This is a genomic window from Hyunsoonleella aquatilis, from assembly GCF_014270105.1.
Lineage (GTDB): Bacteria > Bacteroidota > Bacteroidia > Flavobacteriales > Flavobacteriaceae > Jejuia > Jejuia aquatilis.
In genome coordinates, this window is record NZ_JACNMF010000001.1 from 519,043 (window position 1) to 576,713 (window position 57,671).

At 37.1% G+C, this 57,671-nt stretch carries 53 protein-coding genes (2 of these 53 only partly in view); 40 read left to right on the top strand and 13 right to left on the bottom strand.

Annotated features, from left to right (window positions below; all coding sequences use genetic code 11):
* The 15 genes in view from H7U19_RS02225 to flxY are tightly spaced (at most 22 nt apart) and all read left to right on the top strand, a layout consistent with a single transcriptional unit that may run on beyond the window.
* Positions 1–987, top strand: partial view of a beta-ketoacyl synthase N-terminal-like domain-containing protein gene (locus tag H7U19_RS02225; protein WP_186558206.1) — the 3' portion only. Its footprint begins 78 nt before the window's first position; 987 of the gene's 1,065 nt are visible here — the last part of the coding sequence; the start codon falls outside the window, past its left edge; its stop codon occupies positions 985–987.
* Entirely contained in the window at positions 981–1,757 is a 777-nt protein-coding gene (locus H7U19_RS02230; protein WP_186558207.1) for a polysaccharide deacetylase family protein, read from the top strand. Before H7U19_RS02225 ends, H7U19_RS02230 begins: the two co-directional genes overlap by 7 nt.
* Complete coding sequence (gene lolA2, locus H7U19_RS02235; RefSeq protein ID WP_246454574.1) at positions 1,750–2,367, top strand: flexirubin biosynthesis/transport protein LolA2; 618 nt, start codon at positions 1,750–1,752, stop codon at positions 2,365–2,367. The genes H7U19_RS02230 and lolA2 overlap by 8 nt, the downstream gene beginning before the upstream one ends.
* Entirely contained in the window at positions 2,345–2,947 is a 603-nt protein-coding gene (gene lolB2 / locus H7U19_RS02240; RefSeq protein ID WP_246454575.1) for a flexirubin biosynthesis protein LolB2, read from the top strand. Before lolA2 ends, lolB2 begins: the two co-directional genes overlap by 23 nt.
* Before the next feature lie 2 nt (positions 2,948–2,949).
* Positions 2,950–3,522, top strand: coding sequence for a porin family protein (locus H7U19_RS02245; RefSeq protein ID WP_186558208.1), 573 nt, complete (start codon positions 2,950–2,952; stop codon positions 3,520–3,522).
* 2 nt (positions 3,523–3,524) lie between these two features.
* A complete protein-coding gene (locus tag H7U19_RS02250) occupies positions 3,525–4,148 on the top strand; it encodes a porin family protein (protein ID WP_186558209.1) in 624 nt (207 codons plus the stop codon).
* 11 nt (positions 4,149–4,159) lie between these two features.
* Positions 4,160–4,753, top strand: a complete 594-nt coding sequence (locus H7U19_RS02255; RefSeq protein ID WP_186558210.1) for a porin family protein — start codon at positions 4,160–4,162, stop codon at positions 4,751–4,753.
* 1 nt (position 4,754) lies between these two features.
* Positions 4,755–5,120 (top strand): ApeI family dehydratase, encoded by a 366-nt coding sequence (locus H7U19_RS02260; RefSeq protein ID WP_186558211.1) that lies wholly within the window; start codon positions 4,755–4,757, stop codon positions 5,118–5,120.
* 6 nt (positions 5,121–5,126) lie between these two features.
* Positions 5,127–5,612, top strand: coding sequence for a hypothetical protein (locus H7U19_RS02265; protein WP_186558212.1), 486 nt, complete (start codon positions 5,127–5,129; stop codon positions 5,610–5,612).
* 22 nt (positions 5,613–5,634) lie between these two features.
* The gene (locus H7U19_RS02270) at positions 5,635–6,831 is read left to right on the top strand and encodes a DUF2062 domain-containing protein (protein WP_186558213.1); all 1,197 of its coding nucleotides are present in this window, start codon (positions 5,635–5,637) and stop codon (positions 6,829–6,831) included.
* A complete protein-coding gene (locus tag H7U19_RS02275) occupies positions 6,824–10,501 on the top strand; it encodes an MMPL family transporter (protein WP_186558214.1) in 3,678 nt (1,225 codons plus the stop codon). Before H7U19_RS02270 ends, H7U19_RS02275 begins: the two co-directional genes overlap by 8 nt.
* 4 nt (positions 10,502–10,505) lie before the next feature.
* Positions 10,506–12,047 (top strand): phytoene desaturase family protein, encoded by a 1,542-nt coding sequence (locus H7U19_RS02280; RefSeq protein WP_281386114.1) that lies wholly within the window; start codon positions 10,506–10,508, stop codon positions 12,045–12,047.
* Between the two features lie 11 nt (positions 12,048–12,058).
* Entirely contained in the window at positions 12,059–12,934 is an 876-nt protein-coding gene (locus tag H7U19_RS02285) for a cupin-like domain-containing protein (protein ID WP_186558215.1), read from the top strand.
* Positions 12,931–14,601, top strand: a complete 1,671-nt coding sequence (locus H7U19_RS02290; RefSeq protein WP_186558216.1) for a C45 family autoproteolytic acyltransferase/hydrolase — start codon at positions 12,931–12,933, stop codon at positions 14,599–14,601. The genes H7U19_RS02285 and H7U19_RS02290 overlap by 4 nt, the downstream gene beginning before the upstream one ends.
* Positions 14,601–15,890 carry a flexirubin biosynthesis putative acyl-CoA ligase FlxY gene (gene flxY, locus H7U19_RS02295; protein WP_186558217.1) on the top strand — a complete coding sequence of 430 codons (1,290 nt, stop codon included), beginning with the start codon at positions 14,601–14,603 and terminating at the stop codon, positions 15,888–15,890. The genes H7U19_RS02290 and flxY overlap by 1 nt, the downstream gene beginning before the upstream one ends.
* Before the next feature lie 6 nt (positions 15,891–15,896).
* On the opposite strand, the gene rpe is transcribed toward flxY, so the two are convergent.
* The 3 genes from rpe to H7U19_RS02310 all read right to left on the bottom strand — a co-directional run bounded on the left by rpe (position 15,897) and on the right by H7U19_RS02310 (position 18,267).
* Entirely contained in the window at positions 15,897–16,559 is a 663-nt protein-coding gene (gene rpe, locus H7U19_RS02300) for a ribulose-phosphate 3-epimerase (protein ID WP_186558218.1), read from the bottom strand.
* Positions 16,560–16,871: 312 nt separating this feature from the next.
* Positions 16,872–17,735: a sigma-70 family RNA polymerase sigma factor gene (locus tag H7U19_RS02305; protein ID WP_019387909.1), complete on the bottom strand. Its 864-nt coding sequence runs from the start codon at positions 17,733–17,735 to the stop codon at positions 16,872–16,874.
* Between the two features lie 157 nt (positions 17,736–17,892).
* Positions 17,893–18,267 carry a hypothetical protein gene (locus tag H7U19_RS02310; RefSeq protein WP_186558219.1) on the bottom strand — a complete coding sequence of 125 codons (375 nt, stop codon included), beginning with the start codon at positions 18,265–18,267 and terminating at the stop codon, positions 17,893–17,895.
* A 179-nt stretch (positions 18,268–18,446) separates the two neighbouring features.
* Here H7U19_RS02310 and H7U19_RS02315 point away from each other — a divergent pair, with 179 nt between their 5' ends.
* The 17 genes from H7U19_RS02315 (at position 18,447) to H7U19_RS02395 (ending at position 37,497) form a co-directional block, all read left to right on the top strand.
* Complete coding sequence (locus tag H7U19_RS02315) at positions 18,447–22,460, top strand: hybrid sensor histidine kinase/response regulator transcription factor (RefSeq protein WP_186558220.1); 4,014 nt, start codon at positions 18,447–18,449, stop codon at positions 22,458–22,460.
* 471 nt (positions 22,461–22,931) lie between these two features.
* On the top strand, positions 22,932–23,597 hold the full coding sequence (locus H7U19_RS02320; protein ID WP_186558221.1) for a DUF6134 family protein: 666 nt from the start codon (positions 22,932–22,934) through the stop codon (positions 23,595–23,597).
* Positions 23,594–24,256 carry a CPBP family intramembrane glutamic endopeptidase gene (locus H7U19_RS02325; RefSeq protein WP_186558222.1) on the top strand — a complete coding sequence of 221 codons (663 nt, stop codon included), beginning with the start codon at positions 23,594–23,596 and terminating at the stop codon, positions 24,254–24,256. Before H7U19_RS02320 ends, H7U19_RS02325 begins: the two co-directional genes overlap by 4 nt.
* A gap of 3 nt (positions 24,257–24,259) precedes the next feature.
* Positions 24,260–25,246, top strand: coding sequence for an NAD-dependent epimerase/dehydratase family protein (locus H7U19_RS02330; protein WP_186558223.1), 987 nt, complete (start codon positions 24,260–24,262; stop codon positions 25,244–25,246).
* Positions 25,243–26,013 carry an SDR family NAD(P)-dependent oxidoreductase gene (locus H7U19_RS02335; RefSeq protein ID WP_186558224.1) on the top strand — a complete coding sequence of 257 codons (771 nt, stop codon included), beginning with the start codon at positions 25,243–25,245 and terminating at the stop codon, positions 26,011–26,013. Before H7U19_RS02330 ends, H7U19_RS02335 begins: the two co-directional genes overlap by 4 nt.
* A 93-nt stretch (positions 26,014–26,106) precedes the next feature.
* Entirely contained in the window at positions 26,107–26,499 is a 393-nt protein-coding gene (locus tag H7U19_RS02340) for a hypothetical protein (RefSeq protein WP_186558225.1), read from the top strand.
* Between the two features lie 147 nt (positions 26,500–26,646).
* On the top strand, positions 26,647–26,850 hold the full coding sequence (locus tag H7U19_RS02345) for a hypothetical protein (protein ID WP_186558226.1): 204 nt from the start codon (positions 26,647–26,649) through the stop codon (positions 26,848–26,850).
* A gap of 394 nt (positions 26,851–27,244) precedes the next feature.
* The gene (locus tag H7U19_RS02350; protein WP_186558227.1) at positions 27,245–27,790 is read left to right on the top strand and encodes a hypothetical protein; all 546 of its coding nucleotides are present in this window, start codon (positions 27,245–27,247) and stop codon (positions 27,788–27,790) included.
* Between the two features lie 204 nt (positions 27,791–27,994).
* On the top strand, positions 27,995–28,645 hold the full coding sequence (locus tag H7U19_RS02355) for an outer membrane beta-barrel protein (protein WP_186558228.1): 651 nt from the start codon (positions 27,995–27,997) through the stop codon (positions 28,643–28,645).
* Between the two features lie 7 nt (positions 28,646–28,652).
* Positions 28,653–28,913 carry a hypothetical protein gene (locus tag H7U19_RS02360; protein ID WP_186558229.1) on the top strand — a complete coding sequence of 87 codons (261 nt, stop codon included), beginning with the start codon at positions 28,653–28,655 and terminating at the stop codon, positions 28,911–28,913.
* A 123-nt stretch (positions 28,914–29,036) separates the two neighbouring features.
* Positions 29,037–30,056 carry a thiamine-phosphate kinase gene (locus H7U19_RS02365; protein ID WP_186558230.1) on the top strand — a complete coding sequence of 340 codons (1,020 nt, stop codon included), beginning with the start codon at positions 29,037–29,039 and terminating at the stop codon, positions 30,054–30,056.
* Positions 30,057–30,061: 5 nt separating this feature from the next.
* Positions 30,062–31,333 (top strand): aminotransferase class I/II-fold pyridoxal phosphate-dependent enzyme, encoded by a 1,272-nt coding sequence (locus H7U19_RS02370; RefSeq protein ID WP_186558231.1) that lies wholly within the window; start codon positions 30,062–30,064, stop codon positions 31,331–31,333.
* Between the two features lies 1 nt (position 31,334).
* On the top strand, positions 31,335–32,390 hold the full coding sequence (locus H7U19_RS02375) for a DUF3419 family protein (protein ID WP_186558232.1): 1,056 nt from the start codon (positions 31,335–31,337) through the stop codon (positions 32,388–32,390).
* Positions 32,387–33,328: a GNAT family N-acetyltransferase gene (locus H7U19_RS02380; RefSeq protein WP_186558233.1), complete on the top strand. Its 942-nt coding sequence runs from the start codon at positions 32,387–32,389 to the stop codon at positions 33,326–33,328. Before H7U19_RS02375 ends, H7U19_RS02380 begins: the two co-directional genes overlap by 4 nt.
* The gene (locus H7U19_RS02385) at positions 33,325–35,571 is read left to right on the top strand and encodes an efflux RND transporter permease subunit (protein WP_186558234.1); all 2,247 of its coding nucleotides are present in this window, start codon (positions 33,325–33,327) and stop codon (positions 35,569–35,571) included. The genes H7U19_RS02380 and H7U19_RS02385 overlap by 4 nt, the downstream gene beginning before the upstream one ends.
* Complete coding sequence (locus H7U19_RS02390; protein WP_186558235.1) at positions 35,571–36,515, top strand: diacylglycerol/lipid kinase family protein; 945 nt, start codon at positions 35,571–35,573, stop codon at positions 36,513–36,515. Before H7U19_RS02385 ends, H7U19_RS02390 begins: the two co-directional genes overlap by 1 nt.
* A gap of 31 nt (positions 36,516–36,546) precedes the next feature.
* Complete coding sequence (locus tag H7U19_RS02395; RefSeq protein ID WP_186558236.1) at positions 36,547–37,497, top strand: UbiA family prenyltransferase; 951 nt, start codon at positions 36,547–36,549, stop codon at positions 37,495–37,497.
* A 221-nt stretch (positions 37,498–37,718) separates the two neighbouring features.
* Here the strand turns inward: H7U19_RS02395 and H7U19_RS02400 are convergent, their stop codons facing one another.
* Both H7U19_RS02400 and H7U19_RS02405 read right to left on the bottom strand, forming a co-directional pair.
* The gene (locus tag H7U19_RS02400; RefSeq protein WP_186558237.1) at positions 37,719–38,033 is read right to left on the bottom strand and encodes a hypothetical protein; all 315 of its coding nucleotides are present in this window, start codon (positions 38,031–38,033) and stop codon (positions 37,719–37,721) included.
* Between the two features lie 27 nt (positions 38,034–38,060).
* Positions 38,061–39,029, bottom strand: a complete 969-nt coding sequence (locus H7U19_RS02405) for a sodium-dependent bicarbonate transport family permease (RefSeq protein ID WP_186558238.1) — start codon at positions 39,027–39,029, stop codon at positions 38,061–38,063.
* 306 nt (positions 39,030–39,335) lie between these two features.
* Here H7U19_RS02405 and H7U19_RS02410 point away from each other — a divergent pair, with 306 nt between their 5' ends.
* Both H7U19_RS02410 and H7U19_RS02415 read left to right on the top strand, forming a co-directional pair.
* Positions 39,336–40,259: a LysR family transcriptional regulator gene (locus tag H7U19_RS02410; protein WP_186558239.1), complete on the top strand. Its 924-nt coding sequence runs from the start codon at positions 39,336–39,338 to the stop codon at positions 40,257–40,259.
* Positions 40,260–40,332: 73 nt separating this feature from the next.
* A complete protein-coding gene (locus H7U19_RS02415) occupies positions 40,333–41,544 on the top strand; it encodes a serine hydrolase domain-containing protein (protein WP_186558240.1) in 1,212 nt (403 codons plus the stop codon).
* Positions 41,545–41,616: 72 nt separating this feature from the next.
* On the opposite strand, the gene H7U19_RS02420 is transcribed toward H7U19_RS02415, so the two are convergent.
* Both H7U19_RS02420 and rpsO read right to left on the bottom strand, forming a co-directional pair.
* Positions 41,617–43,899, bottom strand: a complete 2,283-nt coding sequence (locus H7U19_RS02420) for a polyribonucleotide nucleotidyltransferase (RefSeq protein ID WP_186558241.1) — start codon at positions 43,897–43,899, stop codon at positions 41,617–41,619.
* A 200-nt stretch (positions 43,900–44,099) separates the two neighbouring features.
* Positions 44,100–44,369: a 30S ribosomal protein S15 gene (gene rpsO / locus H7U19_RS02425; protein ID WP_186559862.1), complete on the bottom strand. Its 270-nt coding sequence runs from the start codon at positions 44,367–44,369 to the stop codon at positions 44,100–44,102.
* Between the two features lie 177 nt (positions 44,370–44,546).
* Between rpsO and H7U19_RS02430 the strand changes: the two genes are divergently transcribed.
* A complete protein-coding gene (locus H7U19_RS02430; protein WP_186558242.1) occupies positions 44,547–45,680 on the top strand; it encodes a sensor histidine kinase in 1,134 nt (377 codons plus the stop codon).
* Positions 45,681–45,794: 114 nt separating this feature from the next.
* On the opposite strand, the gene accD is transcribed toward H7U19_RS02430, so the two are convergent.
* The 3 genes from accD to tamL all read right to left on the bottom strand — a co-directional run bounded on the left by accD (position 45,795) and on the right by tamL (position 50,734).
* The gene (gene accD, locus H7U19_RS02435) at positions 45,795–46,652 is read right to left on the bottom strand and encodes an acetyl-CoA carboxylase, carboxyltransferase subunit beta (protein WP_186558243.1); all 858 of its coding nucleotides are present in this window, start codon (positions 46,650–46,652) and stop codon (positions 45,795–45,797) included.
* Positions 46,653–46,915: 263 nt separating this feature from the next.
* Positions 46,916–47,983, bottom strand: coding sequence for a class II fructose-bisphosphate aldolase (fbaA, locus tag H7U19_RS02440; protein ID WP_186558244.1), 1,068 nt, complete (start codon positions 47,981–47,983; stop codon positions 46,916–46,918).
* 144 nt (positions 47,984–48,127) lie between these two features.
* A complete protein-coding gene (tamL, locus tag H7U19_RS02445; RefSeq protein ID WP_343069066.1) occupies positions 48,128–50,734 on the bottom strand; it encodes a translocation and assembly module lipoprotein TamL in 2,607 nt (868 codons plus the stop codon).
* Between the two features lie 101 nt (positions 50,735–50,835).
* Between tamL and H7U19_RS02450 the strand changes: the two genes are divergently transcribed.
* Complete coding sequence (locus H7U19_RS02450; protein WP_186558245.1) at positions 50,836–51,570, top strand: TrmH family RNA methyltransferase; 735 nt, start codon at positions 50,836–50,838, stop codon at positions 51,568–51,570.
* Positions 51,571–51,779: 209 nt separating this feature from the next.
* Here the strand turns inward: H7U19_RS02450 and porT are convergent, their stop codons facing one another.
* On the bottom strand, positions 51,780–52,508 hold the full coding sequence (porT, locus tag H7U19_RS02455; protein ID WP_186558246.1) for a type IX secretion/gliding motility protein PorT/SprT: 729 nt from the start codon (positions 52,506–52,508) through the stop codon (positions 51,780–51,782).
* Between the two features lie 4 nt (positions 52,509–52,512).
* Entirely contained in the window at positions 52,513–53,238 is a 726-nt protein-coding gene (gene ubiE / locus H7U19_RS02460; protein ID WP_186558247.1) for a bifunctional demethylmenaquinone methyltransferase/2-methoxy-6-polyprenyl-1,4-benzoquinol methylase UbiE, read from the bottom strand.
* Between the two features lie 144 nt (positions 53,239–53,382).
* Between ubiE and trkA the strand changes: the two genes are divergently transcribed.
* Both trkA and H7U19_RS02470 read left to right on the top strand, forming a co-directional pair.
* A complete protein-coding gene (gene trkA, locus H7U19_RS02465) occupies positions 53,383–54,732 on the top strand; it encodes a Trk system potassium transporter TrkA (RefSeq protein WP_186558248.1) in 1,350 nt (449 codons plus the stop codon).
* A 15-nt stretch (positions 54,733–54,747) separates the two neighbouring features.
* The gene (locus H7U19_RS02470; protein ID WP_186558249.1) at positions 54,748–56,241 is read left to right on the top strand and encodes a TrkH family potassium uptake protein; all 1,494 of its coding nucleotides are present in this window, start codon (positions 54,748–54,750) and stop codon (positions 56,239–56,241) included.
* Here the strand turns inward: H7U19_RS02470 and H7U19_RS02475 are convergent.
* On the bottom strand, positions 56,238–56,879 hold the full coding sequence (locus H7U19_RS02475) for a response regulator (RefSeq protein WP_186558250.1): 642 nt from the start codon (positions 56,877–56,879) through the stop codon (positions 56,238–56,240). The two genes, H7U19_RS02470 and H7U19_RS02475, sit on opposite strands and share 4 nt — an antisense overlap.
* 207 nt (positions 56,880–57,086) lie before the next feature.
* On the opposite strand from H7U19_RS02475, the gene H7U19_RS02480 reads away from it, so the two are divergent.
* Entirely contained in the window at positions 57,087–57,269 is a 183-nt protein-coding gene (locus tag H7U19_RS02480) for a hypothetical protein (RefSeq protein ID WP_186558251.1), read from the top strand.
* A gap of 359 nt (positions 57,270–57,628) precedes the next feature.
* Positions 57,629–57,671 carry the start of a hypothetical protein gene (locus H7U19_RS02485; protein ID WP_186558252.1) on the top strand. 590 nt of this gene lie beyond the right edge of the window, so the window shows 43 of its 633 coding nt (coding positions 1–43); the start codon lies at positions 57,629–57,631; its stop codon lies off the right edge, out of view.

Consider the following 57,671-nt stretch of genomic DNA (forward strand, 5'->3'; position numbering starts at 1 on the left):
ATTGTGGAGTATGAAGACAATGTTATTGGAGCTGTGGATCCAAGTTATAAGGAGTTTATTCCTCCTGCGGCAGCGCGTCGCATGGCGAAAGGCATAAAAATGGGAGTAGTAACTTCAAAAATCGCAATGCAGGAAGCGGGCTTGGAAGTTGTAGATGCCATTATTTCTGGAACTGGGATGGGATGTTTGCGTGATTCTGAAAAGTTTTTGAGTGCTTTGATTGATAATGATGAACAATATTTGACACCAACATCATTCATTCAATCCACTCACAATACAGTTGGTGGCCAGATTGCTTTGGAACTGCAATGCAAAGGCTATAATTTTACTTACGTGCATTCCAGCAATTCGTTTGAATCTGCACTTTTGGATGCCAAATTACAGTTAGAAAATCAGGAAGCAAACAATATTTTAGTGGGTGGTGTTGATGAAAATGCCGACCATACGATCGCCGTGCACCGGGTTGTTGACCATATTAAATCGGAAAAGGTTACTCTCGCGGGACTACTCAATTCTAATTCAAAGGGGGCTGTTTTTGGTGAAGGCGCTAATTTTTTTGTGGTTTCCAATGAAAAACATGAGGAAGCTTACGCCGAATTAGTCGGGATAAAACTATACAATACCTTGCAAAAGGAGCATTTGGCTGAAGAAGCAAAGGCCTTTCTGGAGGAAAACGGTTTGTCCGCCACTGATATCGATGCTGTGGTTTTAGGCAACAATGGGGATGTTGGTTTTGATGGCTATTACGAGGTTTTAGCTGAAAACATGTTTAAAGAGACATCCCAGGTGTATTACAAACATCTTTCAGGGGAATTCAATACGGCATCGTCCTTTGGATTTTGGCTGGCTTCAAAAATTTTAAAAACACAATCGATTCCTCAAATAGTCAAATTAAATGACGTTGAGGTTTCTTCTTTAAAAACGGTATTGTTGTACAATCAATACCGTGGCGAAAACCATAGTTTTACACTTCTAAAGCAATGCTGAAATTTAGAACTGTAAATACCATTTTCATTCTACTTTTAATAGGTTTTTTACTCGGTGTTGCAATTTTAGAATTTTCGATTTGGTGGATTTTTCCAATAGTATTGGTTTGGTTGGTGATTACGGTTTTGGGCTCTGCCAAAATTGGTTGGAACTATCATTTTGAATCCAAAAATTCGAATTATCAGGTTACTGAAAATCGAGTAGCAATTACCTTTGATGATGGCCCGCATCCCGAATTTACACCGAAAGTTTTAAAATTATTGGATTCGTTTAACGCAAAAGCCTCATTTTTCTGCATCGGAAAGCACATCGAAGCACATCCCGAAATTGTTAAAAACACCATTTCGAAAGGGCATACGATTGGCAATCATACGTATTCCCATTCCAATAGCTTTGGTTTTTTTTCAACGGAAAAAGTGACGTCCGAATTGGAAAAGACCAATGCGGTAGCAAAAACAGTAATAGGGTATTCCCTTAAATTGTACCGGCCAGCGTTCGGCATAACCAATCCAAACATCAAACAGGCATTAAAAACAACGGGTTTGCAATCTATCGGTTGGAGTAAACGTTCTTTCGATACGACTGCCTTAAATGAGAATCAAATTTTAAGTCGCATCACTAAAAATCTAAAAAAAGGGGATGTTATTTTGCTACACGACACGAGCCAAAAAACGTTGAACGTTTTGGAACGGTTATTGTTATTTTTGCAGGAACGCAATTATGTGTCCGTTACCGTGGATACGCTTTTCAATATTAAGGCCTATGAATAAGCTAGTATATCTGTTATTTTTCCTTGCAACTTTTGCGGTGGCGCAAGCGCCTATGGATGCTAACGGAGCCATGGAACTGAAAAACCAGGCAACGACATTATCAGCCTCTGTCAATAGTATTTCGAGTGATTTTGTGCAATACAAACATTTGGATTTTTTGGATAATGACATCAAAACCTCTGGAAAACTTCACTTTAAAGCACCTAATCTTGTAAAATGGGCTTATGTTGACCCATTTAAGTATTCCATTTTGTTCAAGGACAAAAAGCTGTTTATTGATAACGAGGGTAATAAAAGCAAAGTTTCCATCGGAAGTAGCAAGGTGTTTGAACAGTTGAATGAGTTGATTATCAGCAGTGTAAAGGGAGATATGTTTGATGATGAAAAATTCACCATTGCATATTTTAAGGAAAATAAGAAAAGGCAGGCCCATTTCACCCCAAAGGATGCTGATATGGCTAAGTTATTTAAAAAGTTTATACTGATTTTTGATGGCAAAGGCGATGTTATCCAAGTGAAGATGATTGAACCTTCTGGCGATTACACCACGGTAGATTTGATAAATAAAACCCTTAATCAGCCCATTGATGATGCGGTTTTTACTCCTTAGTACTTTTTTGTTGGCAGTTGGGTGCAAGTCCTATCCGGTGAAGCACAATTTTCAAGAGGTTGAAGTAGAGGAGTCCATCCAGAATCCCTATTTCTCGGATACCTCAAGGGATTATGTTTACAGAACCAACATTGAAGTTTATGGCAAAACTTTTGGTGGGATTTTTATAGTGAAGAAATTGGGTGAGGTGCACCACAGACTAGTATTCACTACAGAATTGGGTAACAAGCTTTTTGATTTCACTTTCGAAAACAATGATTTTAGGGTAAACTACGTGATGGACGACCTCGATAAGAAAATGTTCATCCGTACCTTAAAAAGGGATTTTGAAATTTTAATTAAAGAACATCCAAAAACTTTCGAAACCTTTACTTTGGACGAGACCACTATCCATAAAGCGATAATTGAGGATGCTCCAATATATTATTACAATAAAGAAGGGCTCTATCAAATTGTAAAAACCTCCAAAAGAAAAGAAAAGGTTCGGTTTCTGTTTACCCAAATTAGTGGTAATTTTGCGGATAAAATAGAAATTATTCATTCAAATATTAATCTGAAGATTACCCTAAAATCTATTTAGTCATGAAAAAACTACCTATTGTTCTTATTGTTTTAATAAGCTCTATAAATGCGTTTGCACAGATTGAACTAAGCCCAGGAATAAGAGGAGGCGTAAATTTTACTAACATCACAAATACCGATTACGATGCAAAAACGGATTTTTATGTTGGTGCATTCGGAGAAATCAAGTTTGCTAATTTTTATGCCCTGCAACCTGAGGTTACCTATTCCAGACAGGGGGCAAAATCAAGGTTGTCTAGTGGAAGCGATATCGAAATTCAATACCTCGCCATTACCATAGCCAATAAGTTTTCTCCTTTTCGGGATTTAGGGCTTCATGCAATTATTGGCCCTACATTTAATTTTAAGCTTGCTGATAACGCAGTTGTAGAGGACTATGAAGGCTTTGATATTGGCTTTATGGGGGGCTTGGGTTACGAACTTCCTTTTGGATTGACCATTGAAGCTAGATATATTATTGGTTTTGTGGATATTTTAGGCTCCAATATTAATAATACCGTGGCCTTTGATGAACTTTACGTTAATAAAGTGTTTCAAGTTGGAGTAGCTTACAAGTTCAATTTTAAAAGATAAGAATGATGAAAAAGTTATTCCTTCTTTTAATAGTGGTGATATCTTGGGCCAATGCAGTGGCTCAAGTTAAAGTGAGGCCAGGCTTAAAACTGGGTTTGAATTCAGCCAAATTGACTAATGTATATCAATCTGAAAGAAAACTTGGGATAAATGGCGGGCTGTTTGTCAATGTTCATTTAACCAGATTTTATGAATTGCAGGTAGAAGCGGGATATTCCAATCAAGGAACGGATTATAAGTCAAGTCGTTCTGGTGGTTTTGATCCCATTATAGATGGTAATTTCAGTGATGACATAAACTTGGAATACCTTTACTTTGGGATTGCCAATAAATTCTTTCCCATTCAAAATAACGGTTTGAACCTTATTGTAGGGCCTTCAATAGATATTTTGGTTTCTGAAAACCCTAACGATTTTTATGTTCCTTTTGATTTTGGATTGTTCGCCGGTGTAGGCTATGAATTTGCATTTGGATTGGGATTGGAGCTAAGATATAAACAAGGCTTTTTGGACGTTCGTGATAGTTACTGGTCGGATTTTGATGATGATGAATATGATTTTTTTGATGGGGATAATGTGTTAAATGGGGTCTTGCAATTAAGTGCAACCTATAGATTTGGATTTTAAATAAGATTATAATGAAACGAGCAGTTTTAGTTTTTGCACTAGTTGTATGTTCTTCTGGTGCATTTGCCCAGTCAAAAGTGTCTTTTGGGTTTAGAGGTGCTGTTAATTTGGCCACGCTTTCCAATTCAGATTTGGATACAAAAACTGGACTATATCTCGGAGCGATTTTGCCGATTAGAATTTCGGATATTTATACTTTGCAACCCGAAGTTGGATATTCCAATCAAGGAGGGGATGCGGGTATTTCATCCGGAGGAGATGTAGATATTCACTATATATCGATTACAATAACAAATAAGTTTTTCGTAAAAGACTCCGGTTTCAATTTTATCATTGCACCAAGTTTCGATTTTGATACCGATGATACGTTCATCGGTCTAGCCAATAGGGTAGAAGGCAATGATATTACTTTTGTAGATATGAGTATTGGATTAGGTGTAGGATATTTATTTAGTAACGGTATTGGGATTGATTTTAGATATAAACGCGGGCTTATTGATGTTTTTTCAGATACTTTTCATAGCTTTAATTCCGAACAATATGAACTGGAAAACCAGTTTAATACGCTTTTTCAACTAGGAATAACCTATCAATTTAGTTTTTAGGATGCAGTTAAAGGATTTTTACAAAGTAAATGAATTGAATGTTGAGGAGAATTTGGCTAAAGCCAATATTACCATCAACAAAGATCATCGTATTTTTAAGGGACATTTCCCTGGAAACCCTGTGACGCCGGGAGTTTGCATGATGCAGATTGTAAAAGAGCTTACAGAGGAAATTGTGGGTTCAAAGCTGTTTATGCAATCTTCAAGCAACGTTAAATTTATGGCTATCATAAACCCTGAAAAAACACCCGATTTGGATTTAACTTTGGATATATCGAAAACGGAAGAAGGCTACAAAGTCAAGAATACAGTAGTTTTTGGGGAGACTCCGGCACTAAAATTGACAAGTAATTTTAGGGAATTATAAGGAAAAATGAAGTTTTTGGTCACATATTGTTTATGTTTTATTGCGCTGGTTACTTTGGATTTAAGCGTGATACGTACGGCGTATAAAGGTGCGGCACAAAACGCGAAGGAAGTTGATGCATTTTATGAAAGTTTGGCTAACGTCTCTAAACAAGACCGCCCAGAATTAGTGGCCTATAAAGGTGCCGCCATTGCCTTAAAAGCCAAAAAGTCTAAAACCCTTAAAGCCAAAAAGGAAGGCTTTATTGAAGGTGTAGAATGGGTGGAATTTGCTATTGAACAAGCCCCAAATAATGTGGAAGCCCGCTTTATAAGATTAAGCATACAAGAAAACACACCAAAATTATTAAAGTATAAATCCAATATTGAAGAGGACAAGGGGTTTATTTTAAAACACTTTAAAAACATTGGTTCCACTTCATTGAAAAACTACATAAAGGATTACATTTTGCACTCCAAAGTCTTTACGGGTGAAGAAAAATCATTAATTTAGTTTTATTCGAAAACTACGCTTTGTGACCAACCCAACCTTAACCCAAAACATAAAACTCTTAAATGTTTGTGTGTTGATTCCAACATACAATAATGAACGCACTTTAAAACGTGTTCTTGACGGTGTTTTAGAAATTACCGACAGGGTAATCGCAGTGAATGACGGCTCTACGGACAACACAAAAAGTATATTAGAAGGCTATCCCCAGATAGAAAAGGTGTCCATCCAAAAGAACAAAGGAAAGGGCAATGCGTTGCGTGAGGGTTTTAAAAGGGCAGTGGAACTTGGATACGATTTCGCTATTACTATTGATTCTGACGGGCAACACTTTCCGGAGGATATTTCGGTATTTATGGCTGAACTAGAACGTTCCGAAAATAAAAATATGCTTTTAATTGGTGCGCGAAATATGAGCCAAGAAGGTGTTCCTGGAAAAAGCAGTTTTGGAAATAAGTTTTCCAATTTTTGGTTTTGGTTTGAAACTGGAATCAAACTTACTGATACACAGTCTGGTTTTAGGTTGTACCCCCTAAAAGCCATAGATAAACTTAGATTAGTGACCAATAAATTCGAATATGAAGTTGAAGTTATAGTAAAGGCCGCTTGGGAGGATGTTGAGGTAAAGAACGTCCCCATTCAAGTGCTTTATGATGAAAACGAACGGGTATCGCACTTTAGGCCTTTTAAGGATTTTACCCGAATCAGTATTCTCAATACCTATTTGGTGTTTTTGACATTGGTCTATATCAAACCGCGAAACCTATTTAGGAAACTAAAAAAAAAAGGATTTAAGCAGTTTTTCGTTGAGGACTTTTTAGGGAGCAACGATACTCCAACAAAAAAGGCACTGTCTATTGCCCTAGGGGTATTTATTGGCCTGTCTCCCTTTTGGGGATTTCATACTGTAATCGTTATTTTTTTGGCTATTTTTTTAAGATTGAACAAGGTAATTGCATTTGCGTTTTCCAATGTAAGTCTGCCTCCTTTTATTCCGTTTGTGCTTTATGCCAGTGCCAAAATGGGTCAGTTTATAATGGGGGTGGATTATAATTACACCCTCGAAATGTTCCAAAACGATTTTGAGATTACCGAGCATTTAAAAACATATATTGTCGGGAGTTTTACCTTGGCGTCCTTTAGTGCCCTAATTTGCGGTACCCTGGGCTTTTTAATTTTGTCCGTATTCCATAGAAATCGCATAGCAATCAACAATGGGTAGATGGTTTTATGGCATATATAGTTTTATTGCTTCAAACAGACTAAAAAGTTTAGGTGTAATACTGTTGCTAATTACCGCAGTCGCGTTTTTGGCCATGCGAATTGAATTTGAGGAAGACATCACCAAGCTAATCCCCCAAACCAAAAAATCCGCGCAAGTCCAAAAGGTATTAAAACAGGTCAACTTTGCTGATAAAATAATTGTAAATATTTCCCGAGGGGAAACCGGTAGTGTCGAGGATTTAACCAATTACGCCTCTACTTTTTTAGATAGCATTATGAATACTTCGGAGGCCTACATCAAGCAGGTTCAGGGGTATGTTCAGGATGAGGAAATTAACAATACGATTGATTTTGTCTATGATAATTTGCCCCTTTTTCTGGAAGAAGAGGATTACCATGTCATTGAGCAAAAACTGCATTCGGATAGCATTCAAAACATCACACAAAACAATTATAAAACCTTGGTTTCGCCCTCTGGTTTTGTTGCGAAAGAAACCATATTAAAAGACCCACTAGGTATCACTTTTATGGCCTTGAACAAACTGAAAGGTCTAGGTTTTGGGGATGATTTCACCATTGAAAACCAATTTTTATTAAGTAAGGATAAAAATCATATCCTACTATTTATAACCCCGACTTTTCCGTCCAGTGAAACGGATGCCAACGCAGATTTTGCCTCAGCGCTGTATCGACTGCAAGACCAATTGAATTCAAAATTTGAGTCGAAGGCCTCCTGTGAATATTTTGGAGGGGCATTGATTGCAGTGGCCAACGCCAATCAAATCAAGACGGACATCCAATTAACTGTGGGCATAGCAGTTACGGTCTTATTGCTCATTCTTGTACTCTTTTATAAAAAGCTGGTTATTCCATTGATTTTGTTTTTGCCTACTGTTTTGGGAGCTTTGGTGGCTATTGCTTTGCTGTATCTTTTACGTGGGCGGATATCCGCCATATCCCTTGGTATTGGGTCGATTTTATTAGGCGTTACCCTAGATTATGCCCTTCATATTTTGACCCATATTCGGTCTGGGCATACCATAAAACAGTTGTACGCGGACATCGCCAAACCAATTTTGATGAGCAGTTTGACCACCGCCCTAGCCTTTTTATGCTTGCTTTTTATCAAGTCTCAAGCCCTTCAGGATTTGGGGGTTTTTGCTGCAACAAGCGTTCTGTTTTCATCGGTGCTTGCCCTAATTCTAATACCTCAGCTTTATAAATCTAAAGTGGTTTCGAAACAAAGGGCTACTGTTATTGATCGTCTTGGGAACTTTTCGTTTCATAAGAAAAAATGGTTGATTGGTTCGATAGTCATTCTTGTGGTAATCAGTTGTTTTACCTACAATAGAGTCGTTTTTAATAACGATTTGAATACCCTTAACTACCAACCCGAGCATTTGATTAATGCGCAAAATAAGCTGGACCAACTCATCAATATGTCCTCAAAATCGGTGTATTTGTCAACGTATGCAGATACTCAACAAGAGGCACTCGAACAAAACGATTCTATTTTTAAAATGCTCGAATCCCTTCAAAATGAAGGTAAAATCATCCAGTTTAGTTCCATTGGGTCGTTGATCGCTTCCGCAACACTTCAAAACGAAAAGATAAAAACTTGGAATGCATTTTGGTCTGAAGCCAAAATTGAAAAAGTTAAAAACGATTTGATTCAAAGTGGTAGTGCGCTGGGGTTTAAGCCTGTTGCGTTCTCAATGTTTTATCAAACTTTGAAAACTGATTTTAAACCTTTGAAAGTTGAAGATTATCAAGCCATCAAAACGATTTCATCTGGAGATTATATTTCTGGAACGGAAGACTTTGCAACGGTTACCACATTAGTAAAGGTGCAAGATGAGAATTTGAAGCTTCTAGTGGATTCTTTCGAAAATCAGCATAATACTGTAGTTATCGATAGAAAAAATATGAACGAAACTTTTTTGGGCAATCTTAAAAATGATTTCAACAGGTTAGTTTTATATTCATCAGTTGTCGTTCTAGTGCTACTTCTTCTGTATTACAGAAGCCTTTCATTGACTGTGGTTACCGCGCTTCCTATTGCATTGACCTGGTTGCTGACCGTTGGAATCATGGGGCTTTTCGGTCTAAAATTCAATATTTTTAACATCATCATCTGCACTTTTATTTTTGGACTCGGTATCGATTATTGCATCTTTATTACCAACGGTCTGTTAACGGAATACAGGACCGGGGAACGCGAATTGCCCATCAGAAAAATTTCCATCATCCTTTCAGTAATTACTACTTTGCTGGGGATTGGGGTGCTCATTTTGGCAAAACATCCGGCACTTTTCACGATTTCAGCCGTGTCCGTGGTAGGTATTTTGTCGGCTTCAGCCATGGCGTTTACAATACAGCCTTTATTGTTTAAGTTATTTATCGGTACCAAAACGAGACGTCCTATTTCTATAAGAGAGTTTGTCCACTCTTTGATTTCCTTTGGATACTATGGGATTGGAGGGTTGATTTTGTCGATACTGAGTGTAAGCCTGATACCCATTATTCCCATATCCAAAAAACTTAAAATGAAGGCCTTCCACAGGGTGCTTTCAAAGTTTATGAAATCCGTATTGTACACCAATCCTTTTGTGTCCAAAACGGTTTTAAATCCTTTTCAAGAAGATTTTAAAAAACAGGCCATCATCATTGCTAACCACACCTCTTTTCTTGATATATTAGCTATGGGGATGTTACATCCTAAAATCATTTTTTTAGTGAACGATTGGGTGTATAATTCCCCGATTTTCGGGCGGGCTGTTAGGTTAGCGGGGTTTTATCCTGTGTCCAGCGGAATAGAAAGCGGGGTGGAGCATTTACAGAAAAAAGTAAATCAGGGCTATTCCTTGATGGCATTTCCGGAGGGAACACGTTCAACAACCAACAAAATAAAGAGGTTTCATAAAGGGGCTTTTTATCTCGCGGAACAGTTCAATTTGGACATTCTACCGGTACTGATTCATGGCAATTCAGAAGTGTTGCCCAAAGGCACTTTTGTAATTAAAGATGGTAGTATTACACTAAAAATTTTGAAGAGAATACCCTTCAATGATGAAACTTTTGGTAAAACTTACCGGGAGAAAGCTAAAGCCATTAGTACGTTTTTTAGGGATGAACACGCTAAGCTACGTGAGGAAATTGAGGGAGAAACCTATTTCCATAATTTGGTTTTGGAAGACTTTGAATATAGAGGGAAAGCGATTTATGATAGCCTGAAAACGGATTTAGGTGAAAATACTAAAGTGTATAAAACCCTGATAGATGATTTGCCTGAAAATGGTATTTTTGTTAATATTTCAAAGGACATAAGTCCATTGTTTTTTTTACTGGCCCTGGATAGTCCGGACAGGAAAATATTTTCTTTTATTGAAAATGAGGCGCATCGAGAGTTGATGAAAAACTGTGTTCTCACCAACACGTCGTATAAAGTTTATTTAAAGGACAGTCTTAACGATTTAGATTTTGAAAACGCTGATGTTTTTGTAATTGATAAAAAGCATATCGAAGAGAGTCTGTTAGAAAATTTGGTAGGTAGTGGAAAACTTTTCGTATTATTAAATGAAAGTGTGAAATTATATACTAAGTTTATGACATCTTTGGGATGTGAGCAGGTTATGGTTAAAAGTAATATGGCCGTTTTAAAATCATGATATTTTGAAGTACAAGGATCATTACGATGTTGTAATTATGGGAAGCGGGTTGGCTGGTCTCGTCTCCGCGATCATTTTGGCGAAGGAAGGAAAAACTGTCTGTGTTCTTGAAAAAAACAACCAGTACGGGGGCAACTTGCAAACCTTTGTCCGCGATAGGACCATATTTGATACGGGAGTTCACTACATTGGTGGCCTAAGCGAGGGGCAGAATTTACATCGGTACTTTTCATATATTGGAATTATGGAGGATTTGTGCTTTCATAGAATGGATGAGGATGGATTTGACATTATTTCTTTTGATGACGACCCAAAAACATATAGGCACGCCCAGGGCTATGAGAATTTCGTGAAACAATTGGCCGTTGATTTTCCAAGTGAAGAAGAAAATATAAGAGCCTATTGCAAAAAGTTGCAGGATACTTGCAATAAGTTTCCACTTTACGTTCTTGAAAAAGGACCGTCTCATTATGCAGACCCTGATATTTTGAAGCTTTCGGCAAAGGACTGCATCAATTCTTTTACCAAAAACGAAAAATTAAGGGCTATTTTGGCCGGAACTAATTATTTATATGCTGGGGAAGCCGATAGAACTCCTTTTTATGTGCACGCCTTGTCAACCAATTCATATATACAAAGTTCGTATCGATGCATTAAAGGGGGTAGTCAAATTACTAAGGTATTGATTCGACGTTTAAAGGAACTGGGAGGCGATACCTACAATCACCATGAGGTGAATCGTTTTCATTTTGAAAATGGAAAAATTGCCTCGGCTATTACAACGAAAGGCATTGAAATTCATGGGGATTTGTTCATTTCCAATTTTGAACCAAAACGTACTTTAGAATTAATAGGGGAGGATAAGTTCAGGAAATCCTATGTTAATCGCATACGGAAAATCGAAAGCACAATTGCACCATTTACGCTTTATATTGTTTTGAAACCTGAAACCTTCAAATATCAGAATAGGAATTTTTATCACTTTAAAGACCATAAAAGAGTATGGGATACATTGGATTATGAGGAATCAAACTGGCCGGAAGCCTATATGATGTCCATGGGTATAAAAAATGAGGAAAGTGTTTATGGTGACAGTATTGCCGTAATGACCTACATGAAATACGATGAGGTTTTGCCATGGGAAGAAACTTTTAATACCGTTGCCAAAGAAAATGATAGAGGCCAGACCTATGAGCAATTCAAGACGGAAAAAGCTGAGCTTTTGATAGCTGAATTGGAGAAAAAGTTTCCGAATATTAGAGATTGTATTCAGGCATATTATACCTCTACGCCATTGTCTTATAGGGATTATATCGGTTGCAACAGAGGTTCCATGTATGGCTATGTAAAGGACGTAAACAAACCTTTGCATTCTTATCTCGCACCAAAAACTAGAGTTAAAAACCTTTATTTAACGGGTCAGTCCATCAACATGCATGGCATTTTGGGGGTAACGATTAGTGCGGTTGTAACCTGTGCGGAAATTTTGGGTAAAGACTATTTGCTGGATAAGATAATAATGCACCAAAAAGAACAAGTTAATTAAAAGGAATAGCTATGGCAAAATTCAAGTTGAAGCCCATAGAAAGGGTAAAGAATATTACCAAGGAAGAATTTGTTCAAAACTATTACAAGCCTCAGCGTCCTGTTTTAATTGAGGGCTTGACCAAGGATTGGGGTGCTAATGAAAAATGGAGTTTGGATTATATCCAATCTATGGCTGGGGATCAGGTAGTACCATTGTATAATAACCAAACGACTAAAGGAAAGCAAAAGTCAGCCGAACCGGTTACCGAAATGAAGCTATTTGATTACATCGAACTTTTAAAAACCAAACCTACCGACCTGCGTATTTTTTTCTATGATGTTATGAAAAAGATGCCGAAGCTCCTCGAGGATTTTAGTTATCCTAACATTGGGATGAAGTTTTTTAAGCGTTTGCCAGTGCTTTTCTTCGGAAGCAAAGGTTCTCAGGTATTGGCGCATTATGATATGGATTTGGCCGATTTGTTGCACTTTCATTTTCATGGCACCAAGCGCGTCTTGTTATTTTCGCCTGACCAAACCAGGTTTTTATATAAAATTCCATACGCAGTCCATAATTTGGAAACCATCGATATGACCAATCCCGATTTTGAAACCTATCCAGCTTTAAAACATGTTGAAGGCATTGAAGTCACTATGAAACATGGGGAAGCTTTATACATGCCCAGCGGGTATTGGCATTTTGTTGAGTATCTAGATGCTGGTTTCTCTATGACTCTTAGAGCGTTTTCTAAAAAGCCAAAGGTGGCACTAAACATGCTTTACAATGTCTTTTTTATGCGCCATTTTGAAAATAGAATGCGCAAATGGAAAGGCCAAAAATGGATTGATTATAAAGATAGGAAAGCGGTGAAACGTACCCATAAAGCACTCAAGGATTTAGAATGAAAATCGTTTTACGCAAAATACGTTTTGCCTTTTTAGCGGGAATGTACCTTTCTGTAGTATCCTGTGGGGTTTCAAAATCCTTGAAGGATGTGCCCGAGGTGGCTCAATATGATGCCTCTACGGCAGAGCGAATTTCCGTAAACGATTCCACCTTCACCTCGGGGAAAAATAGTTTTGCGAAAAACAAATATGGCGCATGGGAACTTTACGTTGAGGGCAACCCCTATCAATTAGGTTTGAATACAGGGCTTTTGACCAAAGAGTTGTTTGAATTTCAGGAAAACGCTTTTTTAAGTAAAGTGAATGAATTGGTGCCCTCAAAGTTTAAGCAGTGGTTGCTCAGAAAAATTTTGGCATTTTATAATCGGAAAATGTACCTCCATATTCCAGAGGAATATAAAACAGAAATCTATGGGCTGTCAAAATATGCAGGGGATGACTATGACCACATTGCTGATGACTATTTAAGGGTTTTATACCTCCATGGCGCGCACGACATCGGGCATGCGCTTCAAGATTTGGCATTGGTGGGATGTTCCTCTTTTGCCGCTTGGGGTGATAAAACTGAGGATGGTCAACTCCTTATCGGCCGGAATTTTGATTTTTATGCCGGCGATGATTTTGCCAAAAACAAAATTATTGCATTTGTCAACCCTGCTAAGGGCCATAAATTTATGTCCGTCACCTGGTCAGGAATGATTGGGGTGGTTTCGGGAATGAACGAGCATGGGCTTACGGTGACCATCAATGCCGGAAAATCAAAAATCCCTTGGATTGCGAAAACACCAATTTCCATCCTTAACCGTGAAATTTTACAATACGCATCTAATATTGAAGAGGCAATTGCCATTGCAAAAAAACGGCAAGTGTTTGTATCCGAATCCATTTTTATAGGTTCAGCCAAGGATAAAAGAGCTGTAATTATTGAGGTTTCGCCTAAAAACTTTGGGGTTTATGAGGTGGAGAGTTCAAATGAACTTATTTGTTCTAATCACTTTCAAAGTGAAGCTTATGCCGAAGATGAAAACAATATCTTGCACAAAAAGGAAAGCCATTCCGTCTATCGATATCAGCGCATGGAAGAATTATTGGATGATGCAAAAAAGATGAATGTTGAAAAGGCTATTGCAGTTTTAAGAAACAGGGAAGGGATTGATGATAAATCTCTGGGCTATGGCAATGAAAAGGCCTTAAATCAGTTGAGAGCACATCACGGGATTGTATTTAAGCCAGAGGAAAGACAGGTTTGGGTATCCTCAAACCCTTATCAGTTGGGAGCCTTTTTAGCGTATGATTTGGATGAGGTGTTTTCCGGTAAGTTGCCGAAATGGGGCCTTTTAAACCAAAAATTGATTGTTGAGGAAGATGAGTTTTTATACTCCCGAGCCTATAAGGATTACGAAACCTACAGAAAATTGAATCGTGATATGCAGGAGGCCATTAAAACTGATAAAACAGTACTTCCTGAAACTATTGACACTTTTAAAAAAAGCAATCCCAACTTTTGGGAAACCTACTATCAAATAGGCAAGTATTATTATGAAAAAGGATATTATAGGGCGGCCTTAATTGCTTTTGAGGAGGCAAAGACCAAAGAGGTGACCACAGTCCCTGATTTGAGAACTTTAGATGATTATATCAAAACATTAAAAAGAAAATTAGATTGATGATTCCTGATATAGAAAAATCGTCCACAGCTGAGATTAAGGCCTTTCAAGAGAAAAAACTTGTAGAGACTTTGGCATATTTGAGCAAAACATCAAGGTTTTATAGGCGTCATTTTGAGAAACATAATGTGGATATAGCAGAGATAACATCGTTAGAATCCTTATCGAAAATCCCGACAACTACAAAGGAAGATCTTCAGTTGTATAATGACGATTTTATATGTGTGCCACGCCATAAAATTATCGATTATGTAACCACATCGGGTACTTTGGGTGATCCTGTTACTTTCGCGTTAAGCGACAAGGATTTGGATAGGCTTGCATACAACGAGGCTATTTCGTTTGTTTGTGCCGGTATTGGAGAAAATGATGTGGTACAGTTGATGACCACTATGGATAGACGGTTTATGGCTGGGCTGGCTTACTTTTTGGGTGTCCGAAAATTGGGTGCAGGAATTGTAAGGGTAGGTGCGGGTATTCCCGAACTGCAATGGGACTCCATTCTAAAGTTTAAACCAACGTATTTAATTACTGTTCCATCGTTTCTTCTGAAGCTCATTGCTTATGCCGAAAAACATGATATCGACATAAATAATTCGGGTGTGAAAGGTGCTATTTGCATTGGGGAGCCACTTCGCGAGCAGGATTTTTCTTTAAATACGTTATCCAGTAAAATTCTGTCCAAATGGGACATAAAACTATATTCAACTTATGCTTCAACAGAAATGAATACGGCATTCACGGAGTGTGAATATCAGATTGGTGGGCATCATCATCCGGAGTTAATCATTCCCGAAATTTTGGATGATAATGATAATCCGGTAGAGCAAGGTGAAATAGGGGAATTAACTATTACGACATTGGGGGTAGAAGCCATGCCATTACTGCGTTTTAAAACTGGAGATATGCTTAGGATGCATCATGAGACATGCAAATGCGGTAGAAATACACCTCGGTTAGGGCCAGTTTTGGGACGAAAAAAACAAATGATTAAATATAAGGGAACAACCTTGTACCCACCTGCGATGGGTAATATTTTGAACGATTTTAGTGAAGTGGACTGCTATATTATCGAAATATCACATAACAGTATCGGTACGGATGAAATTACATTGCGCATTAGCGCCAAGACTATTTCCGAGCAGTTGTTGCATAATATAAAGGATCATTTTCGAGCAAAACTCAGGGTTACCCCGAAAATTCAATTTCACGATAAAAAAGAAATCCTTGCCATGCAGTTTCCTGAAATGAGTAGGAAGCCAATTAATGTAATTGACAAAAGGACTTAAATTAGTCTAAGAGTTTGCAATTGCCCTTAACTCTTTGATGGTCTTCGGTTGGTTGGAACTCTTAAAAACAAAACTACCAGCTACAAGCACATCTGCACCGGCAGCGGCCAATTGTTTGGCATTTTTACTGGTTACGCCACCGTCAATTTCTATTTGTGCAGAAGCGCCTTTACGCATTATCAATTCTTTTAATTGAAGCACTTTATTATGGGTGTTCTCAATAAAACTTTGGCCTCCAAAACCGGGGTTGACACTCATTAGGCAAACCAGGTCGATATCGTTAATAGTATCTTCCAATACATTTACATTGGTATGTGGATTGAGGGCAACGCCGGCTTTCATCCCCTCGGCTTTAATAGCTTGAAGTGTCCGGTGCAAGTGGGTGCAAGCTTCATAATGAACCGTCAAAATATCACTTCCCAGCTCTGCAAAAGTTTTAATATACCTATCGGGGTCAACAATCATGAGGTGGACATCGATAGTCTTTTTTGCGTGTTGGGCAATAGACTTCAGTACAGGCATCCCAAATGAGATATTTGGAACAAATACGCCATCCATGATATCGATATGAAACCAGTCAGCTTCGCTTTGGTTTACCATTTCAACATCGCGTTGAAGGTTGCCAAAATCAGCGGCGAGAATTGATGGGGCGATTAATATTTTTGACATAATTAGGTTTGGTTATTTAGATTTTTGCAAATGTAATTAAAATATGCAGATTTTAAGAGACAGGAGACAGGAGACAGGAGACAGGAGACAGGAGACAGGAGACAGGAGACAGATTATTGTTGATAGTGAATTCGATTCAAGCCAGGAAGAAAGCTTAGCCGGCTTGAAGTCCCTCTCCCTTTGGGGAGGGATTTAGGGAGGGGCTGGGGGCCAAAATAAACCCCCGGTAATCAGCCGGGGGTTCTTTCATCAATCAAAAAACGAACAGTTATGTGTAACTGTTGTTACCGTAATTTAGTCGTAGCACTGTTGCTATCCTAAATATGTTTTCAATATTTTGCTTCTAGACGTATGTTTTAATCTACGAATAGCTTTTTCTTTAATTTGTCTTACACGCTCGCGGGTTAAGTCGAACGTTTCGCCTATTTCTTCCAAGGTCATTGGGTGTTGGTTTCCTAAACCAAAATACAAGCGGATAACGTCAGCCTCACGAGGCGTTAAGGTTTCTAAGGCACGCTCAATCTCCGTACGTAAGGATTCGTGCAACAATTCCTTGTCTGGATTTGGTGACTCACCTGAGTTCAATACATCGTACAGGTTGGAATCCTCACCTTCAACCAATGGTGCATCCATACTTACGTGACGGCCAGAGTTTTTCATGGACTCCTTCACATCGTTGATAGTCATATCCAACTCTTTTGCAATTTCTTCAGCAGAAGGTGGTCTTTCGTGACTTTGCTCTAAAAAGGCGAACGTCTTGTTAATCTTATTGATAGAGCCAATCTTGTTCAATGGCAATCGCACAATACGAGATTGCTCGGCCAATGCCTGAAGAATCGACTGACGAATCCACCAAACCGCATAGGAAATAAACTTAAAACCTCGGGTTTCATCAAAACGCTGTGCGGCCTTAATCAAACCTAAATTACCTTCATTAATCAAATCAGGTAAAGTCAATCCTTGGTTTTGGTACTGTTTTGCTACCGATACAACGAAACGAAGGTTTGCTTTGGTCAACTTTTCTAAAGCTATTTGATCGCCAGCTTTAATGCGTTGTGCCAACTCCACTTCCTCATCAGCGGTAATTAAGTCTACCTTACCAATTTCCTGTAAATATTTATCTAACGAAGCGGTTTCCCTATTAGTAACCTGCTTCGTAATTTTAAGTTGTCTCATCTAAAAATCTCCTGTAAAATTAATTGTGAATCTTGGGTTCTCTTTAGTTATACGTACAAATAACAAAAAATGTTACAAAATGATACACATTAATTTTATGTTGTCTTTTAATTGGACGCAAATTCCGTTAAAAAGTCACAACGTGTTAAATATACAATTATATTCTAATAAGTTTGGTGTTGGTGAGGTTGATGTCCTCTAGCATATCCTTTGAGAATTGAATATGTCCTCGCTTTGTAATCAACTTAAACCTATGGGATTTTAAGTTGCTCAGAGTTTGTAGAAATAGCCATTTTGATTTAAGAAGCTGTGGCTTTTCTGACTTCAAACTGATGTCAAAAATATATTTTCGTCCCTCTTTTGTCGCCACGATGTCAGGGGTAACGGCAATATCACTTCCTTTTTTTATATAGGATTTTGGGGATTCGTAGCCATCAATATCGACTTTAATGTTTTCAAAACCGCGATTTTCCAAGTAATTGATGGATTCTTCTAAAACGTCTGAATGCTTGTCTTTTTCTGTGTAAACCATATGTCATTTTCATTTAAAGATTAACATACAATATACACACTGATACGAGAAAGTCAAGTTTTTAACAGGGTTTAACAGTTTTTTCGATAGGTGTTATTTTAGAATAACAAGCCTTTCTGTAAGAATATAATTTCTATATTTAGGAATCTTTCGTTACAAACCAACCATTTAAAGTACAAATGAATAAATTTTTATGTTCTATTTGCATCATTTTCAATGTTTGCACAGTACTTGCCCAAAAGGCGGTACCTAGAATTGAATATTTATCCATGGAGGACGGTATGTCCCAAGTGTCAGTGAATGATATGGTGATGGACGATAAGGGGTTCGTTTGGATTGGTACAGCAGATGGACTGAATCGATATGATGGGAATATATTTAAAACATTTCTGCATGATTCCAATGATTCGCTATCAATTTCTGGAAATTATATTACTAAAATCGAAACCTATAGCGACGGGAAGCTTTTGGTAGGCACAAGGGACAAAGGCCTTAATTTGTACGATTCACATCAAAATACTTTTCGAAGTATCAAATTTGGTATTACTGACCAACAGGTTACTGTTAGCGGATTGGCCAAAGACCACCAAAATGGCATTTGGGTGGCTACCCTAAATCATGGATTGTTCTATTGGGAAGATTTAGTAGGTCCACCTGTAAACTATAGGAGTAACTCTGCCATTACAGGCATTTTTAAGGATAATACCAAGATGTTGTGGGTCGGCCATTTGGACGGGACCATTCAAGGTTTTTTTGAGGATTTTGAACATCCAAAAGTCCAATTTAAGATTTTGGGAAATGTTCAGAGTTTTTTCAAAACAGCGGATAATTTGTTCGTCGGGGGTTATGACGGATTTTATGCCTATGAATTTGAAACTGGTAAAGTAAAATCCATAGAGCTTGAAAATAGTGGAGCGTTCAAAACCATGCATGTGTTGGATTTTCTTAAAGAAGACGACCGTCATGTTTGGATAGCCACAGGCAGAGGCCTGTATCTTTATGACTTCATCGATCTAAAAGTAAAGGATAAGATAGAGTATAAAGAGGAAGCCGGGCTAGGCTTAAGCAATAATACCGTACAGGCTTTGCTGAGAGTTTCCCCGACTCAATTGTTTGTGGGCACGGCCAACGAATTGAACTGTATTGAATTTAAACCTTCCGTATTCCAGAATATCTCAAAGAACAAAAAGGGGCAAAGGTTGCTCAATGACAATGTGATTTTTTCGGTTTACAAGGATAAAAATGGACTTTGGGTGGGTACTTCGGATGGAGGGCTAAATCTCATTACCAATGATGGTGTATATTATTATGTTGATAACCAGAACGAATCAAATTCCATTGCCGGCTCGGTGGTAAGGGCCATTGTTTATGATAAAATAAACAACCGAATATGGTTTGCTACTACAAGGGGGCTTAGTCTGCTGGATATGAATAATTTTGATCCGCAGCACCTTAAGTTCAAAAACTTTTATCATGATCCAAATAATACCAATTCCATCAATGCCAACTTTTTGAAAGATTTGGTTTTGGATGGCAACAATGTGTTATGGGGCGCTACCCACGAACATGGTATTTTTCGAATGGAGTATCATCCAAACGGTAGCTATAACATTGCGCGTTATAAACATGATGCCGATAAGAGTAATACATTAACCAGCAACGAAACCAATTGCTTGGAGCTCGATAAAAATGGAAATATTTGGGTCGGCACTCAAAATGGTGTTTCAAGAATTTCTTTTAAGAGTAACAACTACAATCAAATTCAATTCAAAAATTTCAGAAAGGAGGATTACACTAAAGGCAGTTTAGCCCATAATGCCGTGAATGATATTTTAGTGGATGACAATGCCCGTGTTTGGATGGGCACCAGAAAAGGGTTGAGCCTTTTAAATAGCGATGGCGACTTCACTTCGTGGTCAAAACAAGATCAATTTCCCAATACGCTGATTTACAGTCTTCAAGATGATTTACGAGGTAATCTATGGATTGGGACTAATGACGGATTGGTAAAGTTTGACCCCGTTACCCAGAAGTTTGCACATTTTTCTACATTCGACAATATTCAAGGCAGGGAGTTCGATACGCATGCCAGATATCGCGAAGACGATGGCACAATTTATATGGGAGGGGTGGAAGGACTTACTTACTTTAACCCCAATTCTATTGCAACATTGGATGCGCCCCAGCAGCTCTATTTTTTGCAGTTGAGTATAAGGGAGGAGGTAATTGAGTCTTCCCATGGTCAAAGGACTCTTGAAGCTTCAATTGAAGCCACAGCAAAAATAAATATTCAAAATAATCAGTTCCCGTTTTACCTGAAATTTTCGGCTCTGGATTTCCGATTAGATAAAAACATTAAGTATGCCTATAGGTTAACCCCTCTTGATAATGAATGGAATTTTATAAACGACAATACCATTCAGTTTTTGAATTTACCTCGAGGAACTTTTGATTTGGAGATCAACGGATTTTCAAGAGGGACAGTTTGGAATAAGCCACCGTTACAACTAAAAATCAAGGTATATCCGCCTTGGTGGTCCAGTAATCTTGCTATTCTCAGCTACATCGGATTGCTGATTGCCCTGACCTATTGGTTTTATAATTTTCAATTGTCCAGAAAATTGGCCTTGGCCGAATCCAAAAAATTAAAGGAGATAGACCAACTCAAAAATTCGCTATACACCAATATTACCCATGAATTTAGGACGCCGATTACTGTGATTCAGGGAATGGCCGAAACTCTGGAAGAAAACCAATCCAAATCATCGGATACAGCAAAATCACTCCATTTAATAAAGGAAAACAGTTCCAGTCTTTTAAAAATGGTAAACGACATGCTGGATCTTACCAAATTGGAAAGTGCCGAAATAGACGTAGACTTGGTGCAAATGGAGGTGGTCAACTACATCCAGTATATCTTCGAAAGCTTTGAGTCCATGGCCAAGGAAAAGCAGATTGATTATGTGTTTTATTCCGAAATAAACCAATTATACATAGATGTTGACGCCGAAAAACTGGCAACAATTGTCAAAAACCTAATCGTGAATGCCATAAAATTTACGGAGGATCGCGGGAAAATCATTTGTCATTTAAAAACAGAAGACAAAACCTTAATGATTAAGATTATTGATGACGGCATAGGAATCCCGAAGGCCGACCTCCCAAATGTATTCGAGAAGTTTTATCAAGTTAAAAATTACACTTCCCCGCAATTTAAAGGCACGGGCATTGGCTTAGCGTTGACCAAGGAGTTGGTAAAATTGATGGGCGGGCAAATTAAAGTAAATAGTGAAGAAGGAAAAGGAAGCGAGTTTACTGTGACGTTGCCCATTTCAAACCAGGCTCATATTTCAACTAAAAAAGTTGAAGTGCATGCGGAAAGCAGTGCGAGTTTGGCAAAGGCAACTATTGCGGATGACCAGAACGTACCTATCCCAATCGATGAAAAATCGGCAATTGCCTTGATTATAGAGGACAATAAAGATGTTGCCTATTATTTAAAAACCTGCCTTGAAAAGGATTACAAAATCCTTTTGGCAGAAGACGGGGAAAAGGGTATTGAAATAGCCAAAACCTATATTCCAGATATCATAATCAGCGATGTGATGATGCCCAAAAAGAACGGTTTTGAGGTTTGTGCTACCCTTAAAACGGAATTGGTGACCAATCACATTCCAATTATACTTTTAACAGCGAAAGCCAGCGATAAAGACCGTATAGAAGGATTGACCCATGGTGCCGATGCCTATTTGGTAAAGCCATTTAATAAAAAAGAGCTGTTTGCAAGAATAGGTCAATTGATACAGCTTAGAAAAACCATGATTGAAAAATTCAGTCAGGAGGATTTTAGAGCTTTTATTGAGCGGAAGGACAAAGAACCTCAAACCTTATTCATTCAACAGGTGGTAAAGTTGGTAAATACATCTCTGGACGATTCGGATTTTGATTCAGCAAAACTCGCCGAAAAAATGCATTTGAGCGAATCGCAGTTATACCGAAAGATTAAAGCCACCACCAATCGATCAACGGCCGTTTTTATTCGGTCTATTCGATTGAACAAAGCCAAAATTCTTCTTCAAACCTCAGATAAAACCATATCCGAAATTGCTTACGAAGTTGGGTTTAAGGACCCTTCTTGGTTTAGCCGTGCCTTCAAAAAAGAGTTTGGAAAATCACCTACCGAAATCCAATAATTCACCCATGTTATTCTTCATAAATATGCAAGAATAGTGCTAATCTTGAACCCTTTCAGCAAAAATAATCCTAGCTTTTGACAAGATGCTGAAAGCCAAATATGGCATTCTATCCTAATATTGCATCACATCCTTCTCCCTTTATAGATTCAATTAATAGCAACCTTGAATCTAGAATAAAACCAGCTAGTGCGTCGGAAATTCATATTCATAAAATGAGCAAATACGTGAATGCACCATTCGCCTGCAAAGTTTTCATCTGGATCCATGGAAGGTTAAAAAAATCGATTTTTAAAATTCCTCTTTTTGCTTTGAGTAGCATTTGACAGGAAGATTTCTGTAGAGCGTTTCAACCTCTTTGGTCAATCTTCATTTAAAAAAGGCTGTTGGCACAATATGTTGCCAAAATCGGCCAGGCATATTAATAACTAAAAATTACTAGTCATGATACCCATGTTAATATTATACCTTTTGAAAAAGCTAAGATCAAGCTCGTCCGGTTCCAAGAAATGGAACTTAATAAAGAAATTGTCCTTAAAACTTAGGATACTGGGAGTACTGTTATTCCTCACTGCTTCGTCCTATGGAAATGAGACGAAACCAATACAACAGATCAGTTATAATGTGGTAAGAAACCAGACGGTAATTGGTACTTTAAAAGTGACCTGCGGGATGGAAAATAGTGCTACTATTTATTATTTGGAAAGCAATATTGATGTAAGATTTATTTTAAGATTTGTCATAAAGGGAAAGGAAACCTCCGTTTACAAAAATGGAGTCATGGTATATTCTTCGGTGTTCAGAAAAGTGAATAATACGGTGAAGGCCAATCATAATGTGGTTTATGAAAATCAAAATTATCACGAAAAAAGTGCGAATACCACCAAAGTTCTGGACTTTGAAACCATTCAGGATAACCTTGTGAAATTGTATTTAAATGAACCGAAAGGGATCAAAAATGTGTATTGCGACAACATCAGGCGAATAGTACGGTTGGAAACACTTGGCAATGGAAAATACAAAGTAGATTTTTCGGATGGGAAGTACAATATATTCCATTACAAAGATGGGAAATGTGTTAAGATAGAGGCCAATAGTACCTTGTTCAGTGTCACTTTAATACCTGTTTTGTCATGATGTCCTCTCAAACAATATGGGTGATTATCGGCGTTGTTTTCCTGACATATTTTGCGGTAAGCTGGGTTTACAAAGGCTTGGGCGTGGTCAATCTTGAAAAGGCACTCTTTAAAAGCGACGGTCTCAGGCTTTTAAATTTGCAACATGCACTTGGTATTGTGCTTTTCGGGGTGCTCTTTTATCTGCTAATGCCACAATATAGGCATTTGATTGGTGTGATTGAGATGCCAAGCATACAAATCCTCATCCCTTACATCGCCTTGTTAGCATTATGTGCGTGGATATCGAGAACTTCGGCAAGTAGTGCGAACCACTTTAACGAAAAGCAGAGCCATTATAATTCTTCCGATGGATGGGTATATTTTTCATTGCGGTTTGTGTTCCTGTTGTGCTACGAATTCTTTTTTAGGGGCGTTTTACTTTTAGCCTTGATAGAACAATTTGGGCTGATCCAGGGTATTGGATATTGCACCTTTGCCTATTTGATCATTCATCTGTTCGATTCAAAAAAAGAGATCATAGGCACCATTCCGTTTGGTATTGTGCTTTGCATTTTGACCTATGAAACGCAGTATGTCTGGTATGCATTTTTAATGCACTTAGTGCTTTCCGCAGTTTACGAACTATCAATTTTTCATCATCAAACCTTAAAAACATAAATCATGAAAGTTTTATTAACAGGAGCAACGGGTTACGTAGGCCATCAATTGGCCTTGGCCTTGGCGAACCAAAACATTACGGTACATGCCCTAGTGAGGGATCTTCATTCCGAAAAGGCACCAATACACCGCAATATCATACTTATTAAAGGTGATATCTGTGATTATGGGTCTATTGCAAAAGCGATTGAGGGCTGTGAATATGTTTTCCACAGCGCGGCCTTTACCAATCTAAAATGCAGAACTATTGATTCCTTTTACAATACCAATGTGCTTGGTACTGAAAATGTGCTTAGAGCTTCCGTATTCGCTGGAGTGAAAAAGGTAATTTATACAAGTACGTTGTCGGTTTATGGGCCGTCATATAATGAGGTGCCCATCACGGAAACACAGCCAAGAATAGCATCTTTTGCTAATGATTATGAGCTCACCAAAAGCATGTCGGAAGAATTGGTGCAAAAGTATATTAAAGAAGGACTTTCCTGCATTATTCTAAACGTCACTAAAGTGTACGGTCCCGGGGTGGCCACCTTTTCGAGTGGGGTGAACAAACTGATCAGTATGCTGGCAAGGAAAGACTTTTTAATGGTACCGGATAAATTAAAGAGTACCTCCAATTATGTTTTTATTGATGATGTGGTGAAGGCCCATATTTTGGCGATGAAGAGCCATCGTAACCATGGGAAGTACATTATAGGCGGGGAAAATGTCAGCTATCAGCAACTCTTTTCATTAATAATGAAACTGACTCGGAGGAATGTTCGAATTGTTAAAGTACACTTTGGGCTGGTAAAGTTGTTTTTTTCAATGGTATCGCTATTCCAAAGGGTAATCAGAATCGCTCCGTCTATCACTCCGAAAATGTTGGATTTCCTTTTTGTCAATCGAATCGCAACATCCGACAGGGCAAAAATGGATTTGAATTATAGAGCCACACCCTTGTACGTAGGGCTTAAGGAAACGATTAATTTTTTAAAACTGGCACCATGAAACCATATACCTTAATTACAGGAGCAAGCACTGGATTCGGAAAATCGCTCGCTATAGAATTTGCACAGCAAGGAATGAATTTAGTCATAGTAGCGTTGCCAAATTCCGGATTGTTGGAATTGGGTGCGTTCCTAAAGTCAAATTTTGAAATTAATGTAATAGCCCTTGAAATGGATTTGAGCAATAAGGAAAATTGTTTGGCGCTATACGAAAGTGTAAAAGCCCATAATGCCTCCATAAAGTATCTCATCAATAATGCGGGCGTACTCAGCAAGGGCTATTTTGAGGATTTGCAAGAGGACTACATGTTGACCCAAATAGGGGTAAATGTTACGGCACCAACCTTATTAACCAAGTTGTTTATAGAAGATTTTAAGACCAATGCGCCTTCTGGAATTTTGAACGTCAGTAGCATGGCCAGTTTTTTCAATATGCCCAAAAAGCAGGTATATAGTGGAACAAAAGCATATCTGCTATCCTTTTCAAAAAGCTTAAGAAAGGAAATTGGCAAATATGGCATTTGGGTGTCGGTGGTATGTCCCGGGGGCATGAATACCACCACGGGCCTATGCATGCAAAACAGACGGCTAGGGTGGTTGCCCAGAACTTCGATACTAGATCCGGAAGATGCCGCCAAGGAAACGCTAAAACGCTTCTTTATGAAACAGGAACTGATTGTCCCCGGAAAGATGAACAAGGTATTCATGTTTTTGGATACCATAGTGCCACGGGCCATTAAAAGTAGGCTTACGGCAAATGTAGTTTGAGGTCTTCCAAAAGAGACTTCGTCAAAACCGTTTTACAACGAATAGCCCTATCCTTGCTTTTCAATGCTATTAAACATAAAAAACAAGCAAACGATGAAAACACAAGTGCTGACTTTCGTAATGCTCTGTATGCTGAATCTTGTTTGGGCGCAAGACCTTAGAAATGCACCTAAACATGATGTATCGAATAATCCACCAAAATTGAAAGTGAGCAACAGGTTGTTGCTATTTGAATGGATGGATTTAGGCTTGAGACCCCAAATTGGAGGGCTGTTTTCGAAAACATTTAATGATATAGCCGAGAATCTGACGTGGCGGGATTTTTATGATGATTTTGATTTTGGGATAAAACTGAACTTAAAGTGCAGATTGAATGAGGCCATGGGTCTAAAATTCGCCTACAATATGGGCATGCTCAACTTCGACGGCAATTTGGGGACTCTTGAGGGCTATTACATGCAAGTTTCGGTGGCATATCGCTTTTAATACCTCGTTTAATTATGAGGTTGCAAGAATAGTCCAAGGCTTTGACAGAATAGTAAAAGTGTTTCAAAGAGGGTCAATATAAATTTGTAAGAGCGCCCTATAATTTTATGAATAATAAATAATTACCAACCAAAAACAGTTACTACTATGAAAATTAAAAAGCAAAATAACAATCTTGCATTTGTAATAAGTCTCATTGTGCTTTTACAAAGCTGCACGGTTTATCAATCTGTACCAGTTTCAATGGAAGACGCCGCCTCGCAGGATATAAAAGCAAAAGTAAAACCACTACAGGCATTAACCTCAAATACAACAACATTGTATTTGAGGACGGAAAATATTACGGTATAAAAAAAACAAACGATAGACTTGGTAAAACGGTGTTAAACCCCGAGTATATTCATGAAGTTAAATTGAAAAACAAACCGCTTTCAACTGTTATGACTACCATGCCTCTAGTGGCTATTGTGGTTGGGCTGGTTTTGGTTATTAAATCAGGGATTGAATCAAGGTTGCCTTTTGCTGATTGTGAAAATTGTAATTAACTCTATTGTAAGCTAAGGCTTATCAAACAAAAATTTCAGGTATTCGTCCATTTGTCTTGGATTTGATTTTCAGTTTTAAAACCAAAGTTTTCATATTTAAAATTGAATAATAAATCCGCATATGTATCCTATACAATCGCCTTTAAGAACGATTTTATAAAATGAAAATATAAAAGTAATAGCCATTAAAACTAGTAATTATGAAAACAACGGGAAATACTTTCAAACTAATACTATTATGCGTAGCACTCTTAAATAGTTTTAACACACATGCTCAAAAAAAAAATAAAAAAGTGAAGATTTACAAAGTTTGGGTGGTACTTGCAAATAAAAGCAAACAAAAGGGTTTTTTGTATGCTGTTGATGATCAATCCTTAAAGATTATACGTGATTTATCATTAGAAAACGAAAGTGAAATAATAATGATTAAAGCCGAAGATATTTATCAAATAAAGATTCAAAGAAAAGGAAAAATGGGGAGAAGCATTTTGATTGGCGGACTATCTGGAGGCTTGTTGGCTTCTTTGGGTTCTTCAGGGACTAATGATGATGACGCTCTTGTGGTTCAGGTCTATGGGGAGGCTGCCAAAGCCGGGTCAATTGTTTTAGGCACGCTTGTAGGTACTTCATTAGGAGCAATAATTGGCACAGGCAAAAAGAAATTTAAAATTTCGGGTGATGTGGCTGTCTTTAAATCAAAGCAAGAAGACCTAAGTAGGTGCGCTATTATAAAGAGATCCGAATAAATTAAGAAAAAGTTACTACTCATATTTTTGGTGAGGCAAGATTTACTAACAAAATGTCACAAATTATCCTTTATGCGGGTTCTAGATAATGATTGTGAAGATAAGTTAGTTATTACAAAGGGAGGTGAAATAGAAAAAGAGAGAGCATACGAGACTGCTCATCCTAGGGATTGTAAAAAATAGTAACCTTTAAAACTATTAATTATGAAAACAATACTCATGATTATATGCCTGAGCTTATTTTCTGGCAAAGTGGTATCACAAACAAAAGAAATTGTAAATCCAAAAGGGAAATGGTTTTTTGGAGTAGAATTGGGTACAAACAAAATTAATTCTTCCCCACAAGGTGAGTCTAAAACTGCTTTTCAAGGTGGGTTTTTAGCAGAATACTATTTTGCAAAACATTGGAGTTTGTCTGGCAAGATAAAATATTTTGAAACTGGTGTTTCGTTTTTTCAATCAGGTTCTAGTGGGTTATTTGGTCCTGGTACTGATTTGTACTCAGGAACCTTTGAGGGAGCAGTAATAGCAATACCGTTTAGTTTAAAATGGGAGTTTAGGATTTATAAAAATTTAGGAGCAAATCTTAAAATGGGTTATGCGCTTAATATAGAAACTAAAAGTACTTATAGGAATTACTCCAGTAATTTATCAACTGATTATACAAAACAATATGGAAGTCTTACTCCAGGAGTTGGATTAAACTATTTTATAAATAAAAAAACGGCTTTATATTTTGATGTAGAATCATTTTCAGGAAGTAATAAAGGTCATGCTGTAAACTCTTTTGGAAGAATAGGTTATAATTTAAAGAATGTTTTAATGAGTTTCGGAATAAAACACAGCTTTAAATAATCATAAAGTGAAAACTATATTAAAATTTATTACAGTTATATTTTTTTTCGCTACATGTTTAGGGTGCTCTAAAGGTTCAGATATAACTTGTGGTACGGTAACCGATTTTACCTTTCGTCAAATTAGTATAACTACTGGCGGTTATGTTTTTAAATTAACGGTAAAGTTGCCCGATGGTTCAATTAGGCATGATTGGGTAGAGGCTGATAGAATAGATAGTGATGCTTATAAAGTTGGCGATGAATATTGTGGTGACCTACTTGATTAGCCTTAACTAAATATTATGTTACAAATTACTTGTTTATATTTAAGATGAAATAAAGTAAATTTAATGAAAGTGTATTTTTATTAACTACCTTTTTATGGTTTAAAAAAATCAAAAACGTAATACGTGAGCAACAATAAAATTATAGAAAATGAAAATATAAAATTAATTGCAGACGCCTTTAATAGAGCACCACTTCAGCTTAATGCCATTTTTGAATGTGATGCCGAATTGATTCGCTTTGATAATGACAAGATTTTAGCGATGACTTATGATGCTATTGTTGAAGAAATAGAACAAGGGCTATACACAGATAATTACCAAATAGGATGGATGGCAGTAACAATTAGTGTAAGCGATTTGGCCGCTGTTGGCGCTAAAACTTTGGGGCTATTGTTGGATTTAAAAATTCCGAATGAAATCGATGCTCTTAGTTTGGAAAATTTGCAAAAGGGAATAAACGATGCTTGTAAGTTTTATGGGTGTCATATATTAGGTGGTGACACAAATACAAATAGTATACTTCAAATTGGAACAACCGCGCTTGGGTTTTGTGAAAACAAGCTAATGAGAACAGGCATGCAAACATCAGATGTTTTATATGTTTCTGGTAAAATGGGATTGGGCAGTTCTTACGCCTATTCTCGGTTTATTGATGGCGCTGAAACTGAGTATCTGCCAAAAGCAAAAATTAAAGAAGGGCAACTGTTAAGCGAGTTTGCCAGTTCCTGTATTGATACCAGTGATGGTCTGTTTCCAGCAATATGTCAACTTATGGAAATAAATAATTTGGGTTTCAACCTTAAAATTCCATTAAAGAACTTGCTCCACGATACTTGTTTAAAAATTTCTGAGGAAAAACAGCTACCTCATTGGATTTTTTTGTGTGGCCCACATGGCGAATACGAACTTGTATTTACTATTCCTGAAGATAAAAGTAAAGCGTTTGAAAATGAAGCAAAAAATATGAATTGGAAACCTATTAAGATAGGAGAAGTTAGTAACAAAGCAAAAGTATTAACTAATGCCGATGGTTTGTTGTTAAATGTTTTTGAAACAACTAACCTTTACCAAAAAAAGCATATTAATAGTCCAGAACAATACATGTTGGAGTTATTGAAACTAGATAAAGAAATAAGATTATGAGAAACTTGTTGAAAGAAACGCTAGAAGAGAAAAATGATTTATATCATTTTGAAAAAGCAAATAAAAACAAATCATTGAAAGCCAAAAGTTTCAATTTTAATGGTATGTTAAATACTTTAGAAACAAACAAGCAATTCACATATAGACGAATAGTTGTATCAGCTACGGGAAGAACAGTATTTATATTTGATAAAGAACTTAAAAAGGAACGCGAAATGTTAATGTTCGCCTCCAATAACTACCTTGGTTTTGCGAATCATCCATATATAAAGGAAAAAATAATAACTGTTTTAAAAAAATATGGGACTGGTGTTGGTGGGCCTCCGTTACTGAATGGATATACTTTACTGATGAAAGATTTGGAAAATAGACTTTCGAGTCTGAAAAAGAAAGAGGATACCCTCATTTTTCCATCAGGATATATGGCCAACTTAGGTTTGGTTTCTGCTATTTCTGCATCTCATAATAATTTTGTTTTAGATAAGCATAGTCATGCGTCATTATACGATGGTATTAAACTCAATAATGCTAATTTTAATACTTTTAAGCATAATGATTTAGAGTCGTTAGAGGACGTATTGCAAAAGCTGGAGCCAAAAAATTATCAAGATGTTTTTGTTTGTGTTGAAGGTGTTTATTCTATGGACGGAGATTTGGCAAAATTACCAGCAATAGTTGATAAGTGTAAAAAACATGAAGCGATGCTTGTTTTAGATGATGCTCATGGTACGGGGTTGTTGGGTGAAAATGGTGGTGGTACGGCCGAATATTTTCAAATGGAGAAAGAAGTAGATATTTCAATGGGTACCTTTAGTAAAGTATTTGCGTTAACCGGAGGTTTTTTATCTGCCGATAAAGACATTATAGACTACATTAGGTATTTTTCCCGGCCATATGTGTTTTCGGCGGCGCTTCCACCAGTTACAATAGCGTCTGTTTTGGCTGGGTTAGACCTTGTTGAAAGTGAGCCTTGGAGGCGTAAAAAAGTTTTAGAAAACACTAAATATGCACTTAGTAAACTTCAAAATTTTGAGTTAACCGCAGATCCCCAAGCGGCAATTATTTCGGTTAGAGTGCCTACATGGGTTAATATTCGGGAGGCAAACGTAGCGCTTGATAAGATGGGCATTTTTCTTAACTCCATCGAGTTTCCAGCTGTATCTCAAAATGATCAAAGATTTAGAATAAGCATTTCGGCAGAACATACCTTAGAAGATATTGATAAATTGGTAACTTGTCTAGAAGAAGTTTGGCATAATTCAGCTAAAAATTCTTGATATGATATGGTATTCTCATGTTAACGAAGACTCCTCGCCCGAAATAGTTTATAGTAAAGCATATAATTCAATAGTTGCTGTTATTGGCAGCGGTGAGCGACTTATCACATTGCTTGATAATGCCAATTTAAAACAAGTTTTTGCCGTAGATACAAATTCTGATGCCATTGAATTATTAAAATTAAAATTGATAGCATTAACAGAGCTTGATGTAGAGGGCTATTTGGGGTTTATAGGTGCTTCTGAAATGTCTGCGAATGAAAGGATGACGTTTTTTATGAAACTCCAAAATAAATTGGAGGCTTCTACAAAGAATTATTGGGACAAAAATCATCGTTTTATCAAAAAAGGCATACTTAATATTGGTCAATATGAACAATTTTTATCTAAAGCTAGGCCATTATTAAATGGATTTTTAGGTCCATCGTTTTTAAATATGTTTAATCAGGATTATGAAAGTTTTTCAAAATTCAGATGGAAAATTGTAAAACGTATATTCTCAAAAAAAATAAGCTATATCGTATTGGGCAATAAGGATCCTGCTTTTGTTGGAAAGGGAGTTGATAATACTATTGTTACTAATGGCTTTCAAGAATTAATTGATAAAAAAGAATTCCATAAATCGTTTATGGCTCATCTTATTTTTATTGGGTCGTTAAAAAAAATGGATGTAGAGTTTTTGCCACCTTCTCAGAACCCGAAAACGTTAAAAGTTATTCAAGACAAATTAAGAAAAAAGGAGATTGAGATACAGTTTGTAAATAATGACGTATTGAACTTTATAGAGGATTACGATTTCAATTCGCTTAATTCTAACGTATTTTTTTCAATGTCTGATATTTTAAGTTTTCATAAAACAGACTATGTTTTAAAATGTATAAATGCCCTGCAGATTAATAAAGCTTGTAAGAGTGCCTTTTTGTTCAGGTCTTATTTAAGAAATCATATAGATGCCAATATAATCGCAAAAATTTCGGCTTTAGGCTATAAGGTTGAAGATGTCTCAGATATGGACCGCACCAAAATGTACAAGGTTCATTTATTAGAAAAAGCATGAGCACTTTAGAATATAAAATAATCCCTTATTCGCAAAGCTACGAGAGTGCTTTACTTGCCTTAGAAAATGATGCCCCTCAAGGAAGGTGGATTCAACTCGAAATGATTAAGGACTCTTTTAAAAGGCGCTCTGAGAATTTTGAAAAGCACCAAATATATCTTGCGGTTGATTTTAAAGGGAAGCTATTGGGTACACTTGCCGTTTCTATTGTGCCAATCACTGTTAATGGTGAGAAAATGAATGTTGGGTATTGCTATGATGTCAGAGTTGCGAAACATGCCAGAGGGCATGGATTGACAAAAAAAATGGGAAAGCATGCTTACAAAAATTTTTGTTTACCCAACAAAGTGTCCAATGTATTTTTGACTATGAAGAAAGGAAATAAGGCGGTACAAAAATCAGCTGGAATTTTAGGTTTAGCGCTTTATAAATACCCATTTGCGTATCTCACAATTCCAACCAGTAAAAGACTGAAGAAAAAACAAAACCAATCAACTCCTGAAAATTTAACTACAACTTCTGAATTTTGCAGTGAAGCGTCAGAATCTTTTTTTCACAGTTTTAAAGGAGAACCACGAGTTTGGAGAGCTGACTTAATCTATCGTTTAAAAATAAGAAAGCTTCACTTTTTGATTAAGTTTGTTAATTACATTTTGGCACTTTTTAGTGCAAAGAGCAAACAACTTCCTAATGAAGGGGATGAATTGTGTTTTGGTATTTTGGCATATGATAATATGCCAACAAAAGACGAAATCAACTCAATATTGGCTCACCTTCAAGAAGAAAATATTGGATATTTACTTGTAGCATGTACTAAGAAATCAAACCTGTATTCACTTTTAAAACCTATTGCTATTAATAGTTATGCCTACGAGATATGTAGCACTTTTCCATTAGATTCAAATGATAGTATTAGTTTAGACGTAAGGTGCTTATGATAAAACTTTGGATTAAATACCGATATATTTTACTGGTAATTGTAATTGCTCTTACGGTGTTTTCTCTATCGATTTTAAGTCAGTTAAAATTTAATACAGATTTTTCGCATTTTTTCTCAGAAAATGATCCTGAGTATACTTTTTACAAAGAAATTAAACCTCAATTTGGCGATACTAAAAATATAATTGTGGTCGGCTTAGAAAGTCAGAAGCCTTCTTTAGATAAAGCCTTTTTAGAAACTTCTTATGGTTTTATTGATAGTTTAAAGCACCTCTCTGAGATAAGAAAAGTGAGTTCGTTAATGGACCTATCCTATCCATATGATACGTTTTTCGGTTTAACGCGAATAGATTATTTGAATAAAAATGACAGTGCTAAACTGGAAACAGATATCAAAAAAGTTTTTGATGATTATGAATGGACACAATATTTTATCAATAAAGAAGGTAACACTTTATTTATTTGGTTAGAAGTTGAAGATGATTTAGATAAGGATGAAACAGTTGTATTATTAAATAGGCTAAAACATATAAGAGAAAGCCTTGCATTAAACTCATATATCATGGGTGATAAGTACCTTGAAGCTTCCTTTAAGGACTTGCTTGCTAAGGAAATAAAAAGCTTTACACTTTGGTTTTTTGTTTTTTTGATAGTTTCACTTGTTTTAATATTCAGGAAATTTATTGCAATAGTATTTCCACTGATTGTGGTTTCCATTTCGCTTATTATTTTTTTGGGAGGTATGACATTCTTTAATAGGCCTTTGGGTATTATGGCCAATTTATTTCCGGTAATAATACTAATTATAGGGATTTCAGATGTTATTCACATGTCGTTTAAATACAATGTATTCAGAGCCAATGGGATTCATCAAAAAAAAGCGATTCATGATACATTAAAAGAAATTGGTCAAACCACATTTATTACCTCCTTTACAACAGCGGTTGGTTTTTTTGTAATGTATATTTCACCAATGCCAGCAATACGAGAATTTGGTTTTGAAGCTGGATTGTCAATACTTTTAGCCTATATTTTGACTATTTCTCTGGTGCCAATATTTTTCTTGGTACCAAACAATAATTTAGCTTTTTCATCAAGTAGATTTTTTGAAAACTTGTCAAAAAAGGTCATCAATAAAGCACGCGGATTTCAAAACCATCCAAAAAAAGTTATAGCAACATATTTCATTCTATCACTTATTTCTATAGTATCAATTTTTAAAATAAACACAAATAATTTCAAACTATCAAATGTGCCTATGCAAAGTGAACTTGCAAAGAATTACTCTTTTTTTGAGAAAAAATTTGGTGGTTCCAGAGATTTTGAACTCTTATTATTGGCAAAAGAAAATGTTCAGCTAAACAATCCTGAGATACTTAAAATGGGCTTGAATATTCAAAACTATCTTGATAGCTTGGAATATATAAACTCGGTCAAGTCACCAATTTTATTTTATAAATTACTTCATAGAGCATATCGGCCTTCTGATTTTAAAACGAATCCCGTCCCTGTCGATAAAAAAAGTATACTAAAATATGATAAGGATATTAATACAATAAATACTGATAACTATTTATTTAACAAGACTCATAATATTTACAAGTTTTCAGGTAGAATGAAAGATTTAGGGAGGCTAAATGTCGCTAAGAGGAATAATGAAATTTTAAATCATGTAAATACTTTAATAGATATTGCAAAAGTAGAGGTGAGACTTTCTGGAAGGGATTATTTGATTGATAGAGCACATCAAGAGCGCATAAAAAATATGTTTTATGGATTAATATTGGCTATTATTACAGTTGCAATTACCTTAGGTTTTATATACAAAAACGTGGTGCTCGTTTTTTTGACTTTGTTATTAAATCTTATTCCAATTTTAATCGTTGCGGGTACAATGGGGCTTACAGGTTTGGAGTTGCGCGGGGCAACATCAATAATCTTTACCATAGGATTTGTTATTGCTATTGATGATACGATTCATTTTCTGAGTAGTTTTCAATTAGAAAGAAAAAAAGGGAGTAGTGTGGAATATGCCATTTCAAAAGCTTTAGAAGAATGTGGAAAAGCAATCTTAGGAACAAGTTTAATTTTAGTTGGTGGATTTGGAGTATTAGTTTTTTCAGATTTTATGGAAGTGTTCACACTAGGAATTCTAATAGGAATTACTGTATTTATAACACTAACGGTAGATTTAATTTTGGCACCCGTAATGATGTTAAACTGGTTTAAGAAGTATATATAATGAAGCCAAATAAAATAGCAATATTAGTTAATCTGGATGCGAGACAAGGTAAGTCGGCCAAAACTTGGAAGAAAATATATTCTAGCGTAGTTGAGGTTTTTCCTGAAAATACAGAGATAATTACCTTTAAACCTCCCTGTGATTTTGATGCTTTGTTGAAGGAGTTATATAATGATAAAGGTGTTGATGGGTTTATTAGTGCAGGTGGAGATGGTAGTTTGAATTATATGATTAATGTGCTTTTAAACTTGGTTGATAACACTTCCAGGCCAGTATATGTTGGAGCAATAGCTTTGGGCTCTAGCAATGATTTCCATAAACCCCATACTTCTTATATTATGGGTGTGCCAGTAAAAGTTAACTGGGATAATTGCCAATTATCTGATGTTGGAAAAATCACCTATCAAGATGCTAAAGGAGACTTAAATACAAGATATTTTATAATAAATGCCGGTATTGGTATAACTGCTGAAGCCAATTATAGGTTTAATCATCCTAAATCAATTCTAAAATTTCTTAAAAGAAATTGGGTAGATGCGGCTATTTTTTTTGCAGCTGTAAAGACTATTTTTTTATATCGAAATTATCAAGCTGAATTATTAATTGATAACGAAATTAATGAAAGCATTGTGTTATCCAATTTATCCGTAATCAAAAACCCAAATATTTCTGGCAGTTTTAGATATGAACAAAACATAGTTTTCAACGATGGTTTTTTAGGTTTAAACTATTGTGATGATATGAACAAATTTGAACTTTTAAGAACGCTTATTGGCTTAGTGAAGGGTCGCTTCAAAACTAATGCAAAAAGAAAAACATATAAATTAAAAGACTTAAAAGTTTCGTTTAATGAGCCTAGACCTGTGGAAGCGGATGGAGAAGTTTTTGTTACAAAACACTGCAGTTTCTCTGTGATTCCAAAGGCTATTTATATTATGAAATAGAGTTGCAAATAGTAGTAGAAATAATTCTAATATGAAAAATACGTACCCAATCTTTAGCCTTAGATTCTTTAAGGCTTACTTAATTCAGTGTCGCCCATATTTATTGTTTATATCTGGAATTGCTGGATTGAGTGGAATTGCTATTGCAGAAGCTTACCCCGTAAGTCAATGGCGTTTATGGTTAACGTTTATTCCTTTGTTTTTAGGCTACGGATTTGGGCAAGCACTCACGGACACGTGGCAGACAGATACTGATGCCATTTCTGCGCCTTATCGTCCATTGTCAAAAGGGGTGATCTCAATAAAATCTGTCAGAATCGTAAGTGTAACTGGTCTTGTTTTAAGCGTGCTGGTTTTAATTTATTTGAATTTGTGGAATGTGGTATTGGGTGCTTTAAGTGTATTTGGATTAGTGACATACTCATATTTTAAGAAGAACTTCTGGTTTATTGGGCCGTTTTATAATGCATGGATTGTAGGGCTTTTGCCAGTAATGGGATATATATCTATTATCAATTCAAATTTATTAAATGGTAAATTACCCTTAGTCCTTTTATTGAGTTTTGTGTCTTATACAAATTTTGTTTTAATAGGTTATTTAAAAGATATATCGGCCGATAGAGAAACAGGATACAAAACTTTTCCAGTTGTTTTTGGATGGGATAAGACAGCATGGATTGGGGATGTAATTGTTTTAATAAGTTCAATAATAGTTTTTCTGCTAGTTGAAACAGCAGTTGGAATTATAATTGCATTACTCGCAACGATTTTAGCTGTTTTGGGTCAAATATATCTGCACGCCGTTAAGGTTAAAGAAGAATCGAACGCGGCATTGCCAATTGTAATGACGGTTAGGTGTTTTATTATTTGGCATATTGCTGTTATTGTAGATAATCGTCCAAATTGGTTGGCACCTCTTCTGATATTCTATGTTGTATTTGAAGTGTTTTTATTTTTCAGACCTGAAAAAGGACAAATATAAAGAAGATGCTTACCCAGGACTCGTAAAATTGTTTCTTCACTTTTATTAAAGTATGGGCGTAATGAAGTTTTCAATGCATCAGATGTCAGAAATATTTTATAGACTAAAGAAAAAAAATGCAAAAACCCATTTTACAAAATGGGCTTTTGTTCAATCCTAATTCATAGCTAAATTAAAATTATAAAGGACTACTAGTATTGCGATAACTTTCAGAAAAAAATTTATTCCTCCACCTTTATAGTAATAGTACTTTCAATCTTCAATTTTTTACCCTGAAGACTAGGGTCATTAAAAAACGATTGTGCATCCAGTTTCGCATCAATAAGTTCATTGATTCTGCCACTATCGTATTCGCATAAATCTTCACTGTTGCCTTCGGTAATGGACAATCTTTTTAATTTATGGTGGTTGATCTTGATGTCCAATACGGCATCAATAACGTCCTTAGCTTCCGACACGTTAAAGTATCCGTCAATCAATTTAATGTTTTGCTTTTCCATTGTAATATCGTTGATTTTTTTTGTTACGGTTTCCATGATATTTTAATTTTAGATTATACTTTATTAATAACAGTTTTGAATGATGCACAGATACAGGGGCATGCCGAGTGTGATGTTAAACGGGAACGTAATGGCCAACGCCATGGGTATATACAAACTCGGGCTTGCCTTTGGTACCGCTATTTTCATTGCTGCTGGTACCGCAATATAAGAGGCACTTGCCGCCAAAATTGCGAAAAGCAATCTATTTCCAGTACCCGTTACAAAGGCCCCACTTGCTACTGCCACCAGGCATCCATTGATGATTGGGACCACGATGGCAAAAATTAAGGCAAACCACCCTTTCTTTATAAATTCGTTTAGCTTTTGACCACTGGTGATACCCATGTCCAAAAGGAAAACTGATAAAAATCCTTTGAATATATCCGTTGTAAAGGGCTTAATGCCTTGGGCCTGGGCTTCACTAGCCAAGTAACCAATAACTAAACTCCCTAATATTAACAGCACACTGCCATTAAATAAGGCGTGCTGAAACACTGTTTTCATTGGGATATCAGATTTTCCTTTCCCTCCTTTAAAGAGCATGATGAGTAACAGTCCAATCATTATTGAAGGTGCTTCCATTAATGCCATAACTGCTACCATATGCCCACTAAAAGGGATTTGCTCAATTTCTAAAAATGAAATAGCTGTTACAAAAGTTACTGCACTTACGGATCCATAGGAGGCTGCGATGGCTCCCGCATTTTCTATACTGAATTTCCGTCTAAGGATAAAATAAGCATAGATTGGAACGGCAACTGCTAGAAAGATCCCGAATAAAAGCGACCATAATATCTCTAGGTCGAATTCGCTGTGCGCTAGCTCCTGTCCACCTTTAAATCCGATGGCAAGCAACAGATAAAGCGAAATGAATTTTGAAGAATTCTCAGGTATTTTTAAGTCACTCTTCAGCTGCACCGCTATAACGCCTAAAAAGAAGAATAGTAGTGCCGGGTTTGTAAGGTTGTCAATTAGTAAATGTAAATCCATTCAATGTGTTTTACCAGTTGCTATTATCTTGATTTTTTGACTTTGAACTAATCGTAGCAAGCAACATTATAGCTCCAATTAGTGCCAGTTCCTTAATAAATAGGCCATCATTCTGTAAGGATAATAGAATGACAACTAAGAACATAAAAGTCAAGATAATTTGACTCCTGTTTAACGAATTGGCTTTCATTTTTTTAATACTGCTAATAATTCTTTCTTTCATCGTTTTTAAATTTGGTGCAAAGTTTATACAAATATTTCATATAATTTTATTTATATTTATTATGAAATATATAAACTAATGTTATGAATTACACATTACACCAGTTAGAAATATTCTTAAAAATAGCTGAATTACAGAGTGTTACTAAGGCTTCAGAAGCACTGTATCTTACCCAGCCAGCTGTTTCTATTCAGTTAAAAAAGTTCCAAGATCAGTTTAAAATTCCTTTGTTTGAAGTAGTAGGTCGGCGTATTTATATCACAGAATTTGGTGAAGAAATTGCACAGGCGGCGGAGAAAATCATGGAAGAAGTCAGGGCTATCGATTACAAGGCATTGTCCTTTCAGGGCGAATTGGCAGGCAAGCTGAAGATCGCAATCGTTTCCACAGCAAAGTATGTAATGCCTTATTTTTTGTCTGATTTTATCAACAAAAATAGAGGAGTAGACTTGATTATGGATGTAACCAATAAAGCCTCCGTAATTCGGGCACTGGAAAATAACGAAGTAGATTTTGCTATGGTGTCTACCATACCTAAAAAGCTCAAAATAAATCGCATTGAGCTGATGCGAAATGAGCTGTACATGGTAGGAGGGAGGGACTATAAACTTAAGGGAAAGCATTTATCCAAGGCCGAGTTTCAAAAATTACCGTTGATTTACCGCGAACAGGGATCTGCCACCCGTTTGGCCATGGAAAAATTTATTGATTCTAAAAAGATTTCTACTTATAAGAAAATGGAATTAACGTCTAATGAAGCTTTAAAGCAAGCTGTGATTTCTGGACTTGGTTTTTCAATAATGCCATTAATTGGTATAAAAACGGCTCTCAAACTAGGAGATTTACAGATTATCCCGGTAAAAGGCCTACCTATTGTTACCAATTGGAATTTGATTTGGTTGAGTTCTAAAAACATGTCTACTATCGCCAAAGCACATATAGAACATATTGAGGAAAACAAAGAGGCAATCACCAAAAAACACTTCCATTGGCTAGATAATTATTAAATAACTTAAAAAAAGGAGGTAACAAAATACAAGTGCAAGTTATCTATTAGTGTAATAAATAAAATAAACACCAATGATAGCTACAAACAAAACGTTTTCAGTACCGAATAAAAGTAAGTTAGTAAAACAATTATTCATTTTTTTCTTGTTCATAGCCTTTACGAGTTGTGAGGTTGAAGAATCTTTTAACGATTTCCAAACCAATACCGCCGTTTTTAATATGGATGTCTTTGAACAAAATTTAATTGATTATGTTGAAGTGGGAGGTGATAGCCCCATAGGATGGGCATATACCATCAGTAAAAATGGGAATTTAGAAAGATCAGATGCCTTTGGGAAAGCCAGAAATTCGGCCGACGGTTCTATGGATTTTACGTTGTATAAAGAAATAAATGTTGCCAGTGTTACCAAATTCTATACAGCTATTGCCGTAATGCAACTATTGGAAGCAAACGACCTTAGTATTGAAGACGATATTGCAGATTGGCTTCCTAACTCTTGGACTAAAGGGCCGGGGGTGAATAATTTAAGCTTTAAAGATCTTTTAAAACACGAATCTGGATTACAAAGTACCAACAACAATTTTGATGTTACTTTAGGCTATCAAGGTTTAAAGGACTGTATAGAAACTGGTGTAGTGAATGCAAAAACCAGAAATTACCTTAATGTAAATTTTGCTTTGTACCGCGTGTTAATTCCTTCTTTATGGAGTAACCTTGAAGGGAGTCCGGCTATCGATATTGAAAATGATGCCAATACCCAATTTATGTATTTGCTGTATATGCAACAGAATATCTTTGACAGATTGTCATTACCATTGGTCGGGTGTTTTCCTGAAAGCAGAGACATTTCAACCTTATATTACAATTCAAACGATGGAAGTAATAATGGAGGGGTGTTTTACGGAAGCTGGAATAACAAGTCTGGCGGGGGCGGTTATTTTATGACAACACTTGAAATGGCAAAAGTGAATGCGTATTTTGAACACACAGAAATTTTAGTGACCAAGGATCAAAGGGATTTAATGAAACTGCATCGTTTGGGCATGGATGTCGCTGATCCTGCGGATGAAATCCATGGGAACTATTATGGAAAGGCCGGGTCCATTGGTACCAGTAGTGACCCAACAGTTTCGCAAGGCGTTAGAACACAAATTGTGATGTTCCCGGGAACAGGTGTAGATTGTGTTATTGTGATGAACTCTCAAGGCGTTACTTTGCAAGGGACGACTAGTCTAAGACAAATGATATATGATGCCTATAATAATGCTTGGGTGCAACCTTAAGCCCAAGTAATTGACAAAAACAAAAAACCGAAAGACTAACATCTTTCGGTTTTCTTATGAGTAAAAAAGGGTCTAGTCTTCTTTATTATCTTCTCTTGGCTTTCTATCGTCTCTACGATTATCGCGGTTGCGATTGTCACGTCCACGATTGTCTCTGCCTCGGTTATCCCTTCCTCTGTTATCACGTCCGCCACCTCTGTTATTATCTCTTGGTGGTCTTGCTACATAACCTTCAGGCTTTGGAAGAATAGCTTTTCTGGATACTTTTTCCTTCCGAGTTCTTGGGTCGAGTCCAAAATACTTCACATCAAAAACATCACCCATATTAACAACGTCAGAAACATTTTCTGTACGCTCCCAAGCCAATTCGCTTACGTGCAACAATACTTCGTTTCCAGGGGCTTCAGTATATTCTACAACAGCACCAAAGTCAAGCATTTTAATCACCTTAACCTCGTAAACACTACCAACTTCAGGCTTGAACATCAAAGCATCAATTTTTGCTAAAACAGCATCAATACCTTCTTGTCCAACACCTAAAATCTCAACAATACCTTCTTCCGTAACAGGGTCTTCATTGATAACAATAGTAGTATTAGTCTCTTTCTGTAATTCTTGGATTACTTTTCCACCAGAACCAATTACGGCACCAATATATTCGCCAGGAATTATACGAGTCACCATTTTAGGAGCATGTGGCTTAACATCTTCTCTAGGCGCATCAATCGTATCCACCAGCTTTTGCAAGATGTGCAAACGGCCATCTTTTGCCTGCATTAAGGCTTTCACCAAAATTTCATAAGACAAACCTTTTACTTTGATGTCCATTTGGCAAGCAGTAATACCATCGGCAGTACCCGTAACTTTAAAGTCCATATCACCTAAGTGATCCTCATCACCTAAAATATCAGATAGTACTGCATATTTGCCAGATTCCGTATCGGTAATCAATCCCATGGCAATACCAGAAACTGGTTTTTTCAATTGCACACCGGCATCCATAAGCGCCATAGTTCCAGAACATACTGTTGCCATAGAAGACGAACCGTTGGATTCTAAAACTTCAGATACTACACGAACCGTATAAGGACAATCCTCAGGTACCATGCCTTTTAAAGCACGTTGCGCTAAGTTTCCGTGTCCTACTTCACGTCTTGAAGTACCACGGATTGGTCTTGCTTCTCCTGTTGAAAAAGGAGGGAAGTTATAGTGTAAATAGAAACGTTCTTCGCCTTCAAAAGATGGCATATCAATCTGGTTGGCCTCTCTTGAAGTTCCCAAGGTAACTGTAGCTAGTGCTTGAGTTTCCCCACGTGTAAAGATTGCCGAACCGTGAGTAGATGGTAAATAATCAACCTCACACCAAATTGGTCTAATTTCGTCCGTTTTTCTACCATCCAAACGTAAACCTTCATCTAAGGTCAAATTTCTAATGGCCTCTTTTTGTGCTTTTGCTACATATTTATGGATCAGTTTTCCTAATTCCTCATGTTCCTCTTCAGGAAATGCTTCAAAAACCTCTTCCTTAATATTACTAAATGCCTCGCTTCTTTCATGTTTAGCTGAACCCGCTTTTGCAATGGCATACGTTTTATCGTAAACCATGTCGTGGATTTTTTGTGCTAAATCCTCATCTTCATCTTCTGGCTCATATTCGCGCGTTTCTTTTTTACCAAAAGCCTCAGCTAGTTTTACTTGAGCCGCACATTGCACTTTAATGGCTTCGTGTGCAAACTTAATAGCTTCAGCCATTTCTTCTTCAGAAATCTCATCCATCTCGCCTTCAACCATCATTACCGAATCCGCTGAAGCACCAATCATCATATCGATGTCAGACTCCGCTAATTGAGCACGTGTGGGGTTGATAACAAATTCACCATTAATACGGCCAACTCTGGCTTCAGAGATAGGGCATTCAAAAGGAAAATCAGATAATTGAATAGCTGCCGAAGCTGCTAAACCTGCCATAGCATCTGGCATAACTTCATCGTCATGAGACATCAACTGAATCATAACCTGAGTTTCAGAATGGTAATCTTTTGGAAATAAGGGACGCAAAACGCGGTCTACCAAACGCATTGTTAATACCTCTCCGTCACTTGGTCTGGCTTCTCTTTTAAAGAAACCGCCAGGATACCTTCCTGCCGCCGCAAATTTTTCTCTGTAGTCTACCGTTAAAGGTAAAAAGTCAACATCAGCAGCGTGATAATTGGAAACAACAGTACACAAAAGCATACATTTTCCAGATTGTACAACAACAGAGCCGTGCGCCTGTTTTGCTAATTTTCCGGTTTCGATAGAAATTTCCCTACCGTCACCGAGGTCAATAACCTCTCTAAATGTTTGTGGAATCATAAAATTTTTCTTGTAATTTAAGCGTAAAACCGCCTAAATCATGTTAAACAATGGTCGTTGTGTTGTGTGTAGTTGTTGTGTGTGACTCTAAGGTCTTGACCAATGAAAAACTATAACTAGCTTCTTCTAAGTACGAATTTTTGACGCTTTCGTTTGCGTTGTATTAAAACAAAAAAGAGGCTAAAAAAAGCCTCTTTTTATTATTTTCTTAATCCTAACTCCTTTACTATGGCACGATATCTCAAGATATCCTTCTTAGTTAAGTAATCTAGTAAAGCTCTACGCTTACCTACTAGTTTTACCAAAGAACGTTCAGTATTATAATCTTTACGATTGTTTTTTAAGTGCTCAGTTAAGTGATTAATTCTGTGCGTAAACAACGCAATTTGAGCTTCCGCAGTTCCAGAATCTTTCTTTCCTTTACCGTGCTTTGCGAAAATCTCTTCTTTCTTTTCTTTAGTTAAATACATGCTAATATTATTGTAAATGATTGTTATGTACTGTGAAAGGCTTTCTTTCAGTCGGCAAATATAATACTTTTTTGGTGTTAAACGTTTTTTTGTGTAACTTTTCAATGATTTTAAAAAGCCAACCTCCTTAAACCGATTTTTAGCTATTAATATGAACGAACTTATTGTTTAAAGCATATGAAATCACTCTTCCCGGAAGAAAGCTTTCCAGACTCCTACGACCATCTTGAAAAAATCTTCAACAATACCTACAACGGCATTGCTATCCTAACCCTAGATGGGGATTGGATTAAGGTGAACGATAGCATGTGTGACATGCTGGGATATACCAAAAATGAGTTGTACAATATGAAAATAGAGAATATCATTTTCAGGGACGATTTGGGGGCTCATGCTACAAAATATGAAAGGTTGATGCAAGGGAAGATAGACCGCTACCGGGTGATGCAACGCTATTTTCATAAGGATGGATCTGTCATTTGGTTTTTAATTTCGGTATCCCTCATTTCTGCAATTGATGGGAAGCCAACCCAAATGATCTGGCAATTTTCCGATATCACGAGCCGAAAACTGAGCCAGGACAAGTTACGATTGATGTTGCAAGTAGTGCGGGAACAAAATGAACGGTTGACTTCCTTTGCTGATATTATTACACATAATTTGCGTTCGCATTCTGGAAATTTGATGACGGTAAAAGGCTTTTTGGAGGATGAATTTGAATGGCTGAAATACAATGACAATTTCAAGTTGCTAACAAATGCCATCGAAAATTTGGAAGAAACCGTTTCTCATTTAACTGAGGTGGCAAAAATTAAGAAAGTCGAGGCCACTGAATTGGAAACACTTAATCTTTACGATTATGTTGAGAAGGCAATTTATAGTGTGGCCGCCGTGGCTAGAAACACCAAAACAAATATCATTAATGATGTAGACGAAGAGCTATTCATCAAAGGAGTGCCGGCCTATTTGGATAGTATTATTTTGAATTTTTTGACCAATGCCATAAAGTACAGGTCTGATGATAGAACGCCTCAAGTGGAATTGTCAACCTCCGAAGTTGAAGGCTATGTTATTCTAAAAATTGCTGATAACGGCATGGGTATCGATTTAGAAAAATACGGCAAAAAATTGTTTCAATTGTATAAAACTTTCCATACCAACAGGGATTCCATTGGGCTTGGGTTGTTCATTACCAAAAATCATATCGAATCTATGGGAGGAAAAGTGGAGGTGACTAGTGAAGTGGACGTTGGCACAGAATTTTCGATTTTTTTTAAGAAGGCTATAAACAGCACGCAAGACTTGCCTTGAGATAACACAAGAAGAAACTTTTCAATATCAAGAATTCGGATGACTACTTTTCGATAGAATAAAAAAGGGCCAAAAGTAGTTTCACTTTTGGCCCTTTTTTCAAAATCGTTTGTATTAATCTCTCAAAGGTTGGTTCAATATCAAATCCAAATATTGATTCACCTTATTTTTTAAATCTCTTCTTAGAGTGATAAAGTCAAGGAACCCATGTTCCAATAAAAACTCCGAGGTCTGGAAGCCTTCGGGTAGTTCCTTTCCTGTAGTATCCCTAACGATACGCGGCCCGGCAAATCCAATTAATGCTCCTGGCTCACTGATATTAATATCGCCCAGCATAGCGAAAGAAGCTGTAGTTCCACCAGTGGTGGGGTCAGTACACAAAGAGATATAAGGAATTTTGGCATCAGCCAATTGCGCCAATTTTACAGAAGTTTTTGCCAACTGCATCAATGATAGTGCTGCTTCCATCATCCGCGCGCCCCCTGATTTTGAAATTACCATCAATGGGATATTGTGTTTTAATGAGTAGTCAGCCGCGCGAGCAATTTTTTCACCAACAACACTACCCATGGAGCCTCCAATAAATCCAAAATCCATACAGGCAACTACAAGGTCTTTCCCTTTAGACTTTCCAACCGCAGTACGAACAGCATCTTTAAGCTTGGTTTTCTCTTGGGCGGCTTTCAGTCGGTCAGGGTATTTTTTAGTGTCCACAAACTTCAGTGGATCTTTGGATTCCAATTTGACATCCAATTCCTTGAATTCATTATCATCAAAGAGAATCTCGAAATATTCCGTACTGCCAATCCTTACGTGGTAGCCATCCTCTGGACTTACGTAGTAATTCTCCTGTAATTCTTTAGTATCTACAATTTTACCGGTTGGGGATTTGTACCACAATCCTTTTGGGGTATCTTTCTTTTCCTCTGTAGATGTTTGTATTCCTTTATCTTTTCTTTTGAACCAAGACATATTAACTAATGTTTAGATTGACGATTTTTCAGATTAAAAGATCATTTGAAGAAATCGTTAAAAATAATATGAGCTGTAATTTTCAATTTGGGAAGATAAACTACATTTCAACCACAAAATTAAGCCTTTTTTTAATTTTTGAGGTAACGCCTTTATAATTTTATGGACAGTAGGGATATAACCTATTGTCATACAGTATAATAAGTAAAAAGGTTCTGTAAAAACACAGAACCTTTTCTTTTATCATTTTAATATAAATTATCTTATAAGGTATTAACGTTGTTCAAATCCTCGAAAGCTTTCTTTAAACGCTCAACGAATGATTTTTCCCCTTCGCGCAACCAAACCCTCGGGTCGTAATATTTTTTATTTGGAGAGTCTTCACCATCTGGATTGCCAATCTGAGACTTTAAATACTCGGATTTGTCGTTCATGTAATCTCGGATACCACTCATAAAAGCGTACTGTAAATCCGTATCGATATTCATTTTGATAACACCGTAGCCAATAGCTTCCCTTATTTCCTCAACCGTAGAACCTGAGCCACCGTGGAATACAAAGTCGATATGATTATGCTCAACACCATATTTTTTGCTGATATACTCTTGAGAGTTCTTCAAAATTTTAGGAGTCAATTTTACATTTCCGGGTTTGTAAACCCCATGTACATTTCCAAAAGCTGCGGCAATAGTAAATCTTGGACTTACCTTGCTCAATTCTTCGTATGCATAAGCTACTTCCTCTGGTTGGGTGTATAGTTTGGAATCATCCACATCGGTATTGTCAACGCCGTCTTCCTCGCCACCAGTGATACCCAGTTCAATCTCCAAAGTCATACCCATTTTAGACATTCGTTTTAAATACTCCTTGCAGATTTCGATGTTTTCCTCAATGGGTTCTTCAGAGAGATCTATCATATGCGAACTGAACAATGACTTCCCGGTTTCTGCGAAATGCTTTTCACTGGCATCTAACATGCCGTCAATCCAAGGTAATAGTTTTTTGGCACAGTGGTCCGTGTGTAAAATTACTGTTGCACCATAGGCTTCCGCTAGGGTATGTATATGTTTTGCTCCGGCAATAGCGCCAGCAATGGCTCCTTTTTGCCCATCGTTGCCCAAACCTTTGCCCGCATTAAATTGTGCGCCTCCGTTTGAAAATTGAATAATTACTGGCGAGTTTAAATCCCTTGCGGTTTCCAAAACTCCATTGATGGTGTCCGAACCTATTACATTTACAGCTGGTAGTGCATAGCCGTTTGCTTTAGCATGATTAAAAATAGCCTGTACTTCATCGCCTGTAGCAACGCCTGGTTTAATATTGTGTGCCATGTTTTTGATTTGTTAGATTAATTTTAGTTCCTATTTAGTTTACCAAAAATAGTCATTTTTAGGGTTTTGGCTTAGTGATTTCAAATGAAAAATAGTCTTTTTAGCCAAAAAAAACAGTAATACCCGGGTTTTTTGTACCAATAGCTAAAAGGGATAGTTTATCCCAATGTTATAAACCGCACTTCCAAAATTATAGTCGTTAAACCAACGGTTGGCATCCCTATAGGAGGGGTCATAGGTTTTAAAGCCAATGTCAAAGCGGAAAAGGAAGAACTTAAAATCGTAGCGTAGCCCAAAACCGGATCCTAAAGCGATATCTTCAAGCGAATTAAAATTGGTGAATGTAGCCCTGTCGTCCTCAACATCGTCCAGCACGTTCCAAATATTTCCGGCATCAACAAACAAGGCTGCGTTCAGGTCGCCAAATAAATTGAAGCGCTGTTCGGCACTCAAGGTAATTTTCATGTTGGCCTCGTTAAATTCATTTGTAGTTTCCGAGCTTCCGGGACCCAATCCATAAGCCGTCCAAGCGCGGTTGTCGTTCGCTCCCCCAGCAAAGAAACTTTTGGCAAAAGGAATATTAGTGGAATTGCCGTACGGAATGGCAATACCGAAAAAGCTTCTTAGGGCAAATACATTTTTTTTGCCTAAGTCCCAATGCTTAATGTAGTCGAACTCTGTTTTGATATATTGCGAATAGGCCACGTTAAAAAGCTCATACCTGTCGTTACTATCCTTTTTAAGCCCTAATAAACTTGAGGTATTGGCCAAAAGTGCACCGGCCGATTCTAATTTAAGGCGAAAGATGGAAAAATTTTCGTCATAAAGACTCTTTCTAGTGTCCCGAATAAAATTATAGCTTGTGGTTAAAATCAAGTTGTTTTCCGTTAGCCTTGTCTTTCTTTCACCAATGGCGGATACTACCCGGAAATCAGGATCATTTTGAGAAATACTTGTATTGCCGTTTGTAACATCATTAATAAAGTCATCTGCACCTTGTGGCAAGGATAAATCGTTGTCCGAAGGTATATATCCTATATTCTGAGCTATTGCATTAAGTCTGCTAAAAGAATTTGTATAAATCCTAAAATAATTATCGACATTCAGATTTCTAACATACTGAATATTAAACAGATCCAATCCATTGGTGACTCTGCTTGATGGGCGCCATCTAAAATTGAAAGTACCACTGAGGGTTTGTTTATCCAGTCCAATATTGGTTTGACCTGATGCCGATAGGGTTATCCGGGTAGACGGAAACATATATTTTGGAATAATACGGTCGGTATTAAACGGCGTAAATATCCTCGGAATGGTTAAGTTCAGGTTCAGCCCTAGTTCATTGATGTTAAAAAAAGGATCGTCATCTTGTCTTCCTGCATCATCCGATGCGCCAATTGCAGCTGTTCCCGATATTTCAAAAGTTTCTGCTCCCCTGAAGATATTTCTAATCATCAAGCTCGGGTTGACCGCAAAACCGATCGTTTGGATGTTGCTTGTTGAAGCTTCGGTACTAAAACCCAAACTAAATTTCTTCAATGGAGATAACAGAATATTTGCTGTTAATGTCGAATCCGATGTTTCAGTATATTCAATATTGGGGTATTTAAAGGTGCGCAATTCACTAAGGTGCCTATAGGTCAAGGTTCTGTCCGTGTCGGAAAAAATACTGTTTGGTGCTATAAAAATGGCATCGGTCAATGCCTGAGGCCTGAAACGCATTTTGTCATAACTAAAAAGCCGATAGTTTTTGTGGACAATCGAATCCATAAACTGTCGCCCCTCGTTGGCAAAACTATTGTCAGTAATCACGTTAACCTCTTTAACCTTAAAAATCTTGAAGGGTTCTCGTCTTATGGAATCCGGTGTCCTAATGGCCCTGTCCTGAATGATGAAATCGGTATTCACTTTTTTGCTGGTGCCTATCGTATCCATTTCAACGGTAATATAATCCTGTTTAAAATGATACAGCCCAGAATTCCTCAATCTGCTTGTAATTCGTTTGCGTTCCAACTCAAAATCAATAGTTCTGTATTGTTGCCCTGATTTTACTAAAGAATTGGGCTTAATATACAGGTAAAGTGAATCGACAACTGGGGAAGCTATGGTTTCTGAGATGGTGTCCAGTATAAATGCTGGGCCTCTATTAATAGAATATTCTACAGAGGCGTGCTTGTCTTCTGTTTTATTGATATCATAGGAAACATCAACATTAAACCAGCCATTGTTGATGTAGTAGTCCTGAAATCGGGTAATCGATCTTTTTGTTTTCTCTTCATCAACAAGTACAGGGGCTTCGCCTGTGTTTTTCCACCATTGGTTAATGGTTAATTTGGACTGTTGCATCTTATAAAACTGCTTTTTGGAAAGAAAGCGTTTAAAGCCTTGTTTCGAGGAGTCCTTAAGCTTACTTTCCACGATGGAATCCATTTTGGGGCGGGCAATGTTATAAACGTGCAGTCTAAGGGGTATTCCCAAAAGTTTCCGGTTCGGTTTTTGGTAAGTAAGACTGTTTAGGGTTTCGGTACTCTCCTTTTTGCCATCAACAATAATTGTGTTATCGGTAAGTAAATGCTCGTTTGATGCAACTTGTTTAACACTATCGCAGGAAACCAAGTAACCTGCACAAGCCAATACGCATACTATTTTAATCAGATGTTGTTTCAAACGTTGTTGCAATTTTCTATTCCGGTTTTGGTCGAAAGTTGATGAGATATTGCATTTTCCAGATACCGAAAATATTGCTTTCAAAAATACGCTATTTCATCTAATTTCTCACCTTGGGTTTTTAAAACAAAGCTGTACTTTAAAATTGTTGATTTTAACTATGTTTGTATATCAATAGTTGGGGCATGCTTTCAAAAAACAAAATAAAATTTATAACTCGATTGGGTCAAAAAAAGTATAGGCAACAAGAGGGTTTATTTGTAGTTGAAGGTATTAAAATCATCAACGAATTATTGGCATCTTCTTTTGAGCTCTATCAGTTATATACGACCGAAGCCTTCAATATTGATGCCAATTCCGATAATTACGGAAAAGAAGCCTTGATTTCAGAGAGTAATTTACAGCGTATCAGTTTTTTGAGGACCCCAAATAAAGCATTGGGCGTTTTCAAAATTCCTGAAGCTAAAAAGATAGATACGAGTGATTTAGTAGTGGCCTTAGATGATGTAAGGGACCCGGGAAATTTGGGAACCATCATCAGATTATGCGATTGGTTTGGGGTGAAAGATTTGGTGTGCAATAAACAAACCGTAGATTGCTATAATCCAAAAGTGTTGCAGGCTACAATGGGATCTATCGCAAGAGTAAATGTGAGTTATGTGGATTTAGATAAATTCCTTTCAGAAAGCAAAATCCCGATTTTTGGAGCCTTTATGGATGGAGAAAATGTGTACCAAAACCAATTGCCTGAGCAGGGTGTTTTGGTAATGGGCAATGAGGCCAATGGTATTTCCAAAGCAATAGAGGCCATCGTAAATCAACGTATTGCTATCCCTAGATTTGGTGATTTGAAAGCTACAGAAAGCTTGAACGTGGCTACCGCGACGGCTATTTTGTTAAGTGAATTCAGAAGACAGTAGGTAGTTTGCAGTGTTCAGTAATCAGTGGCAGTTTCAGTTGTAGTCTCAAGTTTGCAGTTTCAAGTTTTAAAACTCTGTGAACCCCCGCATTTTCTCCCTGAACACCTGTCTTTAGATAGTTAGATTTGATATTGAAAGTAGAAAGGAGTTGCGAACAATTTTTAGTTTGCTTCCAACTTTGAACTCTGAACCCCGAACCTTGAACTCGTTTATTGAAAAGTAAAATTGATAAACAATCCTCTAGTTTTCATGCTGGCAATATTGCTCGTCCATGGACTGTTAGGGTCGTTATCCCTTATCAGTTCATCGTTTATCCCGAACAATCCTCGGATGGAAGGCGTAAACTTAAAGTTAAAAAAGTAAAAGTCGATACCAAATCCAAGTTCATAAAAGAGTGGACTTGTCTTGGTCCTGAATTGTCCTTTGCTATTGTCGTCGGGATTGTCTTCGTTACTCGATAAATTGATGGCTGTAGAAAACCCTCCAACAATAAAAGGCTTAAAATTATTGATACGTTTCGTTGAAACCTTCAATAAAAGTGGTAAGTGTACATAGGTGGATTTTACTTCCCTAATCAAATCGGATTCATTAAAAGCAGTCCCTTGAAAATATTCAGGACTATAGGTCAACTCTCGGGTCGAAATGAACAGTCCTGGCTCAAATCTTAGGTCTAAGAAACTATTAACGCGCATGTTTCCAATTAATCCTACACTAAAACCAGGGCTTCTCTTTACGTAGATGTCCTGTAAATCCTGATTGTAATCAAAATTAAAATCGTAGTTATTGATACCCAAAAAATACCCCCAACGTAAGAACTTAAAATCCGTTGTTCCCCGTCCTTGGTTGGCGTCATAAATTACTTTTTCTTTTTTAAAGAGTTGAGCCTCTGCGGTTTGCAAAGTAAATATAAATGCTAATGTAATTAATACGTATCTCATAAAATTACTTCGACGATTTGTAAATAGTTGCCACACCGAGGGTTTGTGGAAAATCTTCAACATTAATAAACCCAATTTGGCGCAAAATATTGTTCAATGCTTCCCCATACGGGAAAACCGAAGCAGATTCATACAAATACTTATAGGCACTTCTGTCTTTTGAAAAGAGCCTCCCTATAAGTGGAAGCACATTTTTAGTATAAAAAGAATACCCTTGTTTGTATGGCGTTTTCGTGGGAATAGAAGTTTCCAAAATCACAAAAATACCGCCTGGTTTCAATACCCTCAGGATTTCCCTAAGTCCGTTTTCCAAGTTTTCAAAATTCCGAATACCGAAAGCAACAGTAATGGCGTCAAAGGTATTGGTTTCAAAGGGCATATTTTCAGAGTCGCCCAGCACCATTTCAATTTTACTGTCCAGCCCTTTTTTGGTAATTTTCTTTTTACCAATTTCCAGCATACCACTGCTAATGTCTAAACCAATAATTTTTTTGGCAGCTGTATCCGCCATGGCGATGGCCAAATCACCCGTGCCTGTGGCAATATCCAAAACGGTTTCTGGCTGTTGAGCCTTTACCATTTTTACCACATTTTTTCGCCATTTCACATCAATTCCGAAGGAAATCACTCGGTTCAATCCGTCATAATCCCCAGAAATGGTATCAAACATTTGGGTGACCTGCTCTTTTTTGCTCAGGTTACTATCTTTGTAGGGCTTAATTTTAGACAATGCGCTAATTTTTGGCAAACCTACATAATTTATTTGTTCTGAAAAAGGTAAAATACAATCACGGTCCAGTCATAATCCATTCAAATTGTTAGTGCTGAATGTTATTTGTAGTATATTTGCCCTACTTTTTATGACCTCAGAATAATGAAAATAATAATTGCTGGAGCTGGTGAAGTAGGATTTCATTTGGCTAAATTATTGTCTTACGAGTCCCAAGAAATTACACTGTTAGATACTGATAAAGAGCGATTGACCTATTCGGATACGCATTTGGATATCAAGGTGATTCGAGGAGATGCCACCTCAATTTCCATTTTGAGGGAGGCCAAGGTGGACCAATGTGATCTAGTTATTGCCGTAACAGCTTCTGAGACCACAAATATCACCATTTGTGTGCTGGCCAAACAGCTTGGAGGTAAGCGTACCATTGCCCGAATTTCGAATACAGAGTTTATAAACTATAAGGATGAGGTAGGGTTTACACGTTTTGGCATTGATGAATTGATTTCACCGGAGGCCTTGGCCGCATCGGAGATAGAGCTTTCTCTGAAACAATCCTCTTTTAGCGAAACCTATGAGTTTGAGGACGGCGCACTGTCTATGGCTGGATTAACACTTTCAAAATCAGCATCTTTTGTCGGAAAAACGATTAAGGATGCAGCTAAGATTTTTCCAGAGATTCATTTTATACCTATTGCGATTCAGCGACAAGGTACGCAGTATACGATCATCCCCCGGGGAGATACGGTATTTAAGGAAGGTGATAATGTTGTTTTTATTACTTCTGAAGGCGGTGCCGAAGAGTTGTGCAGATTAACAGGGAAGGCAAATGCAGATATAAAAAGTGCCATGATTCTGGGTGGTACTAAAATCGGGTTTAAATCCGCTAGAAATTTAAGCGATAAAGGATTTAATATCAAGCTATTAGAAGGTGATAAGGAGCGTGCTTTTGAATTGGCCGACCAGTTGCCTAATGTTTTGGTCATTAAAAGTGACGGGCGCAACGTGGATATTCTAGATGAAGAAAATATTGCCGATATGGATGCCTTTATTGCTGTAGGGGATAACTCAGAGACCAATATTATGAGCTGTTTGGTGGCGAAGTCCAAAGGCGTTAAAAAATCCATCGCCCTTGTGGAAAACATGGATTATTTTGAACTGTCGCATTCCATTGGAATTGATACGCTTATTAATAAAAAACTGCTGGCGGCCAACAGTATTTTTAGATATATCAGAAAAGGTGAAGTGGTGGCCATGACCAAACTAAGCAATATGAACGCTGAGCTTTTGGAATTTGAGGTGAAAGCTACGTCGGCTATTTGTAACAAACTCATTAAAAATGTGGATTTTCCGCGCTCGGCCATTATCGGTGGTGTTATTCGAGGTGGTGTGGGTCATATCGCCTTAGGAAGTTTTAAGATACAGGAAGGCGACCGCGTGGTAGTGTGCAGTTTATTGCGCTCCATTAAAGGTGTAGAAAAATTGTTCTTATAACGTCACTGCCGATTCATGAAACTGAACTACAAAATCATATTTCACTTTTTGGGATTGCTAATCGTGTTCAATGGCGGCTTTATGCTGTTGTCTGCATTGATAAGTTTGATATATAAAGATGGTGTAACGTTGCAGTTGCTATTAGCCTCTGGAGTTGCTTTACTTTTAGGAGGAATTGCCATGCTTTTTACCAGAAAGCATATCAAGGAAATGAACAAGCGCGAGGGCTATATCGTGGTTACTTTTGGCTGGATTATTATGGCTTTGACGGGTACCTTGCCCTATGTGATGACTGGGAGTATTCCAAGTTTTACCAATGCCTTTTTTGAAACCATGTCCGGTTATACCACAACCGGGGCATCTATATTGAACGACATCGAAGCTATGCCGGAAGGAGTATTGTTTTGGCGCAGTTTGACCCATTGGATAGGGGGAATGGGTATCATCGTATTGGCTATCGCTATTTTGCCATTACTTGGAATAGGAGGTATGCAAATGTTTGCAGCCGAAGCACCAGGCCCAAACGCAGATAAATTACATCCAAGAATAACCGATACTGCCAAACGCCTTTGGCTCATCTATTTTGGATACACAGCGGCCGAAACCCTATTGTTGAGTGTAGCGGGAATGTCCTTTTTTGATGCCATTAACCATGCACTTTGTACTTTGTCCACTGGAGGATTCTCAACCAAAAATGCCAGCGTTGCCCATTGGAATGGTCAACCCATCATTCAATATATTATCATCCTGTTTATGTTTTTGGCGGGTACCAATTTTGTGCTGAGTTACTTCGCTTTTAAAGGTAAGGTACAAAAGGTGTTGAAAGATGAAGAGTTTAAACTGTACTTCTGGTTTTTGGCCATATTTACGATAATAGCCGCTTTACTGATCTATTTTAGGGCAGATGTTTCTGCTTCTTCTGTTGCGCACCCAATGGTTTGGGGGGAGGGCGAAAGTGCCTTTAGGCATGGCCTGTTTCAGGTATTGGCCATTGTAACTACTACAGGTTTTGTTACGGCAGATTATACCATGTGGACTCCATTTCTGGTCGTTTTCTTTTTCGGATTAATGTTTTTGGGCGGTTCTGCGGGAAGTACTTCGGGTGGCGTAAAAGTGGTACGTCATTTATTGCTCATCAAAAATGGTTTTTTGGAGTTTAAAAGGTCATTGCACCCTAGTGCCATCCTGCCCGTCCGCTACAATACCAAGGCCATTTCAGGGGATATCGTCTTCAATGTTTTGGCGTTTTTTATTCTCTATATGCTGTCCTTTATCATTGGCTCTTTGGTGTTTTCTATGTTCCAAATGGATTTTGAATCCGCAATAGGTCTTTCTGCTTCAAGTTTGGGCAATGTAGGCCCTGCTTTGGGCGATTTCGGGCCGATAAATAACTATGCCGCTTTGCCCCCGCTTGGAAAATGGTGGGCTTCTTTTATGATGTTGATTGGGCGTTTGGAACTGTTTACGGTGCTGGTGTTGTTTACGCCTTTCTTTTGGCGGAATCGTTAGATATAACCTAGTTTTTTAGCTTCTTTAACCAGATTAAAGTTTTTATTCTTTCCTGAGTTTAACAACGTTTTTAATCTTGTTTTTCTCACTTCAATACTGCGTAGGGATAAGGGTATGTGCTTGCATAAATCCTTGGTTTTTAGGCCCATGGATAAATGGTAGAGAATCTGTCTGTCATATTCTGAAATCTTAACGCTGTTGTAGTTTTCTTTGATATAGTTTGTCGTTGTGTTGCAATAAAACCTATCTCCCCGAAGTACGGTTTCAATGGTATTTTTTAAATCCATCGGGTTACTTTTCGCCTTAATTAAAAACCCTTCAGGATCTATTTCGTCAATTATACTTTTAATCCGGATCGCATCAGAAATATTGGTCAAGATAATAATTTTGGCCTCAGGCCACATGTTGCGAATCAAAAGCCCTAAATCTTCTCCGCAGACATACTTTTCATTTTTCGAAACGGGTAATTGTAAATCCAATAATACAAAATCGAATGTTTTGGTTTTGATAAGCTTTACCGCTTCGTCACAGGTGTTAGCAAATTGTAAGCTAAAAGGGGTGGCCATGCCGTGCTCCAAAAGGGTTTTATAACCTTGGCAGGTAAACGGGCAGTCTTCAATAATTAATAGGTTGTTCAATTGAGTTGATTCGTTTTTAGGGGGCTAAAGCTTGGTGGCTGAGGTACAAATATAGAAGTTAAAAGTAAAAATATTCTTAAAAAAAAATAGAAATGTGGGAAAACCGCATAGATGAATGAAAAAATAACACGTATTTAGTAATCAGTTAGGGAGTTTGTCGAAAATCCTAGGAAAAGAGTAGGCGCAATATTTTAAATGTATATTTTTATGAAAACATTGGAATTGAGTAAGATGGAAAATATAGAAGGAGGGCGATTATTTTGCGCTGCTTCAATGGTTGGTCTTGCAGTGTCAGTAGTTGGGGCAGCAGCTATTGTTACAACAGGTGGTGCTGCTTTGTTTCTGGTTGGCTTTGTTGCAGGGTCTATTTCAGCAGCCGGATCCTGCTAAAATCCTTCACTTTGGATGGGGTTATAAGGGTTTTTCTTACATAACTCCATCATTATAACAAAAGAATCAATGGATAAAATTATAGAAATGTATAAAAAAAAAGCTCTACTCTTTATGACTTTAATGTTTATTACTGGAGGTCTAGGCGGGATTTGGTTGGGAATCTTAATTAGGGACAGCTTTGTAACAGAGATAAAAATCTTTTTCCATATAGTTGGGATAATTGGATTGCTTAGTACGGCTATTGGATGTTATATTCAGTGGATATATATAAGGAAACACAAACTTTAGATAAAGATTTGCCGATAAATAGAGAACATACCCTGCAGATTTGTTGAACTATATTTTAAAGTTGAAATATGTTTAAAACAAATGCAAAATTATTTTTTACCATAGTTTTTT

Excerpts from the sequence above, each read along its gene's own strand:
- H7U19_RS02330 (WP_186558223.1), top strand. The coding sequence starts at position 24,260 with ATGAAAGTTTTATTAACAGGAGCAACGGGTTACGTAGGCCATCAATTG.
- H7U19_RS02340 (WP_186558225.1), top strand. The coding sequence starts at position 26,107 with ATGAAAACACAAGTGCTGACTTTCGTAATGCTCTGTATGCTGAATCTT.
- H7U19_RS02275 (WP_186558214.1), top strand. The coding sequence starts at position 6,824 with ATGGGTAGATGGTTTTATGGCATATATAGTTTTATTGCTTCAAACAGA.
- H7U19_RS02290 (WP_186558216.1), top strand. The coding sequence starts at position 12,931 with ATGAAAATCGTTTTACGCAAAATACGTTTTGCCTTTTTAGCGGGAATG.
- H7U19_RS02350 (WP_186558227.1), top strand. The coding sequence starts at position 27,245 with ATGAAAACAACGGGAAATACTTTCAAACTAATACTATTATGCGTAGCA.
- H7U19_RS02305 (WP_019387909.1), bottom strand. The coding sequence starts at position 17,735 with ATGAGACAACTTAAAATTACGAAGCAGGTTACTAATAGGGAAACCGCT.
- H7U19_RS02415 (WP_186558240.1), top strand. The coding sequence starts at position 40,333 with ATGATAGCTACAAACAAAACGTTTTCAGTACCGAATAAAAGTAAGTTA.
- H7U19_RS02405 (WP_186558238.1), bottom strand. The coding sequence starts at position 39,029 with ATGGATTTACATTTACTAATTGACAACCTTACAAACCCGGCACTACTA.
- rpe (WP_186558218.1), bottom strand. The coding sequence starts at position 16,559 with ATGTCAAAAATATTAATCGCCCCATCAATTCTCGCCGCTGATTTTGGC.
- fbaA (WP_186558244.1), bottom strand. The coding sequence starts at position 47,983 with ATGGCACACAATATTAAACCAGGCGTTGCTACAGGCGATGAAGTACAG.
- H7U19_RS02390 (WP_186558235.1), top strand. The coding sequence starts at position 35,571 with ATGAAGCCAAATAAAATAGCAATATTAGTTAATCTGGATGCGAGACAA.
- H7U19_RS02335 (WP_186558224.1), top strand. The coding sequence starts at position 25,243 with ATGAAACCATATACCTTAATTACAGGAGCAAGCACTGGATTCGGAAAA.
- H7U19_RS02355 (WP_186558228.1), top strand. The coding sequence starts at position 27,995 with ATGAAAACAATACTCATGATTATATGCCTGAGCTTATTTTCTGGCAAA.
- H7U19_RS02385 (WP_186558234.1), top strand. The coding sequence starts at position 33,325 with ATGATAAAACTTTGGATTAAATACCGATATATTTTACTGGTAATTGTA.
- H7U19_RS02325 (WP_186558222.1), top strand. The coding sequence starts at position 23,594 with ATGATGTCCTCTCAAACAATATGGGTGATTATCGGCGTTGTTTTCCTG.
- H7U19_RS02410 (WP_186558239.1), top strand. The coding sequence starts at position 39,336 with ATGAATTACACATTACACCAGTTAGAAATATTCTTAAAAATAGCTGAA.
- H7U19_RS02255 (WP_186558210.1), top strand. The coding sequence starts at position 4,160 with ATGAAACGAGCAGTTTTAGTTTTTGCACTAGTTGTATGTTCTTCTGGT.
- H7U19_RS02315 (WP_186558220.1), top strand. The coding sequence starts at position 18,447 with ATGAATAAATTTTTATGTTCTATTTGCATCATTTTCAATGTTTGCACA.
- flxY (WP_186558217.1), top strand. The coding sequence starts at position 14,601 with ATGATTCCTGATATAGAAAAATCGTCCACAGCTGAGATTAAGGCCTTT.
- lolB2 (WP_246454575.1), top strand. The coding sequence starts at position 2,345 with ATGATGCGGTTTTTACTCCTTAGTACTTTTTTGTTGGCAGTTGGGTGC.
- H7U19_RS02260 (WP_186558211.1), top strand. The coding sequence starts at position 4,755 with ATGCAGTTAAAGGATTTTTACAAAGTAAATGAATTGAATGTTGAGGAG.
- H7U19_RS02345 (WP_186558226.1), top strand. The coding sequence starts at position 26,647 with ATGAAAATTAAAAAGCAAAATAACAATCTTGCATTTGTAATAAGTCTC.
- H7U19_RS02230 (WP_186558207.1), top strand. The coding sequence starts at position 981 with ATGCTGAAATTTAGAACTGTAAATACCATTTTCATTCTACTTTTAATA.
- H7U19_RS02245 (WP_186558208.1), top strand. The coding sequence starts at position 2,950 with ATGAAAAAACTACCTATTGTTCTTATTGTTTTAATAAGCTCTATAAAT.
- H7U19_RS02285 (WP_186558215.1), top strand. The coding sequence starts at position 12,059 with ATGGCAAAATTCAAGTTGAAGCCCATAGAAAGGGTAAAGAATATTACC.
- H7U19_RS02470 (WP_186558249.1), top strand. The coding sequence starts at position 54,748 with ATGAAACTGAACTACAAAATCATATTTCACTTTTTGGGATTGCTAATC.
- H7U19_RS02480 (WP_186558251.1), top strand. The coding sequence starts at position 57,087 with ATGAAAACATTGGAATTGAGTAAGATGGAAAATATAGAAGGAGGGCGA.
- H7U19_RS02380 (WP_186558233.1), top strand. The coding sequence starts at position 32,387 with ATGAGCACTTTAGAATATAAAATAATCCCTTATTCGCAAAGCTACGAG.
- H7U19_RS02430 (WP_186558242.1), top strand. The coding sequence starts at position 44,547 with ATGAAATCACTCTTCCCGGAAGAAAGCTTTCCAGACTCCTACGACCAT.
- H7U19_RS02420 (WP_186558241.1), bottom strand. The coding sequence starts at position 43,899 with ATGATTCCACAAACATTTAGAGAGGTTATTGACCTCGGTGACGGTAGG.
- H7U19_RS02265 (WP_186558212.1), top strand. The coding sequence starts at position 5,127 with ATGAAGTTTTTGGTCACATATTGTTTATGTTTTATTGCGCTGGTTACT.
- H7U19_RS02450 (WP_186558245.1), top strand. The coding sequence starts at position 50,836 with ATGCTTTCAAAAAACAAAATAAAATTTATAACTCGATTGGGTCAAAAA.
- H7U19_RS02375 (WP_186558232.1), top strand. The coding sequence starts at position 31,335 with ATGATATGGTATTCTCATGTTAACGAAGACTCCTCGCCCGAAATAGTT.
- H7U19_RS02250 (WP_186558209.1), top strand. The coding sequence starts at position 3,525 with ATGATGAAAAAGTTATTCCTTCTTTTAATAGTGGTGATATCTTGGGCC.
- H7U19_RS02310 (WP_186558219.1), bottom strand. The coding sequence starts at position 18,267 with ATGGTTTACACAGAAAAAGACAAGCATTCAGACGTTTTAGAAGAATCC.
- trkA (WP_186558248.1), top strand. The coding sequence starts at position 53,383 with ATGAAAATAATAATTGCTGGAGCTGGTGAAGTAGGATTTCATTTGGCT.
- H7U19_RS02400 (WP_186558237.1), bottom strand. The coding sequence starts at position 38,033 with ATGGAAACCGTAACAAAAAAAATCAACGATATTACAATGGAAAAGCAA.
- H7U19_RS02395 (WP_186558236.1), top strand. The coding sequence starts at position 36,547 with ATGAAAAATACGTACCCAATCTTTAGCCTTAGATTCTTTAAGGCTTAC.
- lolA2 (WP_246454574.1), top strand. The coding sequence starts at position 1,750 with ATGAATAAGCTAGTATATCTGTTATTTTTCCTTGCAACTTTTGCGGTG.
- rpsO (WP_186559862.1), bottom strand. The coding sequence starts at position 44,369 with ATGTATTTAACTAAAGAAAAGAAAGAAGAGATTTTCGCAAAGCACGGT.
- accD (WP_186558243.1), bottom strand. The coding sequence starts at position 46,652 with ATGTCTTGGTTCAAAAGAAAAGATAAAGGAATACAAACATCTACAGAG.
- porT (WP_186558246.1), bottom strand. The coding sequence starts at position 52,508 with ATGAGATACGTATTAATTACATTAGCATTTATATTTACTTTGCAAACC.